Below are 45,564 nucleotides of genomic sequence, written 5' to 3'. Positions count from 1 at the left end.
GGCGGGACGGGCGGTCAAGGGTGGCCGAAGGCCATCGCGAAGCGACGCGAACGAAGTGAGCGCCCTTGAGGGCCCGGCCCGCACCGGAGAGACGATGAGACTGACGGGAAACCCCCGGCCCCTTCGCGACACCGCCCGAGAGCGGTAGCCCCCCGCCCCCCGCCCCGCAGGCGGGGGGCGGCGTACGGCTCAGCGCAGGGCCACCACCGGGGTGATCGTGGTTTCCACCGGGCCGCGGGCGTCGGCTTCGCGTTGGCGTTCCGCGCTGTCGCTGATGCGCAGGAGCAGGGCGATCATGATCCAGTTGGCCAGGAGTGACGAGCCGCCCTTCGCCAGGAAGGGGAGGGCCTTGCCGGTCAGGGGGATGAGGCCGGTGACGCCGCCCGCGACCACGAAGACCTGGAGGGCCAGCGCCGCCGCGAGGCCCACCGCGAGCAGTTTGCCGAAGGGGTCGCGGGCCGCCAGGGCCATGCGCAGCCCCCGCTGCACGAGGAGGGCGTAGAGGAAGAGGACGGCCATGACGCCGGCCAGGCCGAGTTCCTCGCCGACGGTGGTCAGGATGAAGTCGCTGCGGCCCGCGAACTTGATCAGTTCGGGGTGTCCCAGTCCCAGACCCGTGCCCGAGACGCCGCCGGTGCCGAAGCTGAACAGCGCCTGCGCGGACTGGTCGGAGGTGATGCCGGCCGGCGGGTTCTCCCAGTAGTACGAGAGGGGGTTGAGCCAGGCGGCCACGCGGGCCTTGACGTGGGGTTCGGTGGAGCCGACGACGAAGGCGCCGACGGCCGCCATGAGGAGACCGCAGACGATCCAGCTGGTGCGCTCGGTGGCGACGTAGAGCATCACCACGAAGACGCCGAAGAAGATCAGCGACGTACCGAGGTCGCGCTCGAAGACCAGCACCAGCATGGAGACGATCCACACGGTGATGATGGGGCCGAGCTGGCGCATCGGGGGCAGGCGCATGCCGAGGAACCGGCGGCCCGTCAGTGCCAGGGAGTCGCGGTGGATGACCAGGTAGCCCGCGAAGAAGATCGCGATCATGATCTTCACGAACTCGCCGGGCTGGAGCGAGAAGCCGAAGAGGATGATCCAGCGCTTCGCGCCGTAGGTGTCGGCGCCGAAGAAGGCCGGCGCGATCAGCAGGACGAGCGCGACGGCCATGGTGATGTAGATGAACCGTTGGAGCAGCCGGTGGTCGCGCAGCAGCGCCACCACCAGGATGCAGGCGGCGACGCCGACGACGGTCCACATGAGCTGGCCGGGCGCGTTCGCGTCGGAGTTGTAGCGCTCGATGTACCCCTGGTCGAGCCGGTGGATGAGCACCAGTCCGAGCCCGGTCAGCAGCATGGCCAGCGGGAAGATCAGCGGGTCCGCGTACGCGGCGAACCGGCGGATGCCCAGGTGCCCCACCAGGGACAGCAGCGTCATGCTGATGACGAAGCTGGTGAGGTGCTGCGGCAGCTCGCCGTTCATGGCGAGGCCGGCGCTGACGTGTCCGAACACGGCGATGCCGATGACCAGGACGAGCAACAGGGCTTCGGTGCGGCGGCGGGCGCCGGCCATCGTCAGTGGTCTCAGTCCACGCACGGGACGCCGCCGCCGTCGAGGGAGTCCTTCGGCGCGGAGGACGCGGAAGGCGCGGGTGCCGAGGAGGGTGGGGCGTGCGGCGACGGCGGCGAGGGTGGCGCGGTCGGTGAGGAGGATGCGGCGCCACTCGGTGCACTTTGCGGACGGTGCGGACCGATCTGCTCGGCAATGAGGCGCTTTATCTTCATATCATCTACGACGTTGATGTCCTCCCCATGGTTCCTTGCGAACCCCTCGATGGGGAGTGTCGTGAACCGCACTTTTCCTCCGGACAGGTTCTTCGCCTGCCGCACGAAGGACAAGAGGTCCCACCCCGCGTCCGTCACCACGTCCTGCTTCGCGGTGTCGATCAGCCGGATCAGCTTCGCCGGGTCGGTGAAGGTCCCCGCCTCGTTCAGCTTCTTCGTCGCGCCCGCCAGGAAGGCCTGCTGCCGCTTCGTCCGGTCCAGGTCGCCGCCCTCCAGACCGTGCCGCTGCCGGACGAAGGCCAACGACTGCCGGCCGTTCAGCACCTGCGGGCCCGCCGGGAAGTCGGCCCCCGAGTAGCGGTCCTTCACGGCCTTGTTCAGGCACACCGGTACGCCGTCCAGCGCGCCGGCGAGGTGGTAGAAGCCGGCCAGGTTCAGCTCGGCGAAGTGGTCGACCGGTACGCCGAGGAAGGCGCGCACGGTCTCGATCTGCGCCCGGCGCCCCGCCTCGCGGCCCTCCCGTTCCAGCTGCCGCCGGTCCGTGACCCCGCGCGCCGACAGCGACCGCTCGGTGGCGGCCTTCGCCAGCCCGTAGGCCTTCTTGATCTTGTCCTTGCCGTGCCCGGGTATGTCCACGAAGTCGTCGCGCGGGATCGAGAACGCCTGTGCCTGCCCGCCGTCGCCCGGTACGTGCAGCAGGATCATGGTGTTGGCGTTGTAGCCGCCGATGTCCGAGCTGCCGGCGTGCAGCTCGTCGAGGACCTCGGCGGGGAGCGGATCGCCGTTCTGGTCGCGGCGGCTGTCCAGGCCGATGAGCAGGATGTTGGTGTCGCCGTGCGCCGACTTCTCGGCCCCCTCCAACGCCTTCGAACTGCCGATGCTCGACGCGAGGTCCCGGTAGACGTACCAGGCGGTGCCGCCCGCCATGACCGTCAGGGCGCAGCCCGTGATCAGCAGGGTGCGGCCGATCCGGCGGGGCGAGGGTCGGCGGCGGCTGGTCTTCCTCGTCTTCCTCCGTTGCGCGCTCATGCCTGTCGATGCTGACGCACCCCCGCTGAAGGAATCCTGAACCGGTCGGGCTCCTGTCATCGGCCCCCGCGGGCCCCCGGCAGGCGCAGCTCCAGCAGCGCGCCGCCGCCCGGGGCCCGGCGGGCCTCGACGTCGCCCCCGTGCGCCCGCGCGATCTCCCGGGCGATGGCCAGGCCCAGCCCGGTCCCGCCGGCGGCCCGGCCCCGGTCCGCGTCGAGGCGTACGAACCGGCCGAACACCCGGTCCCGGTCCGCGGGCGGGATCCCCGGGCCGTCGTCGGTCACCTCCAGCACCGCCAGGCCCTCGCGCGCGGCGGCCCGGACGGTGACCCCGCCGGCCGCGTGCCGCAGGGCGTTGTCCACGAGGTTGGCCAGGGCCCGCTCCAGCCGCGCCGGGTCCCCGTACGCCGGTACGGGCTCGGGCGCGTCCAGCCGGAGCGGGACGCGGGGGGAGGGGCGGCGGGCGGCGTCCTCGGCCGCCAACAGGGCGAGGTCGACCGGCTCCCCGGCGGGGTGGGGGGCGGGCCCGCCGTCGAGGTGGGCCAACAGGAGCAGGTCGGCGGCGACGCGCTGGAGCCGCTCGGTGTCGGCGAGGGCGGCGGCGACGGCCTCGCGGTCGGGCCGCTCCATCGCCAGGGCCACCTCCAGGCGGGAGCGCACCGCCGCGAGGGGGTTGCGCAGTTCGTGCGAGGCGTCGGCGGTGAACTGCCGCTGCCGGGCGTCGGAACGCTCCAGGCGGTCGAGGGTGTCGTTGACGGTCCGGGCCAGGCGGGCGATCTCGTCGGCGCCGCCCGGATCGGGCACCCGGCGGTCGAGCGCGCTCGCGGTGACGGCGGCCAGGGCGGTGCGGATCGCGGTGACGGGGCGCAGCGCCTGGCCGGTGGCCCACCAGGCCAGGGCGGCGGCGAAGGCGATCAGCGGGGGAGCGCCGGCGCCGAGGCCGAGGGCGAGGGCGCGGCCGGCGTCGTCCACGTCGCCGAGCACGGTCATGCCGTAGACGGTGTACGGCCCCCCGGCCGCACCCCCGGCCGCCGCACCCGAGGCCGCCGCCGGCCCCGATCCCGGCCCCGTCCCCGCCCCCGGTGCCTCCACCGCCACGACCACCCGCCGCTGTCCGCCCGGGTGCGCGGGCGGCAGGACGGCCGAGCGGGCGTCCGCGCCGGGTTCCGGGCGCGGGACGTCGAGGCCCGTCGCCCCGGCGGGGTCGCCGCTGGAGGCGACGACCCGGCCGCGCGCGTCCCGTACGAGGACCAGGTCGACCCCGCCGTCGGGCGCGGGCAGCCGCCCGTCCGCCGGCAGGGTGCGGGTGTCGACGCGGGCGGCGACCTTGCGGGCGGCCAGTTCGGTGCGACCGGTGGTGTTGTCGAGGAGGTTGGCGCCGAGCAGCGTGGAGAGCCACAACCCGCCGCCGGCCAGGACGGCGGTCATCGCGAGGGCGGCGGCGACGGCGGCGCGGGCCCGGGTGCTGCTAACCACCGTCGGGCGCCATCCGGTAGCCGGTGCCGTGGACGGTGAGGATGGAGCGGCGGCCGAAGGGCGCGTCGACCTTCTTGCGCAGGGAGGAGACGTAGACCTCGACGATGTTCGGGTCGATGTCGTGCGGGGCGTCCCAGACCTCGTCGAGGATGTCCTGCTTGGCGACGGCCCGGCCGGGGCGCTCCATCAGGCAGGCCAGTACGCCGACCTCGCGCGCCGTCAGTTCGATGTCCCGGTCGCCGCGCCGGCAGCGCCGGTCGTGGGGGTCGAGGAGCAGGTCCCCGGCGCGCAGCACGGCGGGTTCGGGGGTGGCGGCGCGGCGGGCGAGGGCGCGCAGGCGGGCGCCGAGGACGACGAAGGAGAAGGGCTTGGTGAGGTAGTCGTCGGCGCCGGCGTCCAGTCCCTCGGCCTCGTCGTGTTCGCCGTCGCGGGCGGTGAGCATCAGGACGGGGGTGGGGTCGCCGTGGGCGCGCATCCGGGTGCAGATCTCGTGGCCGCCGAGGCCGGGCAGCATCAGGTCGAGCAGGACGACGTCGTAGGGGCCGCCGGTGAGGGCCAGTTCGAGGCCGCGGTGGCCGTCGTGGGCGACCTCGACCAGGTGCCCCTCGGCCGACAGGCCCCGTCGCAGGGAGTCGGCCAGGCCTTCTTCGTCTTCGACCACGAGGATGCGCATCGCTCAAGCGTCACACAAGCGGCACAAACCGGGTCGGATGCCCCGGGGCGAGTGGGGGCGACGGCCGCCGTGAAAGGGCGGGCGGGGGCGGGATCCGTCCGGCGGCGACGCGCGGACGGGGCCGGATCCATGCGGTTGAGGTGGCCGGATTGCGGGCCAAACGGAGTGGGATTGGCACTCCGCTTGACCGAGTGCTAATCGCCGGAATAGTGTCACACCTGGCACTCGCCACCGGTGAGTGCCAACACAGCGACAGGCAGGTCCGGCACCCGCGACGACGGATCGACCTGGTCGCCACCTCAGACAGTTAACCCCGGATCTCCGAAGGGGGAGGTCGGATCGTGACGACCGCCAGCTCCAAGGTTGCCATCAAGCCGCTCGAGGACCGCATCGTGGTCCAGCCGCTCGACGCCGAGCAGACCACGGCCTCCGGCCTGGTCATCCCGGACACCGCGAAGGAGAAGCCCCAGGAGGGCGTCGTCCTCGCGGTCGGTCCGGGTCGCTTCGAGGACGGCCAGCGTCTCCCGCTGGACGTCACCGTCGGCGACATCGTGCTGTACAGCAAGTACGGCGGCACCGAAGTGAAGTACAGCGGCGAGGAGTACCTCGTCCTCTCGGCTCGCGACGTCCTCGCGATCGTCGAGAAGTAAGTCACTTCTCCAGTTTTGCTTTGAGCTGCGCCCCTGGTCACCCTGCTGATGCCGGGCGGCGAGGGGCGTAGTTCGTTTCCAGGCGGTCGCGGTGAGCGGCCGAGGATCGCAACGAGAGGGCGGAACCGCTCCCATGCCGAAGATTCTGAAGTTCGACGAGGACGCCCGCCGCGCCCTCGAGCGCGGCGTCAACAAGCTTGCCGACACGGTCAAGGTGACGATCGGCCCCAAGGGCCGCAACGTCGTCATCGACAAGAAGTTCGGCGCCCCCACCATCACCAACGACGGTGTCACCATCGCCCGCGAGGTCGAGCTGGACGACCCGTACGAGAACCTGGGCGCGCAGCTGGTGAAGGAGGTGGCGACCAAGACCAACGACATCGCGGGTGACGGCACCACCACCGCCACCGTGCTGGCCCAGGCGCTGGTCCGCGAGGGTCTGCGCAACGTCGCCGCCGGCGCCTCCCCGGCCGCCCTGAAGAAGGGCATCGACGCCGCGGTCAAGGCCGTGTCCGAGGAGCTCCTCGCGACCGCCCGCCCGATCGAGGACAAGTCCGACATCGCCGCCGTGGCCGCGCTCTCCGCGCAGGACGCCCAGGTCGGCGAGCTCATCGCCGAGGCGATGGACAAGGTCGGCAAGGACGGTGTCATCACCGTCGAGGAGTCCAACGCCTTCGGCCTGGAGCTGGAGTTCACCGAGGGCATGGCCTTCGACAAGGGCTACCTCTCGCCGTACATGGTCTCCGACCAGGAGCGTATGGAGGCCGTCCTCGACGACCCGTACATCCTGATCAACCAGGGCAAGATCTCCTCCATCCAGGACCTCCTGCCGCTGCTGGAGAAGGTCATCCAGGGTGGCGGCTCCCGCCCGCTGCTGATCATCGCCGAGGACGTCGAGGGCGAGGCGCTCTCCACCCTCGTCGTCAACAAGATCCGCGGCACCTTCAACGCGGTCGCCGTCAAGGCCCCCGGCTTCGGTGACCGTCGCAAGGCGATGCTCCAGGACATGGCCACCCTCACCGGTGCCACCGTCATCGCCGAGGAGGTCGGCCTCAAGCTCGACCAGGCCGGTCTGGACGTGCTGGGCACCGCCCGCCGCGTGACCATCTCCAAGGACGACACCACGATCGTCGACGGTGCCGGCAAGTCCGAGGACGTCCTCGGTCGCGTCAACCAGATCAAGGCCGAGATCGAGTCCACCGACTCGGACTGGGACCGCGAGAAGCTGCAGGAGCGCCTGGCGAAGCTCGCCGGTGGCGTCTGCGTCATCAAGGTCGGCGCCGCCACCGAGGTGGAGCTCAAGGAGAAGAAGCACCGCCTCGAGGACGCCATCTCCGCCACCCGCGCCGCGGTCGAGGAGGGCATCGTCTCCGGCGGTGGCTCCGCGCTCGTCCACGCCGTCAAGGTCCTGGAGGGCAACCTCGACCTGACCGGCGACGAGGGCACCGGCGTCTCCGTGGTCCGTCGCGCCGCGGTCGAGCCGCTGCGCTGGATCGCCGAGAACGCGGGCCTCGAGGGCTACGTCATCACCTCGAAGGTCGCCGAGCTCGACAAGGGCCAGGGCTTCAACGCCGCCACCGGCGAGTACGGCGACCTGGTCAAGGCCGGCGTCATCGACCCGGTCAAGGTCACGCGCTCCGCGCTGGAGAACGCCGCTTCCATCGCCTCCCTGCTGCTCACGACCGAGACCCTGGTCGTCGAGAAGCCGGCCGAGGAAGAGGCCGACGCCGGTCACGGCCACGGTCACGGCCACAGCCACTGATCGCGCCCCGCGCCGAGAAGGCCCCGTTCCGCAGCACGCGGAACGGGGCCTTCCCCGTTGTCGGGACCCGGGATCGGGACTCAGGTCCCGTAGGGCATTCCGGACCCGCCCATCTGTCGTTGCAGGGCTCCGGGGTTGTAGTGCCACCAGCCCTCGACGATCTCTCCGTCCAGGCACCGGAAGGTCGTGGTCCCGGACATCTCGTACGTCTTGCCGGTCGGCGCGACCCCCATGAACTCTCCCTTGTGGGTGCCGCGCCAGTTCCACACCGTCGTGACCATGTCGCCCTCGGCCACCTGGGCGACCGGTTCGAAGGTCATGTCGAAGGCGGCGCGCCAGATCTCCATGTCGGAGCGCATGCCCTCGCGTCCGATGACGGTGGACTCCTCCTTGCTCACGTCGTGGTCGATGTAGTTCGCCGCGAAGCACTCGTCGAGGACGTCCATGTCCCCGGCCATGGCGGCTTCCTTGAACACCCGTTCGCAGAGCTGCTTGTTGAGGTGCTGGTCGCGGACCACGTCCAGGTTCATGAACGTCGGCATCCCCTCGCAGAGGGCCACCATCTCCTGGAACATCCGGTCCGTCTCGGGCAGCCGGGAGTTCTTCATGGCCGCCTCGTACGAGGCGAACTCCACCATGTCCACGTAGTGGTTCCGGGCCTCGCGGTCCTGGCCGATCATCGTGTGCGTGGCGGTGCGCCTGCCGCTGCTCTGTTCCGCCCAGCGGTCGATGAGCGCGTTCATCTCATCGAACCGCGTCGTTTCATAATCGATCATCTGTACGAATGTCATCGCGTCGCCTCCCGCTGGAGATGAGACACGTCCAGTTTAGGGAGGAACGCCCCGTTCGGCGGTGTCGATCAGGCGTCGGCGGAGGCTTACCGGCGGGTCACGAACGCTACTGCGGCCCGTACTTGCGCCCCGTGCGGGACGACACCCCGCCCAGCAGCGCGCGCGGCGTCAGCTTCACCACGCCCATCAACGCCTTGTAGCGCGGGTCCGGGATCGAGACCGTCCGGCCGCGCGCCAGGTCGGCCAGAGCCGCCGCCACCAGCTTGTCGGCGTCCAGCCACATCCAGCCGGGGATGTTGTCGGTGCCCATGCCCGCACGCTGGTGGAACTCGGTGCGCACGAAGCCGGGGCACAGCGCCATCAGCCGTACGCCGGAACCCGCCAGGTCCTTGGCCGCGCCCTGCGTGAACTGCACGACCCACGCCTTGCTGGCCCCGTAGGTGCCGCGCGGTACGAAGGCCGCCACCGAGGCCACGTTCACGACCCCGCCGCGGCCGCGCTCGCGCATCGAGGCCGTCGCCGCCGAGGTCAGCCGCAGCACCGCCTCGACGTGCACCTTCACCATGGCCAGCTCGTCGGCCATGGGGACTTCCAGGTAGCGGCCCTTGTTGCCGAAGCCGGCGTTGTTGACCAGCAGGTCCACCGGGTGCGTCCGGTCGCCCAGCCGGGTCTCGACCGCCGCGATCCCGGCGTCGGTGGAGAGGTCGGCGGTCAGCACCTCGGCCTCGATGCCGTGCCGGTCGTGCAGTTCGGTGGCCTGCTCGGCCAGTCGCCCGCTGTCGCGGGCCACCAGTACGAGGTTGTGCCCCTGGGCGGCGAGCCGGCGGGCGAAGGCGGCGCCGATGCCCGCCGTGGATCCCGTAATCAACGCAGTCGTCATAGGCGCAACCTAGCCGCCCGCGTCAGCGCGCGTGCCTGCGCAGGTACGTCCGTACGGTCTCGTGTGCGGCCGGCTCCATGGCGTCACCGGCGGCCAGCGTCCGCGGCAGCAGCGCCCGCTCGGTGGTGAAGGCCCGGAACCAGAACGCCACCGACACCTCGTGGTCCGGCCGGCTCAGCACCTCGACGGTGTCGCCGGGGGAGACCTCGCCCTCCTCGACGACCCGCAGGTACGCCCCCGGGCGGACCGCCTCGGTGAACCGCCGGACCCAGCGCGGCTGGTCCAGCGCGCCCTGGAAGGTCCGGCAGGGGATGCGCGCGGAGGCCACCTCCAGCACGAGGTCCGCGCCGACCCGCCAGCGCTCGCCGAGCAGCGCCCCGCCCAGGTCGATCCCCGAGGTCGTGAAGTTCTCGCCGAAGATCCCGCCGGGCAGTTCGCGCCCCAGCTCGGCCTCCCACCAGTCGAGGTCCTCGCGGGCGTACGCGTACACGGCCTGGTCGTCACCGCCGTGGTGGCGGTTGTCGCAGACGGCGTCGCCCACCAGCCCGCTGCCCAGGCCGGTCGCCTTCGGACCCGGGGCCCGGACGGCGACCGGCCCCGGCACCGGCCGCTTGCCGATGCCGGTCCGGCCGCCCACCGCGTCGGTGTAGTCGGCGACCGTCGCGCGGCCGATGTTCACGGAGATCAGGTGCATGGCGCCACGCTAACCGAAGCACCCCAAAGCGGGCAGCCGCATATGCGCGGTACGGTCAAAGCCGGGCTTATGCTCGAAGGGTGATCGAGGCACGTCATCTCCGGGTTCTGCGCGCTGTCGCCGGGACCGGATCCTTCTCCGCCGCGGCCCGCGAGCTCGGCTGCACCCAGCCCGCCGTCTCCCAGCAGATGAAGGCACTGGAACAATCCGCCGGCACCCCGCTGCTGATCCGCACCGGCCGCGAGATGCGGCTCACCCAGGCGGGCGAGGCGCTCGTGCGGCACGCCGCCGGGATCCTGGCCGGGCTGACCGCCGCCGAGGAGGAGGTCGCGGCCATCGCCGGGCTGCGCGCGGGCCGCGTCCGCCTGGTCTCCTTCCCCAGCGGCAGTTCCACCCTGGTGCCCACCGCCCTCGCGGCGATGCGCGCCGCGCACCCGGGCACCCGGATCTCCCTGGTGGAGGCCGAACCGCCGAGGTCGGTGGAGATGCTGCGCGAGGGCGACTGCGATGTCGCCCTGGCCTTCCGCTACGCGGGGGACGGCGCCGGTTCGGGCGCGGGGGCCGCCGAGTGGGAGGACCTGGTGGTGACCCCGCTGCTGACGGACCGGCTCGTCGGACTGGTCCCCGAGGGGCACCGGCTGGCGGGCGCGGAGCGGGTGGGCATGGCGGAGCTGGCCGACGAGCCCTGGATCGCGGGCTGCCCGCGCTGTCGCCGGCACCTGGTGGAGGTGTGCGAGGGGGTGGGGTTCACCCCGCGGATCGACTTCGCCACCGACGACTACCCGGCCGTGGTCGGGCTGGTCGGGGCGGGCCTGGGCGTCGCGGTGCTGCCGGAGCTGGCGGTGGAGTCCGTACGGGCGAAGGGCGTGAGCGCCCTGGCGGTGGAGCCGGCCGTGGAGCGGGAGATCGTGGCGCTGACCCTGCCCGACCTGGCGCGCGTACCGGCGGTGGCGGCGACCCTGGGCGAGCTGGTGCGGGCCGCCGCGCGGTGATCCGCGCCCCGCGCGGCGGACCCGGTGGGGCCTGCCGCGCGGAGGCGGGCGCGATCGTGAGGAGAAACGTTCCTTCTTGTGGGTGTCGTCGTCGGTCAGCGCGGAGCGATCGGGGTGATCGTTCCGGCGGCGGGGATCAGGCGGTGGCGCGCGCGGCCCATCAGTTCCTCGCGTTCGTCCTCGGTCAGTCCGCCCCACACCCCGTAGGGCTCGCGGACGGCGAGGGCGTGCGCGGCGCATTCCGAGCGCACCGGGCATCTCATGCAGACCTCTTTAGCCGAGGCCTCGCGCGCGCTCCTGGCCGCGCCCCGCTCGCCCTCCGGGTGGAAGAAGAGGGAGCTGTCGACTCCTCGGCAGGCTGCCAGCAGCTGCCAGTCCCAGAGGTCGGCGTTCGGTCCGGGGAGGCGGGAGAAATCTGCCATTGCTAGTCCTCTTGGTGCCGGTACTGAGACGGATACGGTCCATGTCTCCACACCTACTGTCGTAGTAGATGTAAATATGACTCATTCGGAATCTAGCCTCAGACACATGCCAAACGGAAGGAAAGCCGCCAAATAGGGCATAGCTCCAGATGGAGGACAGATGAGCTGCGCCTCCCGTGTCGTGATCGCTTCCTCACGTAGGGTGCTGAAGGTGTCCGTCCGACCCGTAACTCTTTCGAGTGACCATCGTTGAGAGTGCGAAGGCGGTTGAACCAAGAAGTTCCCGGACAGGTGTCCGAGGGCATCGACCGCACAGGTGACGATACGTACCAGCCTGGAGGCTCAAGGTGACGCGCATCAGCAGCTGCGGAGGGCGGTCATGACTTCCGTCCTCGTCTGCGACGACTCCCCGCTTGCCCGAGAGGCGCTCCGTCGCGCGGTTGCCACCGTGCCCGGCGTCGAGCGTGTGACGACGGCTGCCAACGGCGAGGAAGTCCTCCGCCGCTGGGGTGCCGACCGATCCGATCTGATTCTGATGGATGTCCGGATGCCCGGCCTCGGTGGCGTCGAGACGGTGCGCCGCCTCCTGTCCGCCGACCCGGGCGCCCGCATCATCATGCTGACGGTCGCCGAGGACCTGGACGGCGTGGCCCTCGCGGTCGCCGCCGGCGCCCGCGGATACCTGCACAAGGACGCCTCGCGCGCCGAACTGCGGGCCACGGTCACCCAGGCGCTCGCCGACCCGACCTGGAGGCTGGCGCCGCGCCGGCTGCGCTCGGCGGAGATGGGCGCCGCGCCCACGCTCACCGCGCGCGAGATCCAGGTCCTGGAGGGCATGAGCCACGGCCGGTCCAACGCGGAGATCGGGCGCGAGCTCTTCCTCTCCGAGGACACGGTCAAGACGCACGCCCGCCGGTTGTTCAAGAAGCTCGGCGCCTCGGACCGGGCCCACGCCGTGGCGCTCGGCTTCCGCTGGGGCCTCGTCCGCTGACGGCGGGCCCGCCGGCCGACCGCCACGGGCGCTCCCGGCCTCCCGTCCGCCGTCGGCGGACGGGGCCGGCGCACCACCCCGCCGCACCCGGTGTGCGGCCGGGGGTTGGCGGGGCGCGTTCCGGGGGACGTGTCGCTTCGGGCGCGATGCCGCATCCTTGAGGTGTGCCGCATTCTTGGAGAGGTCGGGTCCCGGGGGTCGATTCCTCGGGGACGACGATTCGGGCCGAGCGGAGGGGAGGGCGCACATGACGAGTTCCGGCGCACCCGCTCATAACGCTTCGACGCACAACACGGACCACGGTGCCGCGAATGCTCCGGCGCCAAGGCACCATGGATTGATGCGCGACGACGAGCCCCTGGGGTCCCCCGCGGCCACAGGCCCCACCGGTTCCGCCAAGGGCGGCGGTGCCGGCGGCGTCAGCGCGCTCGTACGCCGGGCCGTGGAGGGCGACGAGCAGGCCACGCACGACCTGCTGGCGTTCGTGCACCCGCTCGCCATCCGCTACTGCCGCACCCGCCTGTCCCGCCTTCCGGGTGACGCTCGTCACTTCGTGGAGGACCTGGCGCAGGAGGTCTGCGTCGCCGTCCTGATGGCGCTGCCCCGCTACCGCGACACCGGGCGCCCCTTCGAGGCGTTCGTCTTCGCCATCGCCGCGCACAAGGTCGCCGACCTCCAGAGGGCCGCCATGCGGCACCCGGGGAGCACGGCCGTGCCGTCCGACGAGATGCCCGAGCGTCCCGACGACTCGCTCGGGCCGGAGGAGCGGGCGCTGCTCAGCAGTGACGCCGCCTGGGCCAAGAAGCTGCTCGCCAACCTCCCCGAGAACCAGCGCGAGCTGCTGGTGCTGCGGGTGGCCGTCGGGCTCACCGCCGAGGAGACCGGGCAGATGCTCGGGATGTCGCCGGGCGCGGTGCGGGTCGCGCAGCACCGGGCGCTGAGCCGACTGCGGGCGCTCGCCGAGCAGTAGGCGCTCCGCGGGCCCGAATCCTCGTAGGAACCCACGAAACTTCTGCTTGACCTTGGTCGTGGAATGAGACGCGTCGGGATCCCGTTAGCATGGACATCCGCGCTGAGCAAGACCATTTGGGAAGGTGTCATGACCGCCGACGGAGTGCCCGACAAATTCGCCACGCTCGGACTGACCTACGACGACGTGCTGCTGCTGCCGGGCGCGTCGGACATGGCTCCCGACGAGATCGACACCTCTTCCCTCATCTCGCGCAACGTCCGCGTCAACGTGCCGCTGCTGTCCGCGGCCATGGACAAGGTCACCGAGTCCCGCATGGCCATCGCGATGGCCCGCCAGGGCGGCGTCGGCGTCCTGCACCGCAACCTCTCCATCGCCGACCAGGCCAACCAGGTCGACCTGGTCAAGCGCTCCGAGTCCGGCATGGTCACCGACCCGATCACGGTGCACCCGGACGCGACGCTGCGCGAGGCCGACGAGCTGTGCGCGAAGTTCCGCATCTCCGGCGTCCCGGTCACCGACCCGGCGGGCAAGCTGCTCGGCATCGTCACCAACCGCGACATGGCCTTCGAGTCGGACCGCAGCCGCCAGGTGCGCGAGGTCATGACCCCGATGCCGCTGGTCACGGGCAAGGTCGGCATCTCCGGCGTCGACGCCATGGAGCTGCTGCGCCGCCACAAGATCGAGAAGCTGCCGCTGGTCGACGACTCGGGCGTCCTCAAGGGCCTCATCACGGTCAAGGACTTCGTCAAGGCCGAGAAGTACCCGAACGCCGCCAAGGACAAGGACGGCCGGCTCCTGGTCGGCGCCGCCGTCGGCGTCGCGGGCGACGCGTACGAGCGCGCCCAGGCCCTGATCGAGGCGGGCGCGGACTTCATCGTCGTCGACACCGCCCACGGCCACTCCCGGCTGGTCGGCGACATGGTCGCCAAGATCAAGTCGAACTCCGGCGTGGACGTCATCGGCGGCAACGTCGCCACCCGCGACGGCGCCCAGGCCCTGATCGACGCCGGCTGCGACGGCATCAAGGTCGGCGTCGGCCCCGGCTCCATCTGCACCACCCGCGTCGTCGCCGGCATCGGCGTCCCGCAGGTCACCGCCATCTACGAGGCCTCCCTCGCCGCCAAGGCGGCCGGTGTCCCGGTCATCGGCGACGGCGGCCTCCAGTACTCCGGCGACATCGCCAAGGCCCTCGTGGCCGGCGCCGACACCGTGATGCTCGGCTCGCTGCTCGCGGGCTGCGAGGAGTCCCCGGGCGAGCTGCTGTTCATCAACGGCAAGCAGTTCAAGTCGTACCGCGGCATGGGCTCGCTCGGCGCGATGCAGTCCCGCGGCGACCAGCGCTCCTTCTCCAAGGACCGCTACTTCCAGGAGGGCGTGGGCGGCGACGACAAGCTCATCCCCGAGGGCATCGAGGGCCAGGTCCCCTACCGCGGCCCGCTCTCCGCGGTCGTGCACCAGCTCGTCGGCGGCCTGCGCCAGTCGATGTTCTACGTCGGCGGCCGGACCGTGCCCGAGCTCCAGGACCGCGGCCGCTTCGTCCGCATCACCTCGGCGGGCCTCAAGGAGAGCCACCCGCACGACATCCAGATGACGGTGGAAGCGCCGAACTACAGCCGCAAGGGCTGAACCGCGTGATCGTCGAAGGGGCGGACCCGACCGGGTCCGCCCCTTCGACGCGTCCGGACGCGTCGGGCCACGGGCCGGGCCACGGGCCGGGCCACGGGCCGAGGTCACGCGCCGGGGCCGTCCGTACAGCGGTCACCGGGACGCGGGCGCCCGACGTTCGGGGATACTGGACGGGCAGACCCAGAGGAAAGGCCACCACACGTGACTGAGATCGAGATCGGGCGCGGCAAGCGCGGCCGCCGGGCGTACGCCTTCGACGACATCGCCATCGTCCCCAGCCGGCGTACGCGGGACCCGAAGGAGGTCTCGATCGCCTGGCAGATCGACGCGTACCGCTTCGAGCTCCCCTTCCTGGCCGCCCCCATGGACTCCGTGGTCTCCCCGCAGACCGCGATCCGCATCGGCGAGCTCGGCGGCCTCGGCGTGCTGAACCTCGAAGGTCTGTGGACCCGCTACGAGGACCCGCAGCCGCTCCTCGACGAGATCGCCGAGCTGGACGAGGCGACCGCGACCCGCCGCCTCCAGGAGATCTACTCCGCGCCGATCCAGGCCGACCTGATCCGGCAGCGGATCAAGGAGGTGCGCGACTCCGGCGTCGTGACCGCCGCCGCGCTCTCCCCGCAGCGGACCGCCGAGTTCTCCAAGGCCGTCGTCGACGCGGGCGTGGACATCTTCGTCATCCGCGGCACCACCGTGTCGGCGGAGCACGTCTCCGGCGCCGCCGAGCCGCTGAACCTCAAGCAGTTCATCTACGAGCTCGACGTCCCGGTCATCGTCGGCGGCTGCGCCACCTACACGGCGGCCCTGCACCTGATGCGCACCGGCGCCGCCGGTGTCCTCGTCGGCTTCGGCGGCGGCGCCGCGCACACCACGCGCAACGTGCTCGGCATCCAGGTCCCGATGGCCACGGCCGTCGCGGACGTGGCCGCGGCCCGCCGCGACTACATGGACGAGTCCGGCGGCCGCTACGTGCACGTCATCGCCGACGGCGGCGTGGGCTGGTCCGGCGACATCCCGAAGGCCGTCGCCTGCGGCGCCGACGCCGTGATGATGGGCTCCCCGCTGGCCCGTGCCACCGACGCGCCCGGCAAGGGCAACCACTGGGGCATGGAGGCCGTCCACGAGGACGTGCCGCGCGGCAAGAAGGTCGACCTGGGCACCGTCGGCACCACCGAGGAGATCCTCACCGGTCCGTCGCACACCCCCGACGGCTCGATGAACTTCTTCGGCGCGCTGCGCCGCTCGATGGCCACCACCGGCTACAGCGAGCTCAAGGAGTTCCAGCGCGTCGAGGTCACCGTCGCGGACTCGCAGCACAGCCGCTGACCGCGTTCGGCCCGTACGGGTGAAGGGCCCGACCCCCGCGAGGGGGTCGGGCCCTTCGGCGTGCCGGGGGAGGTCAGCCCTCGCCGCGGCGGCGCCTGCGCAGTTGCCGCCCCCACAGGAAGGCGGCCCCGCCCGTCGCGAGCGACATGATGGTGATCGCGACCCAGTCCGGGCCCTCGGGGCTCAGCTCCGGGTCGGTCTCGGCGAGGACGGCGATGCCGGTGAACCCGCCCACGAGGACGGTGATCGTGCCCAGCAGCCAGATCAGGGCGGTGAGGGCCCCGCTGCGCGGCGGCTGCGGGCGGGTCGCGGGCTCCGTCCGCTCCGGGCGGGGGATGCGGGACTCCTCGCGGGGCGGCATGGGGACCACGACGGCGGGCGGGACCCCGGCGTCGAGGGGGGCCAGTTCGGCGGCGGTGATGCCGTGGAGGGTCGGTTCGATCGCGAGGGTGAGCCCGTCGTGGCCGACCAGGTGGCGCCCGCCGTCCGGGAAGGCGTACACCAGGGAGCATTCGGCGTAGCGGATGGTGATCCGCCGGTCGGCGCTGGTCATGCTGACGCCGTCGTGCGCGACGAGGAGCGCCGTGCCGCGGTCCTCCAGGGAGGTGTAGCGCCGGCCGCTGACGAGGTCGGTGGATGCGGTGGGGGCGGCGGTCAGGCCCGCCCAGTCCAGGCCCCGGCCGGGGACCTGCACCAGGGCGTCGGCCCACACCTCGCGGGCGATCCGCCGCAGGTCGGCGACGGTGACCGCCTCGATCGCGGCGCGGGCCTCGGCGTCGCTCCGCGCGGGGTGGCGCAGCAGCAGGTTCATGGCCTCGCCGGGCAGGGAGGCGAGGGCGGCGTCCGGGCTGTCGAAGCGGGCGAGCGCGGTCGCCCGTACGGACTCCAGGTCGGCCTGGGGGATGGTGCCGGCGCGGAGCGCGGCGAGGACGTCGACGAAGGCGCCGACCATGGCGTCCTGTTGGCGCGGCAGGGCGTCGGCGTAGGCGGTGACGGTCGCGAAGTCGCCGTCGCGGGGGTGGTACTCGGCGCCGGCGGTGTAGGAGTAGCCGCCCTTCTGGCGCAGTGCCCGGAAGAGCTCCTTGTTCAGCAGGTCGGTGAACAGGGAGCCGGCGGTGGAGCGGGGGATCACGGCGGTGAGGACGGCGGCGCCGTCGTCGCCCCGGAACCAGGCGGGGGTGGTGGGCAGGGCGGAGGTGGGTGCGGGGGCGGGGTGCCACGCGCCGGTGGGGAGGGTGAGGTCGAGGCCCTCGGGGACGGTGTCGTCGGTGATCCACAGGACGGCGTTCTCGGCGGTGAAGCGGGTGGCCGCCCAGTCGCGCACGTTGGCGGCGGTGAGCCGGTGCAGGCCGGCCTCCTGGTAGCTGGTCAGACCGTAGCCGCGGGAGCCGTAGCGCCACAGGGCCATGTCGTGGCCCGGGCCGTGGCCGCGTCCGGCGGCCTCGGTGCGCAGGATCTCCTTCTCGGTCTCCAGCCGCTCCATCGGCAGGTCGCGCAGGGCGGCGCACACGCCGCCCAGGTACTCGACGACGTCGGCGCGGGTGCCGGTGACGTGGAAGTGGGTGTACACGGCGGCGGTGGCGCCGTTGTAGTGGAGGTCGCCCGGTCCGTGGCGGTGCAGGGCGAGGTGCTCGACGAGGTGGGTGATCCCGCTGGTGGCGAGCGTCTCGTCGGCGCGGCCCACGCGGAACAGCAGGCCGGCGCTGACGGGGCCGGGGCGGGACTGCGCGGCGAGGAGGGTGCGGACGCCGCCGACGGTGGTGCGGACGATCCCGTCGGGGGTGGTTGCGGAGGTGCCGGTGGTCCCGGACGTGTCGGTGTTCACGGTCGCTCGCCTTCAGCCCTGGGCCAGTGCGGTCTTGCGGTGACGGGCGAACGCGCCCGCGTGGTCGGCGCCGACGTAGCCCCAGGGGAACTCGGTGGCGCGGTCGCCGAGGGCCCTGAAGTGCGGGGCGGCGTCGGCGGGTCGCCCGGCGAGGCTGTGCGCGGCGGCGAAGGCGTTGTGCGCGGCGACGTGCTGGTAGGCGTCGGGGCGGGCGGCGGGGTGCAGCACGGAGCGGGCGGAGGCGGCGAGGAGTTCGGCGCGGCTGTCTGCTTCGCGCAGGTACGCCTCGGCGGCCTGCTTGGTCCGGTCCCGGGCGATGTCGAGGTACCGCTCCAGCTGGACGACGGCCAGGAGGGCGCCGTTCGGAGCGCCCTCGGGGGCGGCCGCGGCGCGGTCGCGGGCGTAGCCGTGGGCCTCCTCCCAGGTGCCGCCCCACTTGGGGCAGAGCTGTTGGAGGAGTTGGCTCTGGGCGCCGAAGTGGTGCGGGTGGTGTTCCGCGAGGCGGTCGTGGCGGCGGCGGGCCTCGCTCTGGCCGAGTTCGAGTCCGCGCGCGCCGATCAGGCGCAGGTACCAGGCGAGGGCGTTGCGGGGGTCCTCGGCGCAGAGGTCGATCAGCAGGATCTCGGCGCGCCTGAGGTGGGAGTGGAAGCGGTCGAACCGCTCCTGCGTGACGTGTTCGGCGCGGGTCTCGCCGCGTATCTCCCAGCCGCGCCGGATCAGGGCGTGGGCGAGCAGGGTGCGGGGCAGCGGGTCGTCGGGGCGGTCCGAGGCGGCTTCCCGCAGGAAGGTTTCCGCGTCGGGCGTCTCCACCACGGTCCAGCAGGCGAGGACGCGGTCGTCCTCGTCGGGGAGCGCGGCGAAGGCGGCGGCGACGGCCGACGCGTCCTTGCGCAGGACGGCCGATCGGAGGGCGGCCAAGGCCGGGAAGTGCTCGGCGGGGTCGAGGAGCGGCCGGCCGAGCGGTGGGGTGAGAGCGGACACGCGCGGATCATATGACCGGCTTCCGGCCCCTGACCAGGGCTTTCGGTGGTCGACGTGATCCGCGCGGGCGCGTGCGGCCGGCCCGGGGCCCGCGTCCGGTCGGCGTCCGGTCGGCGTCCCGGTGGGGGCGCCGCGGTGCGGTGGTCAGTCGGCGATCTTGCGGGCGACCGTGAAGGCCGCGTACCCGCCGATGGCGAGGAAGAGGAAGGTCAGCGGGTTGGCGTCGGTCTTCCAGGCCTCGATCAGGGCGGAGGTGTCCTCGACGAGGATGTCGACGGCGCTGACCTGGAGCGCGTCCGCGGCGATCAGGGCCAGGCCGAACATCTGGCCGGCGAGGACGGCGACGATCGACAGCAGGGCGCCGAGGACCGGCAGGGCGATGTTGCGGCCGCCGACCTTGCCCGCCGCGAAGCCGATCAGGGCGCCGACGCCGACGGCCGCGTAGCCGATCTCGTGCTCGGTGGCCTTGATGATCGCGCCGTAGACGCCGATGGCGACGAGCGCGGCGACGACGGCGGCCACGACGCCGAGGCCGACGTTGCCGCGGGCCGGGGCCGGCGCCGGGGCGGCGGTGTAGGACGCGGGCGCGGGCGGCTGGAAGTTCTGGCTCATGGAAAATCCCCCCCAGGGATTCGGGCGCACGAATGTCGGTCGGGCATAAGTGCGGGATAAGTGACGCCGCAGGCTAACAGGGAGCACGGACATCCGAGGGGTGCATTTCGCTCGCACGGCCGCGCCGGTGCAGGACGTGACCGGACCGGGATCCGGCCGTGACCTGGCCCGGTCGCGGCGTACGGGGCGGAGTGCGGGACCGCGTGCGGGACGGCGTCAGAGGCGGTGGGCGGCGCCGGCGGGACTGGCGCCCCGGGTGTCCAGCAGCAGCTGGGCCTTCACCGCGAGGCCCTGGAGGTCGTACGTGCGGTGGTGCTGGAGCAGGATCGTCAGGTCCGCGTTGGCGGCGGCCTCGTAGAGCGAATCGGCGCGCGGGACGGGCCGCTCGCGCACCCGCCAGGCGGGGATGTAGGGGTCGTGGTAGCTGATCTGGGCGCCGAGGTCGAGCAGTCGGCTGGCGATCTCGCGGGCCGGGGAGCCCTCCTGGTCGGCGAGGTCGGGCTTGTAGGTGACGCCCAGCAGCAGGACGCGGGCGCCGCGGGCGGACTTGCCGTGCTCGTTCAGCAGGGTGGCGGAGCGCTGGATGACGTACTGCGGCATCCGGTTGTTGATCTCCTGCGCCAGACCGACCATGCGCAGGGGGTGGCCGGGGGTGCGGGTGGTGTGGGGGAGGTAGTTCGGGTCGAGGGGGACGCCGTGGCCGCCGACGCCCGGGCCGGGGCGGAAGGCCTGGAAACCGTAGGGCTTGGTCTCGGCGCACCGGATGACGTCCCAGAGGTCCACGCCGAGGTCGTGGCACAGGACGGCCATCTCGTTCATGAGGGCGATGTTGACGTGCCGGTAGTTGGTTTCGAGGAGCTGTACGGTCTCGGCCTCGCGCAGGCCGCGCGCCCGGACCACCTTCTCGGTGAGGCGGGCGTAGAAGGCGTGCGCCGACTCGGTGCAGGCCGGGGTGAGGCCGCCGATCACCTTGGGGGTGTTGGCGATGCCGTGGGTGCGGTTGCCGGGGTCGTGGCGGCTGGGGGAGTAGGCCAGGTGGAAGTCCCGGCCGGCGCGCAGCCCGGAGCCCTCCTCCAGGATCGGCCGCAGGTAGTCCTCGGTGACGCCGGGGTGGGCCGCGGATTCGAGGATGACGGTGGTGTGGGGGCGCAGCCGGGCGGCGAGGGTGCGTCCCGCCTCGCCGACGGAGCCGAGGTCGAGCGCGCGGTCGGCGCCGAGCTGGGTGGGGGCGCAGATCACGGCGGTGCGGACCCGTCCCAGTTCGGCGGGGTTGGTGGTGACCCGGAACCCCGCCGCCGACATCCGGCGGATCTCGGCGGCGGTGAGGGTGCTGTCCGTGGCGGGGCCGCTGTCGTAGCCGACGGTCTCGATCCCGGCGGCGACGGCCGCCTGGGCGAGGGGGAGGCCGAGGTGGCCGAGTCCGATGACGGCGAGATCTGCGGGCATGGGGGGCCGTCCCTTCCCTTCCCTGACGTGAGGGGGCGGTGTGCGCGATTGCCGTGGACCGGGAGTCCGGAGCCCGGTGGGAGCTGGCGCAATGTCAGACTAGGCGTATATATGACAGATATGTCGCATTGTGAGTCGGTGGTCGCCTTTGTGTTGTCCACAGGCGGTGGCCCCTGTCGGTGCGGCCGGTCAGAATCATGGAACGGGCGATGTGAGCGGGATCACCCGCACCGAGCGGGCTCGGCCCGCACCAACGGGAGGCAGCCGTGAGGACAGCGACACTGGGACCGGCACAGCGCACCGAGGCGCTCGCCCGGATGGCCGAACGCGAGCTGGACGTGTTGGTGGTGGGCGCCGGTGTGGTCGGCGCCGGCACCGCGCTCGACTCCGTGACCAGGGGCCTGTCGACCGGACTGGTGGAGGCGCGCGACTGGGCTTCGGGCACCTCCAGCCGCTCCAGCAAGCTCATCCACGGCGGCCTGCGCTACCTGGAGATGCTCGACTTCGCCCTCGTGCGCGAGGCCCTCAAGGAGCGCGGGCTGCTCCTGGAGCGCCTCGCCCCGCACCTGGTGAAGCCGGTGCCGTTCCTGTACCCGTTGCAACACAAGGGCTGGGAGCGCTTCTACGCCGGCTCCGGCGTCGCCCTCTACGACGCCATGTCCCTCTCCAGCGGCCACGGGCGCGGCCTGCCCACGCACCGTCACCTCTCGCGCCGCCGGGCCCTGCGCCTCGCCCCCGCCCTGCGCAAGGACGCCCTCGTCGGCGCCCTCCAGTACTACGACGCCCAGATGGACGACGCGCGCTACGTCGCCGCCCTGGTGCGCACCGCCGCCGCGTACGGGGCGCACTGCGCCAACCGGGCGAGGGTGACGGGCTTCCTGCGCGAGGGCGAACGGGTCGTCGGCGCGCGCGTCCAGGACGTGGAGGGCGGTGGCGAGTACGAGATCCGCGCCAAGCAGGTGGTCAACGCCACCGGGGTGTGGACGGACGACACGCAGGCCCTCATCGGGGAGCGCGGGCAGTTCCACGTACGGGCCTCGAAGGGCATCCACCTGGTGGTGCCGAAGGACCGGATCCACTCCACCACCGGGCTGATCCTGCGGACCGAGAAGTCCGTGCTGTTCGTCATCCCGTGGGGCCGGCACTGGATCGTCGGGACCACCGACACCGACTGGGACCTCGACAAGGCGCACCCGGCGGCCTCCAGCGCCGACATCGACTACCTGCTGGAGCACGTCAACTCGGTCCTCGCCGTCCCCCTGACCCGGGACGACGTCCAGGGCGTGTACGCGGGCCTGCGGCCGCTGCTCGCCGGGGAGTCGGACGCGACGAGCAAGCTCTCGCGCGAGCACACCGTGGCCCACCCGGTGCCGGGGCTGGTGGTGGTGGCGGGCGGCAAGTACACCACGTACCGGGTCATGGCGAAGGACGCCGTCGACGCGGCGGTGCACGGGCTGGACCGGCGGGTCGCGCCGTGCGTGACGGAGGACGTGCCGCTGGTCGGAGCGGAGGGGTACCGGGCGTTGTGGAACGGCCGGGCGCGGATCGCGGAGCGCACGGGTCTGCACGTGGTGCGCGTGGAGCACCTCCTCAACCGCTACGGTTCGTTGACGGATGAACTGCTCGATCTGATCGCCGCCGATCCCGCCCTCGGCGAACCGCTGTCCGCGGCCGACGACTACCTTCGCGCCGAGATCGTCTACGCGGCCTCGCACGAGGGGGCCCGGCACCTCGACGACGTCCTGACGCGACGGACCAGGATCTCCATCGAGACCTTCGACCGGGGCACGCGTTCGGCCCGGGAATGTGCGGAGTTGATGGCTCCGGTTCTGGGGTGGGACAAGCAGCAGATCGAGAAGGAGGTCGAGCACTACGAGAAGCGGGTCCAGGCGGAACGGGAGTCGCAGCGCCAGCCCGACGACCAGACGGCTGACGCGGCGCGACTCGGGGCGCCCGACATCGTTCCGTTGTAAGTCCGCGATGCGGAAGGGGGAACCGGTGGACCCGGGGCTCCCGTCCGATGCGGAGTGAGCAACAATGAGGTTTCTGCCGGGGTGGGTTACCGTGCCCCCCGGCGGCTGCCGGGGCAGCCGGGGCAGGCTGCACGATCGCAGAGGGGACGCATGTCGAAGCCGGAGCACACGGAGTCCCCTGCCGGGGCGCGCGCGACCGAGCCGGAGGGTGGCGCCGAAGTCACCCCCGTCGAGGCCGCGTCGCCCGAGGCGGAACGCGCCGCTGCGGGGTCGCGGGCCGAGGGCGCGTCCGTGCCGAAGCAGCGTCCCGGTGGACCGGGGAAGACGGGGTCCGTGGCCGAGCCCGAGGCCGCGAAGCCGGGTCGCGCACCGCGCGAGGACGCCGCGGACACCGCCCCCGAGGACACGAAGCGGAACCCGGCGCGGGCGAAGGCGCCCGCCGCACGGCGGGGTTCGGCCGCCACCGCGCCGAGCGCCGCGACCCAGGAACCCGAGGACGGGGCGGCGAAGCCGGCGTCGACGACCGACCCCCGCCCCGACACCGCGCCGAAGCCGGCCCGCACCGAAGCGGATCCGGAAGCGAAGTCCGGCGGGGGCGCCGGGGCCGCGAAGAGCGCGGGCGGCGTGAAGGTCGCCGAGGGCGCCGAGGCCGCCGAGGGCGGGAAGTCCGCTGAGGGCGCCGAAGGCGCCGACACCGCCGGGGGCGCGAAGGCGGCCGGAGCGGTGAAGACGGCCGAGGCCGCCGGGGACGCGAAGCCCGCCGAAGGTACGAAGGACGCGGGCGCCGCGAAGTCCGCCGAAGGCGCCGACACCGCCGGGGGCGTGAAGAACGCCGGCGAGGCGAAGACCGCAGAGGGCGCGAAGGGCGCCGAGGACGGGAAGTCCGCCCCGGGTCCGGAGGCTGCCGGGGGCGCGACGGGCGCCGAAGGTGCGAAGACCGCGGGCGGCCCGAAGGGCGCCGAGGGCGCGACGGGCGCCGGCACCGCCGAGGACGGGAAGTCCGTCCCGGGGCCGGAGGTTGCCGGGGGCGCCGCGGGTTCCGGGGCGCCGGCCCGTTCCGCCAGGTCCGGCGGGGTGTCCGTCCGGAAGCCCGGCGCGAGCGCCCGGGTCGAAGGCGCGGGCGAGAACGCCGACGTGCGGGCCACCGCGCCCGGCGAGGCGACGGAGGGTCAGGACCGCGGCAGGCTGCTCGCCCGCCGGTACCGGCTCGGGGCCGTGCTCGGCAAGGGCGGCATGGGCACCGTCTGGCGCGCCGAGGACGAGGTCCTCGGCCGTACGGTCGCCGTCAAGGAACTCCGCTTCGGCAGCGGCGTGGACGAGGACGAGAAGCGACGCCTCATCACCCGCACCCTGCGCGAGGCCAAGGCCATCGCGCGGATCCGCAGCGAAGGCGCCGTCACCGTCTTCGACGTGGTCGACGAGGACGCCCGGCCGTGGATCGTCATGGAGCTCATCGAGGGGCCCTCCCTCGCCGAGTTCATCCGCGAGAACGGCCCGCTGACGCCCCGTCGCGCCGCCGAGGTCGGCCTCGCCGTGCTCGACGTGCTGCGCGCCGCCCACGGCCAGGGCATCCTGCACCGCGACGTGAAGCCGTCCAACGTGCTCATCGCCGGCAGCGGCCGCGTCGTCCTCACCGACTTCGGCATCGCCCAGGTCGAGGGCGACCCCTCCATCACCTCCACCGGCATGCTCGTCGGCGCGCCCTCCTACATCTCCCCGGAGCGCGCCCGGGGCCAGAAGCCCGGTCCGCCGGCCGACATGTGGTCCCTCGGCGGGCTGCTGTACGCGGCCGTCGAGGGCGTCCCCCCGTACGACAAGGGCTCCGCGCTCGCGACCCTCACGGCTGTGATGACCGAGGCCGTGGACCCGCCGCAGAACGCCGGACCCCTCCTCACCGAGGTCATCTACGGGCTGCTCGTCAAGGACCCCGCCCGGCGCCTCGACGAGGAACGCGCCCGCGCGATGCTGACGGCCGTACTGCACGCCCCCGACCCGCAGCCGGCCCCCGAGCCCGCGCCGGCGGTCGAGGAGACCCGCGCCATCTCCCTCACCAAGGCGGAGGCGGAGGCGGAGAAGGCCGCCGAGAAGGCGGCGAAGAAGGAACGCGACCGCCGCGAGCGCGAACAGCGCGAGCGCGCCCGCGCCGCCCTGAAGGCCACCCGCAAGGCGGCGGCAGCGGCGGCTGCCGCGGCGAGCGCCGCCGAGGCCCCGCCCGCCCGACCCGCCACGCCCAAGGCCCCGCTCACCGACGTGATGGGGCGCCGCACCATCGTCCTCGCGATAGCCGGTGTGGTCGTCGTCCTCGCGGTCGTCGGCTCCCTGATCGTGTACCTGGTCAAGGGCGGCGACGACAACGACGGCCGCAAGGACCAGGGCAAGGGCGGTCCGACCCCCGCCGCCTCCGGCGACCCCTCGCCCGGCGCCAAGCCCGCCCCGGGCAACTCGCCCGGAGCGAGCGGAGCCGCCACCGGCAGCCCGAGCCCGGGCGCGAGCACCGGCCCGAGCCCCTCGACGCCCGGCGGCGCCGCACCGAGCGACGGCGGCCAAGGCCAAGGCCAAGGCCAGGGCCAGGACCCGAACCAGGGGCAGAGCCAGGGCCAGGGCGCCAGCCCCGGCGGCTCCGGCACGGTCCCCGCCGGGTTCGCCACGGTGACCGACCTGCGCTACCGCTTCTCCATGGCCATGCCGGAGGGCTTCCGCCAGACGGACACCGCGGGGGAGAAGTCCGGCGCGATATACAGCCGCGTCGGCGGATTCCCCCGCATCCAGGTCGACTACACCCCGACCCCCGGCGACGACGCCCGCGCCGCCTGGGCCGCCCTCGCGCCGAGCGTGGCCGGCAGCAGCCGGTCCTACCGCCTCATACGCCTCGACACCGTCCAGTACCGCGACTACCCGACCGTCGCCGACTGGGAGTTCGAGCGGGAGCAGCAGGGCATGAAGGTCCGGGTGCTCGACCGGGGCTTCAAGACGGACGCGAAGCACGGCTACGCCATCATGATCAGCTGCGCCGCCGACCAGTGGGACGGCCCCGAGTGCACGCAGCTGCGCAACGTCGCCTTCCAGACCTTCCAGTCCTTGGGCTGACGGTCCTCCCAAGGCCGGGGCGCGAGAGCCCCGGGCCACGTATCGTGTCAGCGGGGCCATGGGGGACCCGCCGCACTCGGGGGAGGCGATGTGGAGGACTACGCCGGCCGGATCCTGGCCGACCGCTACCGCCTGCCCCTGCCCCCGACCGACGACCACGAGCCCGCGCAGACCCGGGCGTTCGACACGCGCAGCGGCCAGGAGGTCCTCGTACGGCAGGTTCCGCTGCCCGAGGTCGTGGACGCGGAGCTGCTCGACGGACCGCACGCGGGCGCCGCGTCGGTGGGCCGTCCGGCCGGGGAACTGCCCGCCGTGCGCCGGGCGATCGCGGCCGCGCAGGCCGCCGCCTCCGTCCCCGACCACCCGCGCCTCGACCAGGTCTTCGACGTGTTCGCCGAGGACGGCTCCCTGTGGATCGTGAGCGAACTCCTCCCGGCCAGGCCGTTGGCCGCGCTCATCGCCGAGGAGCCGCTGAGCCCCTACCGGGCGGCGGAGGTGGCGTCCGACGTGCTGACCGCCCTGCGGGTGCTGCACGCGCACGGCTGGACCCACCGGAACATCACCGTCCGCACGGTGTTGATATGCGAGGACGGCAGGGTCGTCCTGACGGGGCTGGCGGCGGGAGCCGCCGAGGAGGCCCTGTGCGGGTACGACCCGGTGCCGCCGCGGGACGCGGGGGAGTCCTTCGCGGGAGGGCCCGCCGTCGGCGCGGACCCGTACCCGTACCCGACACCCGGGCCGACGCTCCCGACCCAGGCCGCGCCGACCCCGCGGGCCGCGCCGGCGCCCCCGGCCGCACCGAGCCCGCCCCCGCCGCCCGCCGGCTCCGCCCCGCCCGTGTACGCGCCGCTCGTGGCCCCCGGCTACGACACCGGGCCCCGCTACTCGGACCACGTCACGCTCCCCGAGCGGGCCGTGCCCGCCGAGCCGCCGCCGCCCGCGCCCGCCCCGCAGCCGTCCCCGCCCCCGGGTCCGGCGGCCGACCGGGCCACCCGCGAGGCCACCGCCCGCGCCGGGATCGTCGCCGCCTACCGCGCCGGCACCCGGGCCGCGCAGGCCAAGGTGGCCCGGGACCGCGGCGAGCGAGGGCCGGTGGTGGTGCCCGTACCGCCGCCGACCGGGGCCAACCTGCCGCAGGAGTACGCCTACCCGTACGGGGGACCGGAGCGCGAACCCGGCACGCCCTGGCACGGAGCCGCCCCCCGCCGCGCCGCCGAACCGGCCCCCGCCGCCCCGGAACCGGAACCCGAGCCGGCCCCGGACCCGGCCCCCGCCCGGGACGCCGCGCCGGAGCCCGGGCCGGAGCCCGGGCCCGCCCGCCCGGCGCTGCCCGCCCGGCTCGCCCTCCCGCAGGGCTACCGCCAGGCCGACGCCCCGCCCGACGCCCCGCCCCCGGCCCTGCCCCCCGCGACGGTCCGGCCCCCGGCCCCGACGGCCCCCGCCCCGACGGCCCCCGCCCCGACCGCCCTCGCGCCGACCGCCCCGACGGCCCCCGTCGCGGCCGTCCCCGCGCCCACCCGGGCACCCGTCGCCGGCTGGGGGAGCGCCCCGGGCGGCGCAGGCCCCCGCAGCGGCCTCGACGCCGAGCGGGCCCGCCAGACCCGGATGGCCGTCGTCGGCCCCGTCACCGAACGGTGGGCCCCCGAGCAGGCCGGACCCGTCCACGGCCACTGGCAGCTCGCCGCCCCCGTCGGCCCGGCCACCGACCTCTGGGCGCTCGGGGCCCTGCTGTACCGCTCGGTCCAGGGCCACGCCCCGTACCCCGAGGACAGCGTCGCGGAACTCGTCGAGATGGTCTGCGCCGAGCCCCCCGCCTTCGCCGAGGAATGCGGCCCGCTGCGCCCGGTCGTGGAGTCCCTGCTGCGCCAGGACCCCACCGAACGCCCCGACTTCGAGGAGCTGCGGGGCTGGCTGCGTTCCCTGGTCCGCTCCGCCCCCGAGCCCGACGGCGACCTCGCCGTGTTCCCGATGCCGGAGCCCGACCCCGCCCGGCTGCCCGTCGTCCGCCGGCGCGGCGACCTGCACGGCCGCCACCGCAACCCGAGCGCCCCCCGCCGGCCCCGCGCCCTCGGCCGGACCCTGCTGGTCGGCATCCTCGCCGTGCTCGCGGCGGCGGTGGCGTACGCGATGGTGTTCATGCCGCGCTCCGGCGACCCCCGTGACCAGGCGCAGCAGCCTACGGCCGCGGAGAGCCCGACCGGGCCCACGACCGGGCCCGGGGCGAAGCCGTCGGCGGGCGCCTCCACCCCGCCCGCGTCGGGGAGTCCGCAGTCCAGGCCCGCCCCGCAGACGGAGCCCGGCCCCGCCCCGGAGGGCTACACCCTCGAACGGGACCCGGAGCACTTCACGATCGCCGTCCCCAAGGGGTGGGAGCGCCGCGGCATCAACGAGGCCGGCCAGGTCCGCTACACCCAGGGGGCGTTCACCCTCGTGGTGGTGCCGGGCCGGGACCGGGTCGAGGGCAATCCCGACCCGAAGGGCTACCAGCAGGACAAGGAGCCCGAGCTGTCGCCGTGGCGCAACTCCACCTGGGCCGAGTCGGGCGACGTGAAGGCGACGACCGTGGGCGGCCGGCTCAGCGTCACGGGCCGGTACACGTGGATCGATTCGACGGGCCGCAGCGTGTTGGCCCGCAACTTCGTGGTGGCCCTCGGCGGGAGTTACCACGTGGTCATGGTGACCGGTCCGAAGGACGAGACGGACAAGGTCACCGACGTCTTCGAAAAGGCCACGGCGAGTTACAAGGCCGGAGGCTGACGGGCAGTCAATACGGCGATTGCGTCACAGTGACGCCCTACCGGCCCCGCGTGGTTCCGGCTTCGGCCGCGGGCTCCGTAATCTGGCCCGGAGTGCACAGAGCGGCGGGAAATCGTGGAACAGCAGACAGGCGCGGGTGCGGTGCTCGCGAGCCGGTACAGGCTCGTCGAGCCCATCGGCAGCGGCGGCATGGGGAAGGTGTGGCGCGCGCATGACGAGCTGCTGCACCGAACGGTCGCGGTCAAGGAACTGACGGCGGGACTGTACGTCGCCCAGGCCGACCGCGAGGTCCTGCACGCCCGCACCCAGAAGGAGGCGCGGGCCGCGGCCCGTATCCAGCACCCCGCGGTGGTCACCGTCCACGACGTGCTGGAGCACGACGACCGGCCGTGGATCGTCATGGAGTACATCGACGGCCCCTCGCTCGCCGAGGCGGCCAAGGCCGCGGGGCGCATCGAGCCCCGCGAGGCGGCCCGGATCGGCCTGCACGTCCTCGGGGCGCTGCGCGCCGCGCACGCGGTCGGCGTGCTGCACCGGGACGTGAAGCCGGGCAACGTCCTGCTCGCCAAGGACGGCCGGGTCCTGCTCACTGACTTCGGGATCGCCGCGATCGAGGGCGACTCCTCGATCACCCGCACCGGCGAACTCGTCGGCTCCATCGACTACCTGGCCCCCGAGCGGGTCACCGGCGGCGCCCCCGACCCGTCCTCGGACCTGTGGTCGCTGGGCGCCACCCTCTACACGGCCGTCGAGGCGCGTTCGCCGTTCCGTCGTACGTCGCCCATCTCCAGCCTCCAGGCCGTCGTCAACGACGAGCCGCCCGTGCCGCGCCAGTCGGGTGTCCTCGGTCCGGTCATCACCGCGCTGCTGCGCAAGGACCCGGCGGAGCGCCCCTCGGCGGCCGAGGCCGAGCGGATGCTGATCGAGGCGATGGAGGGGCGCGAGCCGAAGGCGGCGCAGGCGTACGTGCCCACGCGCGCGGTCAGCGCGCAGGAGATGGCGCCCGCGCAGGAGGAGGTCGCGCGCCCGGAGCCGGCGCGGACCGCCACGACCGCCGTCACGGGGACGCCGGAGCCCGCGGCGGGCGGGTCGTCCTCGCCCGGGAGGTTCAAGCGGGTCGCGGCGGTCGCGCTGGTGGCGGCCCTGCTGGGCGGCGGCGGGGTGTTCGGCGTGCTGACGTACCTGGACGGCAGGGACGAGGGCGGCTCCGACAAGGACGTGTCCGTCGTCGACGGGCGGGGTGCGGACGGCAAGGCGAAGGCGACGCAGGGCGCGCCGCCGGCGGGCTGGAAGAGGGTCACCGACCCCGTCGGCGGTTTCACCCTGTTCGTCCCGGAGGGCTGGACGCGGCAGACGGACGGCAACCAGATCGACTACACCCCGGACAACGGCAAGACCTTCATCCGCGTCGCCGTCGACACCACCCCGGACTACGACAACGCGTACTCGCACCTGCTCGATCTGGAGAAGCAGGTGGCGAAGCGGACGGACTACAAGCGGCAGCGGCTGAACCAGAACACCTTCCGCGACAGCACGCGCTCCGCGTTGTGGGACTTCACCTGGACCGAGAAGAACAACCACGCCGGACCGCGCCGGGCCATCGAGCAGATGTACATCACCCCGGACAACACCGAGTACGCGATCTACATGGCGAGCCCCGTCTCCTCCTGGAGCGCGACCCGTCAGCAGTTCGACATCGTGCTCAGCGGTTGGGAGCCGGCCCCCGCGAAGCCCTGATCCCGCCATCGCGCCAGTGATCGCTGGCAGATTTGGCAAAATCGGTTACCGGCGGGTACCCAAAGGGGTCCCGGCGCAATACGCTCACGGCCATGACGGACTCGCAGGCCCCCGCCGCCCCTCTCCGCCCCGCGCCCACCAACCCGGTCGCCCCGGCCCCCGCCGGCGCCCGCACCGCCGCCGACGTGGTCACCCCCGACCTCGTCGCCCGGCTGACCCGCGGGGTGATCGGCTCCGGCCGGACCGCCAACCACACCCCCTTCACCGGGGAACGGCTGGCCGAGCTGCCCGAGGCCGGCCCCGAGGACGTCGCCACCGCCTTCGCCCGGGCCCGCGCCGCCCAGGGCGCCTGGGCGGCGGTACCCGTACGCCGGCGGGCCGCGGTCCTGCTGCGCTTCCACGACCTGGTACTCGACCGTCAGGCCGAGGTGCTCGACCTCATCCAGCTGGAGACGGGCAAGGCCCGCCTGCACGCCCACGAAGAGGTCCAGGCCGTCGCCGTCGCCGCCCGCCACTACGGCCGCAAGGCACCCGCCTACCTGCGCCCCAAGGGCCACACCGGCGCCATGCCGACCCTCACCAAGGTCACCGAACTGCGCCAGCCGCGCGGGGTCGTCGGCCAGATCGCCCCCTGGAACTACCCCCTGGAGCTGTCGGTCGGCGACGCGCTGCCCGCCTTCGTCTCCGGCAACGCCGTCGTCATGAAGCCCGACACCGAGACCGCGCTCACCGCCCTGTGGGCCCGCGACCTGCTGATCGAGGCCGGCCTGCCCGCCGAGGTCTTCCAGGTCGTCCTCGGCGAGGGCCCGGTCGTCGGCCCCGAGGTGGTCCGCCACGCCGACTACGTCTCCTTCACCGGCTCCACCCGCACCGGCCGCGAGGTCGCCCAGGGCGCCGCCGCCCGCCTCGTCGGCGTCTCCCTCGAACTCGGCGGCAAGAACGCCATGCTCGTCCTCGCCGACGCCGACGTGGAGAAGGCCGCCGCCGGCGCCGTCCGCGCCTGCTTCTCCTCCGCCGGCCAGCTCTGCATCTCCATCGAGCGGATCTACGTCCACGCCTCCGTCGCCGACGCCTTCGTCGAGCGCTTCGCCGCCCGCACCCGGGCCATGCGGCTCGGCGGCTCCCTCGCCTACGGCGCCGACATGGGCTCCCTCGTCGGCGAACGCCAGCTGGAGACCGTACGCCGCCACGTGGACGAGGCCGTCGCCAAGGGCGCCACCCTCGTCGCCGGCGGCGTCCACCGCCCCGACATCGGCCCCCTCTTCTACGAGCCCACCATCCTCGACGGCGTCGAGGCGCCCATGGCCGTCTGCGGCGAGGAGACCTTCGGCCCGGTCGTGTCCGTCTACCGCTTCACCGACGAGGACGAGGCCGTCGAGCAGGCCAACGCCACCGCCTACGGCCTCAACTCCAGCGTCTGGACCAAGGACGCCCGCCGCGGCCACGCCGTCGCCGCCCGCCTGCGCACCGGCACCGTCAACATCAACGACGGCTACGCCCCCGCCTACGGCAGCGCCCAGGCCCCCATGGGCGGCATGAAGGACTCAGGCCTCGGCCGCCGCCACGGCTCCGAGGGGATCCTCAAGTACACCGAGGCCCAGACCGTCGCCCACCAGCGGCTCCTGCCGATGGGCCCCTCGCTGGGCATGGACGACGAGAAGTACGCCGCGTTCATGTCCCGCAGCCTGAAGGTCCTCAAGACGCTCCGATTCCGCTAGGCACGACAGCCCAGGAGGCACCCGCAGTGTCGTACGACTACGACGTCATCGTCATCGGATCGGGCTTCGGAGGGGCGGTCTCGGCACTGCGGCTCACCGAGAAGGGCTACCGCGTCGGCGTCCTGGAGGCAGGACGCCGCTTCACCCGCGAGAGCCTGCCCCGCAACAGCTGGGACCTGCGCAACTACCTGTGGGCGCCCGCCCTCGGCCTGTACGGGATCCAGCGCATCCACCTGCTCGGCAACGTGATGGTGCTCGCGGGCGCCGGAGTCGGCGGCGGCTCGCTCAACTACGCCAACACCCTCTACGTGCCGCCCGCCGCGTTCTTCGCGGACCGCCAGTGGGCGTCCATCACCGACTGGCACGCGGAGCTCGCCCCGTACTACGACCAGGCCAAGCGGATGCTCGGCGTACGACTGAACCCGACGCTGACCCCCTCCGACGTCCACCTCAAGGCCGCCGCCGAGCGGATGGGCGTCGGCGACACCTTCCACATGGCGCCCGTCGGCGTCTTCTTCGGCGACGGCGACGACGCCGAGGGCGGGCCCCGGATCCGCCCCGGGCAGGAGGTCCCCGACCCCTACTTCGGCGGCGCCGGCCCCGCCCGCAAGGCCTGCACCGAGTGCGGCGAGTGCATGACCGGCTGCCGGCACGGCGCGAAGAACACCCTGAACGAGAACTACCTCCACCTGGCCGAACGGGCCGGCGCCGTCATCCACCCCATGACCACCGTCACCGCCCTCGCCGAACACCCCGACGGCGGCTACCGGATCCGCACCGTCCCCACCGACCACCGCCGCGCCGACCGCGCCAAGGTGCTGCGCGCCCGGTACGTGGTCGTCGCGGCCGGCACCTACGGCACCCAGACCCTGCTGCACACCATGAAGGACCGGGGCGAACTCCCGCGCCTGTCCGACCGCCTCGGCGACCTGACCCGGACCAACTCCGAGGGCGTGGTCGGCGCCCAGACCGACGACCGCCGCTACCGCAGGCGGCACGGCGGCACGGGCCGCACCGACTTCACCCGGGGCGTGGCCATCACCTCCTCGGTCCACCCCAACGCCGACACCCACATCGAGCCCGTCCGCTACGGCAAGGGCTCCAACGCCATGGGCTTCATGACGGTCCTCCAGGTCCCCTACTCGCCCCGGCGGGTCCGCGCCTGGTTCGCCCGCACCGCCCGCCACCCCGTGCAGCTCGCCCGCTCCCTGTCCAACCGCCGCTGGTCGGAGCGGACCATCATCGGGCTCGTCATGCAGTCCCTGGACAACTCCCTGACGACCTACCGCAAGCCCCGGGGCATCGGCAAGGGACTGCTCACCGCCCGGCAGGGGCACGGCGCCCCCAACCCGGTGCAGATCGCCGAGGCCACCGAGGCGGCGACCCTGCTGGCCGAGGAGATCAACGGCTTCCCCGGCAGCAACGTCGGCGAACTGATGGGCACCCCGCTGACCGCCCACTTCCTCGGCGGCTGCCCCATCGGCGCCTCCGCCGACGAGGGGGTCGTGGACCCGTACCACCGCCTCTACGGGCACCCCGGCATCTCGGTCGTCGACGGCTCGGCCGTCTCCGCGAACCTCGGGGTCAACCCGTCGCTGACGATCACGGCGCAGGCCGAGCGGGCGATGTCGTACTGGCCGAACAACGGGGAGGCGGACCCGCGGCCCGCGCAGGGGGAGGCGTACGTCCGTCTGACGGCGGTGGAGCCGAACCGGCCCGCCGTGCCCAAGGAGGCCTTCGGCGCCCTGCGGCTGCCGCTGCTGCTGCCCGTCCCGGAGGTTCCCGCGCGCAAGGCCGCCGGGACGCCGTCGGAACCCGGGGAACGGATCGGCTGAGTCGTCCCGGACACGTACCGGGCGGGCACCGCGCTCCCCCTCCGAGCGCGGTACCCGCCGCGGTACAAGAGGGGACCGGCCAAGGCCGAAGAAGGTTGTACCGGAATCCTTTTCCCGTGGCTGTGGTGTCGGTCACACGGCCCGGAGCGCAACTGTGGCGGCGCCCCGGGTGTCAAGAGGTGCATGAGACAGCGCATCTCCCTGCTGGCCGCCTGCGGCCTGGTGGCCGTCGGGTTGGCGGCCACCCCGGCGAACGCCGCGGATCCCGTCTTCACCCTGACCGGCTCACCGGCCGCCCTGGCCCTGACCCCCCACCCCGGTGGCACGGGCACGCCGAAGCCCGCCTCCCTCGCCCTGCGGCTCGACCGGCCGAGCGGCGACACCAAGTTCACCTTCACCGTCGACCTCTCGGGGATCGACAAGGTCGCGGACGTGAAGGAGAAGAACCCCGCCGCGACCGGCCCCCGGTGCGAGAAGAGCGGTACCACCCTCGTCTGCGCCGACCGGACCGCTACGGGAGGCGGCCCGGCCGGCATCGACCTGGAGGTCACCGCCGCCAAGGACGCCGCGAACGGCGCCACCGGCACCCTCACCGTCACCGGCACGGCCACCGGGGCGAGCGTCACCGCCGCCCGCACCGCGATCCAGGTCGGCGGCCCCGACCTGGTCATGACGGAGATGGCGCTCAAGACCGCGCCGAAGCCCGGCGAGAGCCAGCCGCTCCCCCTCGCGTTCGCCAACCGGGGCACCCAGTCCGCCCACGGCGTCATCCTGGAGCTGGAGGCCACGCACGGCCTGGAGCTGCCCGAGCGGTACGACAACTGCACGTACACCCCCGGCCGGACCTCGACCGCCGTCCGCTGCGTGGTGGACGGCGAGTTCAAGGCGGACGAGAGCTACGAGGTGGCCGGCGAGAGCCCGCTGCACCTCAAGGCGAGCGCGCACGCCCGCACCGAGCGGTTCGCCTACGGGGTCCTCCCGGTGGCCCCCGCCGCACGCGGCGGCGCGGCCGACCAGGGCACGGCCGACCGGAGGACCGGTCAGGACGCCCAGGACGCCCCGGGCGGCCAGGCCGCCAAGAAGGGCACCGGCGGCCGCAAGCTGATCGCCAAGAAGCGCGTCACGGCCAAGCCCGGCCCGGACCTGAACCCGAGCGACAACCGGCGCGAGGCCTTCATCGGGGTGGAGAACAAGGCCGACTTCGCGGCCGACGCCCTCGCCCTCAAGGGCGCGTCCGGCGCCACCGTCAAGGCGCCCGTCACGATCCGCAACCTCGGCCCCGGCTGGGTCTTCGACCCCAAGTCCCCCGAGGCCCCGGCGGCCGTCGCCGAGGTGCGGTTCCCGAAGGACGTGAAGGTCGTCAAGGTGCCGGCGTCCTGCCGTGCGGCCGCCCCCTCCGAGACCTCCCGCTACCTGTGCGCGACGGCCTCCTCCGTACTGGAGAAGGAGAAGATCGAGTTCCCCTTCGAGGTGCGGCCCGAGAAGGACCTCCGTGACGCCAAGGGCGCGATCACGGTCGGTCTGCCCGACGCGAAGGGCGAGCTCGGCAAGCACGCCTTCGACCCGAACCTGGCCAACAACCAGGCCGACGTCGTGGTGAACCCGACCGCCGTCAGCCCGAGCCCGAGCCCGAGCACCTCGACCGGCGCGAGCCCGAGCCCGAGCGCCTCCACGAGCGCCTCGGCCTCGCCGACGGCCGGAGCCGGCGGCAACTCCACCCCGCAGGGCGGCACGACCGGCAGCGGTCCGCTGGCCTCCACCGGTAGCGGCGCGGCCCTGATCGGACTCGCGGCGGCCGCCCTCTTCGCGGTCGGCGGCGCGCTGTTCCTCGTCTTCCGGCGGCGCGGAGCGGCCCACGCGTAGCGGCGCGGGCGCGCGCGGGTCGACGTAGGACCGCGCGCGCACGACGGAACGGCCGGCCCGGGGCGTCCCCCGGGCCGGCCGTCCTTTTTTGAGGGGTGACCGGGCTGCTGTCCCCTGCCGTCCGGTCACGCGAGGGAGCGAGGTCCCACGACGCGCGCCGTCGGGCGGCACGTCTCATCGCTCCCGCGGAGCCACGCGTGGTGGTGCGTGTCCGCGTCTGGCCGGCGCGGACATCCTCACCAACGAAGCCCCTCGGGGCCGGTCACGCTCCGGACGGGTGACGAACAGCCGTCACACCCGGCCCCGGCACAGCTCCAGCAGCGTCATCGCGAGCCCGGTGCCCGGCTTGCCGAGGGCGTCGCTGAAGTGGGCCAGCACCTCCATCTCGCGCGAGAGGTGCACCCGCCGGCCGCCCGAGGAGATCCGGGCCTCCTGGATGACGGCCGAGACGGCCATCCGTTCCTGGATCAGTCCGATGATCCGGTCGTCGAGGGCGTCGATGCGCTCGCGGGAGTCGGCGATCAGCTGCTCGGGGGTGGTGGTGATCGTGGTCATGGTCGGTCTCCTGTCGGATGGGGCCGACGGGACCGGAGGAACGCCAGAGCGCCCCGGTCCTGTCGGACCGGGGCGCTCTGGGAAGTTCGGCGGCTCAGGCGAGCATCACGAAGACCCATGGCGACCGGACCGGCCGGTGCCATAGGTAAAGAGGAAGCTCAGCTGCTTGCGCATGGAACGGATTATTACCATCCGTCCCGCTCCGGGCCAACCCGGTTCGGATGGTGAGACGAATCCGGCCACCCGTCCCCCGTTAGAATCGACAACACAACACCCTCTTTCCGCCGGAAGGCCGCCCCGTGCCAGTAGCACCCTCCGCCGCACCGGACGTCGTCCTCGTTGTCGACTTCGGCGCGCAGTACGCCCAGCTCATCGCCCGCCGCGTCCGTGAGGCCCGGGTCTACAGCGAGATCGTCCCCAGCACGATGCCCGTGGCCGAGATGCTGGCCAAGAACCCCAAGGCGATCATCCTCTCCGGCGGTCCGTCCTCCGTGTACGAGGAGGGCGCCCCGCGGCTCGACCGCGCGCTCTTCGAGGCCGGGGTCCCCGTCTTCGGCATGTGCTACGGCTTCCAGCTGATGGCCGTGACCCTCGGCGGCACCGTCGACAACACCGGCGCCCGCGAGTACGGCCGCACCGCGCTGTCCGTCTCCAAGTCCGGCTCCACCCTCTTCGAGGGCACCCCGGACCAGCAGTCGGTGTGGATGTCCCACGGCGACGCCTGCTCCGCCGCCCCCGAGGGCTTCACCGTCACCGCGTCCACCGACGTCGTCCCGGTCGCCGCCTTCGAGAACGACGAGAAGAAGCTCTACGGGGTCCAGTACCACCCCGAGGTCATGCACTCCACGCACGGCCAGCAGATCCTGGAGCACTTCCTCTACCGCGGCGCGGGCCTCGCCCCGACCTGGACCACCGGCAACATCGTCGAGGAGCAGGTCGCGGCCATCAAGGCGCAGGTCGGCGACAAGCGCGCCATCTGCGGCCTGTCCGGCGGCGTGGACTCCGCGGTCGCCGCGGCCCTCGTCCAGAAGGCCATCGGCTCCCAGCTGACCTGCGTCTACGTCGACCACGGCCTGATGCGCAAGGGCGAGACCGAGCAGGTCGAGAAGGACTTCGTGGCCGCCACCGGCGTCCAGCTGAAGGTCGTCGACGCCGAGGAGCGCTTCCTGAACGCGCTGGCCGGCGTCTCCGACCCGGAGACCAAGCGCAAGATCATCGGCCGCGAGTTCATCCGCGTCTTCGAGCAGGCCCAGGCGGAGATCATCGCCGAGGGCGGCGCGGACGTGGCCTTCCTGGTGCAGGGCACCCTGTACCCGGACGTCGTCGAGTCCGGCGGCGGCACCGGCACCGCGAACATCAAGTCCCACCACAACGTGGGCGGCCTCCCCGAGGACATCGAGTTCGAGCTCGTCGAGCCGCTGCGCCAGCTGTTCAAGGACGAGGTCCGCATGGTCGGCCAGGAGCTCGGCCTGCCCGAGGAGATCGTCCAGCGCCAGCCCTTCCCCGGCCCCGGCCTCGGCATCCGCATCGTCGGCGAGGTCACCAAGGAGCGCCTGGACCTGCTGCGCGAGGCCGACGCCATCGCCCGCGAGGAGCTGACCGCCGCCGGCCTGGACCGCGAGATCTGGCAGTGCCCGGTCGTGCTGCTCGCCGACGTCCGCAGCGTCGGCGTCCAGGGCGACGGCCGCACCTACGGCCACCCGATCGTCCTGCGCCCCGTCTCCTCCGAGGACGCGATGACGGCCGACTGGACGCGCATGCCGTACGAGGTGCTCGCCCGCATCTCCACCCGCATCACCAACGAGGTGGCGGACGTGAACCGCGTGGTCCTGGACTGCACCAGCAAGCCGCCGGGCACCATCGAGTGGGAGTAGTCCCCACCCGCCGTACGTGACGGAGCCGCCGTTCCCCTCCGGGGAGCGGCGGCTCCGCCGCGTGTATGGCCACTTGGCGCGGCCGCCGGTACCTTGCGCGGCGAGCCGAAGGAGGGGGCCATGCCGCAGAAGCCCGAGCCCGTGCCCGTGGAGCGGCTGCGGTTCGACATGCCGCCCGTCCACCGGGGGCCTGCCGAGGAGCGGGCCCACCGCAGGGAGCGGCTCGCCGGGGCGCTGCGGCTCTTCGCCCGCCTCGGCTACGAGGACGGGGTCGCCGGGCACGTGAGCGCGCGGGACCCGGAGTTCGAGGACTGCTACTGGGTGAACCCCTTCGGCCGGGCCTTCGCCGGCCTCGGCCCCGAGGACCTGCTGCTGGTCGACGGGGACGGGCGGGTCGTGCGCGGGGAGCGGCGGGTCAACCAGCTGGCCTTCGCGGTGCACGCGGCCGTGCACCGGGCCCGCCCCGAGGTGGTGTCCGTGGTCCGCGCGCAGGCCCCGTACGGGCGGGCCCTGGCCTGTCTCGGCGAACTGCTGGCTCCCGTCACCCACGAGGCCTGCGCCTTCTACGAGGACCACGCGCTCATGGACGAGTACGCCGGGGTCGACGACGCGGGGCGGGTCGCCCGCGCCCTCGGACCGCACAAGGCGCTGATCCTGCGCAACCACGGGCTGCTGACGGTCGGCGGGTCGGTGGACGCGGCGGCGTGGTGGTTCGTGGCCGCGGAGCGGGCGGCGCAGGTCCAGCTGATCGCGCGGGCGGCCGGGAAACCGGTGCCGATCGACCACCCGCGGGCGGTGGCCGCGCGCGAGCGGTTCGGCGGCGATCTCGCCGCCTGGGCCTGCTTCCAACCGCTGTGGCAGATCGTCACGGAGAGTGGCGTCAACATCATGAACGGTTAATCACCTGCTCTGACATCGTGCGCAATCCGGAGCACTGCCCCAGTGGTGCACAATTCGCTGGCATTGCACCGGAGTTCAGAGAGGCGGCACGCACGTGGCTGTCCAAGAGATCCCCAGAAGCACCCACGGCGGCGGCTGCACCTGCGACGACTGCCCCCACGGAGCCCGCGAGGGGCACCGCCGGGCGGTGGCGGCGTTCCTGGAGAAACGCGACGAGTTCGCCGCTGGCCAGGGAGTGCCGGCCGCCGTGGCCCACTCCCTCGGCGGCTCCCGCCAGTGGGTGTCCGACGAGCTGACCCTGTCCGCCCGCACCGCCGCCGACCGCGGCCGGGAGGCCGGACACTCCTGGCTGTACCTGCTGTCCCGACGGGCCGTCCTCACCCTGTGGATCGCCGCCGGGGTGCTGCTCGTCGTCGAGGTCGGCACGGCGCTCGGCACCGGCTGGTCCACGGCCCGCACGGCCGGACTGCTGGCCGCGCTGGTGCTGGTCGGGCTGCTCAGCGTCGCCGCCCGGGCCCAGTCGCTGCGCGGCGGCCTGCTCGCGCCGCTGGTCGGCGAGGACAACCGGCTGTCCACCTCCCGCGCCGTCCCCGCCGCCTGGCTGGTGCTGACGGCCTTCGCGGCGCTGCTGCCGGCGCTGCGGCTCGCCACCTCACCGCCCGGACCCGAGCGCGACGCCCTCTACGCCGGGCTCGCCCTCGACCGCGCGCTGCCCCTGCTGGCGGTGCTCGGCCTGACCTCGGGGGTGGCGGTGCTGGTGCGCCGGGTGGTCTGCGTACGGATCGCCGGGCAGCGGATGCAGAAGCTGCCGGCCGACCGTCCCCGGGGCGCCGACCTGCTCACCGACGACGCGGGACGGGGCAGCTTCACCGACGCCCAGTACGTCCTGGTCTCCACGGTGGTGCTGGTCTTCGCCGCGGTGTCGCTGGCCCGCTTCCCCGACCGGCTGCCCCGACTGCCGTGGTCGCTGGCGCTGCTGGTCGCGCTGTCGGCGGTGGTCTACCTGGCCGCCAAGTACGCCGAGGGCGGCCGACCCCTCGTCCTGTCGGTGGTCCGCAGGCGCGAACCCGGTGACCTGGACGGCGCGCTGCGCCCGGGCGACGACATCGAGATCCGCGGCCTGGGCTTCGTACCGCCGGGGGCGCAGACCCCGGAGATGCTGGCCCGGATCGTGGTGCGGATCGGGGCGGTCCACGTGCACGTCCCGCTGGTGCCGGTGGCGGGCGGGTTCACGAACCCGTCGGACGCGGTGCTCACGGTGCCGGTCCCCGCCGAGGTCGAACCGGGCCGCACCGAGATCCAGGTGGTGACCGCCGCCGGAGTGGAATCCAACCGGTACGGCATCGATGTGGCCGAGTGAACGGGGTATGCATGGGGCGTGACCCGAACTGACGGCCTCTCCGGCGCGCGCCAAGACGCCGCCCGCCACGCGCTCCTGCCCCTGCGGATCTTCCTCGGCGTGACCTTCGTCTACGCGGGTCTCGACAAGCTGACCGACTCCGCCTTCCTGTCCGCCACCGGCAGCGGATCCATCGGCGACATGATGCGCGGGGTGCGCGACTCCTCGGCCGTCCCCGCCCTCGTGGACCTCGCCCTGAAGGCCCCTGTCGGCTTCGCCGTCTTCCTCGCCGTCGCGGAACTCCTCGTGGGCCTCGCCACCCTGGCCGGCCTGCTGACCCGCCTCGCGGCCGTCGGCGGCGCGCTGATCTCGCTCAGCCTGTGGCTGACGGTGTCCTGGGCGGTCACCCCGTACTACTACGGCAACGACCTGATCTACCTGATGGCCTGGACCCCGCTGATCCTCGCCGGGGCGCCCTACCTGTCGGTGGACTCCCTGCTCGGGCGCGGCGGTGCCGCGGACCCCCTCCCGCCGTCGTCCCTGCGGTCCCGGCGCACGGCGTAGGTCACCATCCCGACGACGGCGGCCAGGCAGAGCCCGCCCGCGGCCATCGGGACCACCAGGAACCACGGCAGGTCGGTCTCGCCGGTGGCGTCCAGCAGGTAGAGCACCCCCGCCGCGGTCAGGACCAGGCCCGCCAACAGCCTGCCCGGCTGGAACTCATGACGCCGCACGGGCCACCTCCACCTGTCCCACGCCCGCCTCCAGGCGCAACTCGATCGTCCCGCCGGCCTCGGTGCCGGGGGCGGGCGGCAGGGTCGCCTGCCGGGTCTCTCCGCCGTCCTTGATCCGGATCTGCCCGCCGCGGTCCCCGGGCAGTTGGATGTCGCCGATCCGGATCGAGATGTCGGCCTTCGCCGTGACCTCCCGGGGCAGCACCACCTTCAGCCGGCCCGCGTCGATGACGGCGCGGACGGGCACCGTGGCCCCCTTCGGCACGTCCAGACCGGTCAGGTCCAAGGTCGCGAGTCCGGTCCCCGACGCGTACAGCGGCTTCACGTCGGCCACCGCCGCCGGACGCCAGACGACGTCGTGCCAGTCGGTGGTGATCTCGCGCGGCAGGACGGCGGCCACCGCGAGCAGCCCGGCCGTGATCAGCGCCAGCAGTACCGTGCCGAAGCCGGTGCGGCCCTTGACGGAGCTGACCGCGAGGCCCAGACCGAAGACGGCCAGGGCCGCCGCGAAGCCGATCTGGAGGGCGTGCGAGAGGGTGCTGCCCTCCCACACGGCGGCCGTGCCGATGCCCCCGGCCAGCAGCGCCAGGACGAACACCCGGCCGCCGATCCCCGACGAACGCCGTACGGGCGCCCGCTCGCCGCGCGCCTTCACCCGACGGGTCCGGTCCACCGGCTCGGCCGTGTCGTCGGGGCCCCACAGGTAGCCGGTCGAGCCGACCGGGCCCGTCGTCCCGTCCTTCACCAGCGGGTCCCGCCACCACGACGGACTCCCCGGGACGGGCGGCGCCTGCGTCTCGGGCGGCGCCGGTCGGTGCGCCGCGGGCCGCTCGGGAGCGGGGGAGCCCGCCTCGGGGGCGAGAGTGTGCCGGTGGCGCTGCGACCAGTAGGCGGCCCCGCCCAGAGCCAGGATCACCAGGACGGAGAAGCCCCCCAACACCCCCTTGTCGATCATCGACAGGAACATCGCGCAGCCCACGAGCGCGCCGAACACCGCCGCGAGGGTGGCCCCCTCCACCCGGCCCGTGAGGAGCTTCTTGCCCTCGCTGTCGTCCTCGCCCTCCTGGGGCAGGAGCAGCCACGCGAACCCGTAGAAGATCAGACCGACGCCGCCGGTCACCGCGAGCACGCCGAGGACGATCCGGAACACCACCGGGTCCAGGTCGAAGTACCGGCCCAGACCGCCACACACGCCCGCGAGGACCTTGTCGTTCTTGCTGCGGCGCAGGGGAGGACGGTCCCCCGCGGCGGGTGCCCCCGGACCGGCCGGCGGGGCGTCGTGTACATCGGTCATGGCTCCATGGTGACGGGCCGTGCGACCGCACGGCACCGGGGCCGACCCTGGCGCAACCCTGATATCCCCCCGACCGAACTGGGGGAACGCCCTGATGTCCGGCCGGGCCCGCGCATGTGACCCTTGGTGTCATGCCCGCAGCAGCCGCCGCACCCCGTACCCCGCACGCCCCGGACACCGACGAGAGCGCCCCGCGCAAGCTCTACCGCAGCGCGGACGGCCGGATGCTCGGCGGTGTCGCGCGCGGCCTCGCCGGGCACCTCGGGCTGCCCGTGCTCTGGGTCCGCCTCGCCTTCCTCGGCCTGTTCCTGTTCGGGGACGGCCTCGGAGTGCTGCTCTACGCCGCGTTCTGGGTCTTCGTCCCGCTCGGCGTCGGCGGCAGCACCGGACACCACTCCTTCTTCGAGACCCTCGACGACGGCACCCGGCGCCTGCGCAAGCCCGACAAGGGGGCGGTGTCCGGGCTGATCGCCCTCGTCGTCGGCGCCGGGATCTTCATCTCCCAGCTCAGGGTCGGCGGCGAGAACGGCCGCTACATCTGGCCGACGCTGCTCGTCGGCGCCGGCGTGGTCCTCGTCTGGCGTCAGGCCGACAACGCCCGCCGCGCCCACTGGGGCCCCGCCAAGGGCAGCCGCGGCCGCCTCTTCCAGGCGGCGCGGGCCCTGGCGGGCGTGGCCCTCGTCGGCGTCGGCCTGACCGTCTTCATCGTCGTCCGCGGCTCGGCGGCCCAGCTCGGCAACGTCCTCACCGCCACCCTCGCCGTCCTCGTCGGTATCGCCCTGCTCGCCGGCCCCTGGCTGATCCGGATGACCCAGGACCTCTCCGAGGAACGCCTCATGCGCATCCGGGCGCAGGAACGCGCCGAGGTCGCCGCCCACGTCCACGACTCCGTCCTGCACACCCTCACCCTGATCCAGCGCAACGCCGAGGACGTCGGCGAGGTCCGCCGCCTCGCGCGCGCCCAGGAACGGGAACTGCGCAACTGGCTGTACAAGCCCGAGGGAACCGGCAAGGACGAGGAGGAGGAGCCGACCACCCTCGCGGAGGCGGTCAAGAAGACCGCCGCCGAGGTGGAGGACCACCACGGCGTCCCGATCGAGGTGGTCGTCGTCGGCGACTGCCCCCTCGACGAGAAGCTGGGCGCCCAGGTCCAGGCCGCGCGCGAGGCGATGGTCAACGCCGCCAAGTACGGTGGCGAGGGGGGACCGGTCCAGGTCTACGCGGAGGTCGAGGGCCGTACCGTGTTCGTGTCCGTACGCGACCGCGGACCGGGCTTCGACATCGACGCGGTACCCGACGACCGCATGGGCGTACGAGAATCGATCATCGGCCGGATGCAGCGCAACGGCGGGACCGCCCGACTGCGGTCCGCGCCCGACGGCGGCACGGAAGTCGAGCTGGAGATGGAGAGGGCGGCATGAGCGAGGACAACGGTGTGACGCGGGCGGAGACCAGGCGCGTGCGGGTGGTGCTCGTCGACGACCACCGGATGTTCCGCGCGGGCGTCCAGGCCGAGATCGGCGAGACCGCGCGGACCGGCGTCGAGGTCGTCGGCGAGGCCGCCGACGTCGACCAGGCCGTCACCGTCATCACCGCCACCCGCCCCGAGGTCGTGCTCCTCGACGTGCACCTGCCCGGCGGTGGCGGCGTGGAGGTGCTGCGCCGCTGCGCCCCGCTGATGGCGGCGCACGAGAACCCGGTGCGCTTCCTGGCCCTGTCGGTCTCCGACGCGGCCGAGGACGTCATCGGCGTCATCCGGGGCGGCGCCCGCGGCTACGTCACCAAGACCATCACCGGCGCCGACCTCGTCGACTCCGTCTTCCGGGTCCAGGACGGGGACGCGGTGTTCTCGCCGCGCCTCGCCGGCTTCGTGCTGGACGCCTTCGCCTCCACGGACGCCCCGCCGGTGGACGAGGACCTCGACCGCCTCACCCAGCGCGAGCGCGAGGTGCTGCGACTGATCGCGCGCGGGTACGCGTACAAGGAGATCGCCAAGCAGCTGTTCATCTCGGTGAAGACGGTGGAGTCCCACGTCTCGGCCGTCCTGCGCAAGCTCCAGCTGTCCAACCGCCACGAGCTGACCCGCTGGGCCACGGCCCGCCGCCTGGTCTGAGCGCGACGCGGTCCGCCCGCCCCCGGTTCCCCCGCCGACCGACATGTGATCCACGACGCAGGTCCGGCGGGCAACCGGACCAGGGGCCGGCGGACTCTTGGGTGGCGTGATGAGCCTGACGGGGACCCCCCTTCTCGCGACGGTGGTCGCCCTGACCGTGATCGCCGTCGCCCTGCCGCTGGCCGTGTGGAGCAAGGTGCGCGGCCCCGCCGTCGCACGCGGCGCGACCCGCGTCCTGATGGTGGTCTTCGCCCAGGTGACGGCCGTGGCCCTGGTCTTCGTCGCGATCAACCGGGACATGAACTTCTACGCCTCCTGGGGCGACCTGATGGGCACCGGGTCCTACGTCCAGGCCGCCCCCGACCTCGGCCCGGACGGACTCGGCGGCAAGAAGGCCGAACAGGTCAAGGAGGAGCCGAAGGCCCGCCAGGACTTCCAGCCGGTCGAGGGCCTCGGCGGGCGCGTGAAGAAGACCGAGCTCGACGGGAAGATCTCCGGGGTCAAGGGCGACGTCATGGTGTGGCTGCCGCCGCAGTACGACGACCCGGCCTGGAAGGACCGGAAGTTCCCGGTCGTCGAGCTGATCCCCGGCATACCCGGCACCGGCAAGTCCTGGTTCCAGGGGCTCAAGGCGCACGAGGTGCTGGAGCCCCTCATGAAGGAGGGGAAGATCCAGCCCTTCATCCTGGTCTCCCCGCGCGCCATGCTCCTCGGCAACGCCGACACCGGCTGCGCCAACCTCACCGGCAAGGTCAACGCCGACAGCTGGTTCAGCGTCGACGTCCGCAAGATGGTCACCGACAACTTCCGGGCCTCGGACGAGGCCCGCACCTGGGGCGTCGCCGGATACTCCGCCGGCGCC

The 45,564-nt window shown here is 73.3% G+C and carries 36 protein-coding genes (1 of these 36 only partly in view); 21 read left to right on the top strand and 15 right to left on the bottom strand.

The window, feature by feature from the left end; translation table 11 throughout:
• Window positions 1–189 precede the first annotated feature (189 nt).
• The 4 genes from AB0D01_RS23200 to AB0D01_RS23185 are packed head-to-tail and all read right to left on the bottom strand — an operon-like array spanning window position 190 to window position 4,952.
• The gene (locus AB0D01_RS23200) at window positions 190–1,587 is read right to left on the bottom strand and encodes an FtsW/RodA/SpoVE family cell cycle protein (RefSeq protein WP_363058158.1); all 1,398 of its coding nucleotides are present in this window, start codon (window positions 1,585–1,587) and stop codon (window positions 190–192) included.
• Window positions 1,575–2,804, bottom strand: coding sequence for an LCP family protein (locus tag AB0D01_RS23195; protein ID WP_363058156.1), 1,230 nt, complete (start codon window positions 2,802–2,804; stop codon window positions 1,575–1,577). The genes AB0D01_RS23200 and AB0D01_RS23195 overlap by 13 nt, the downstream gene beginning before the upstream one ends.
• Before the next feature lie 56 nt (window positions 2,805–2,860).
• Entirely contained in the window at window positions 2,861–4,279 is a 1,419-nt protein-coding gene (locus AB0D01_RS23190; protein ID WP_363058154.1) for a HAMP domain-containing sensor histidine kinase, read from the bottom strand.
• Window positions 4,272–4,952, bottom strand: coding sequence for a response regulator transcription factor (locus AB0D01_RS23185; RefSeq protein WP_363058152.1), 681 nt, complete (start codon window positions 4,950–4,952; stop codon window positions 4,272–4,274). Before AB0D01_RS23185 ends, AB0D01_RS23190 begins: the two co-directional genes overlap by 8 nt.
• 341 nt (window positions 4,953–5,293) lie before the next feature.
• Between AB0D01_RS23185 and groES the strand changes: the two genes are divergently transcribed.
• Together groES and groL are read left to right on the top strand one after the other, a co-directional pair.
• A complete protein-coding gene (gene groES / locus AB0D01_RS23180) occupies window positions 5,294–5,602 on the top strand; it encodes a co-chaperone GroES (RefSeq protein ID WP_030011064.1) in 309 nt (102 codons plus the stop codon).
• Between the two features lie 133 nt (window positions 5,603–5,735).
• Window positions 5,736–7,364 carry a chaperonin GroEL gene (groL, locus tag AB0D01_RS23175; RefSeq protein ID WP_363058150.1) on the top strand — a complete coding sequence of 543 codons (1,629 nt, stop codon included), beginning with the start codon at window positions 5,736–5,738 and terminating at the stop codon, window positions 7,362–7,364.
• A gap of 80 nt (window positions 7,365–7,444) precedes the next feature.
• On the opposite strand, the gene AB0D01_RS23170 is transcribed toward groL, so the two are convergent.
• The 3 genes from AB0D01_RS23170 to AB0D01_RS23160 form a co-directional block, all read right to left on the bottom strand.
• Window positions 7,445–8,155, bottom strand: coding sequence for an ester cyclase (locus AB0D01_RS23170; RefSeq protein WP_363058148.1), 711 nt, complete (start codon window positions 8,153–8,155; stop codon window positions 7,445–7,447).
• Between the two features lie 106 nt (window positions 8,156–8,261).
• On the bottom strand, window positions 8,262–9,035 hold the full coding sequence (locus tag AB0D01_RS23165) for an SDR family oxidoreductase (RefSeq protein WP_363058146.1): 774 nt from the start codon (window positions 9,033–9,035) through the stop codon (window positions 8,262–8,264).
• A 22-nt stretch (window positions 9,036–9,057) separates the two neighbouring features.
• A complete protein-coding gene (locus tag AB0D01_RS23160; protein ID WP_363058144.1) occupies window positions 9,058–9,729 on the bottom strand; it encodes an MOSC domain-containing protein in 672 nt (223 codons plus the stop codon).
• 80 nt (window positions 9,730–9,809) lie between these two features.
• Between AB0D01_RS23160 and AB0D01_RS23155 the strand changes: the two genes are divergently transcribed.
• Window positions 9,810–10,721 (top strand): LysR family transcriptional regulator, encoded by a 912-nt coding sequence (locus tag AB0D01_RS23155; RefSeq protein ID WP_363058142.1) that lies wholly within the window; start codon window positions 9,810–9,812, stop codon window positions 10,719–10,721.
• A gap of 95 nt (window positions 10,722–10,816) precedes the next feature.
• Here AB0D01_RS23155 and AB0D01_RS23150 read toward each other — a convergent pair whose 3' ends face one another.
• Window positions 10,817–11,143 (bottom strand): WhiB family transcriptional regulator, encoded by a 327-nt coding sequence (locus AB0D01_RS23150; protein ID WP_363058140.1) that lies wholly within the window; start codon window positions 11,141–11,143, stop codon window positions 10,817–10,819.
• Window positions 11,144–11,522: 379 nt separating this feature from the next.
• Here AB0D01_RS23150 and AB0D01_RS23145 point away from each other — a divergent pair, with 379 nt between their 5' ends.
• The 4 genes from AB0D01_RS23145 (at window position 11,523) to AB0D01_RS23130 (ending at window position 16,059) form a co-directional block, all read left to right on the top strand.
• Complete coding sequence (locus AB0D01_RS23145; protein WP_003948568.1) at window positions 11,523–12,134, top strand: response regulator transcription factor; 612 nt, start codon at window positions 11,523–11,525, stop codon at window positions 12,132–12,134.
• A gap of 340 nt (window positions 12,135–12,474) precedes the next feature.
• Window positions 12,475–13,104, top strand: coding sequence for a sigma-70 family RNA polymerase sigma factor (locus AB0D01_RS23140; protein ID WP_363058138.1), 630 nt, complete (start codon window positions 12,475–12,477; stop codon window positions 13,102–13,104).
• Window positions 13,105–13,233: 129 nt separating this feature from the next.
• Entirely contained in the window at window positions 13,234–14,733 is a 1,500-nt protein-coding gene (gene guaB, locus AB0D01_RS23135; protein ID WP_363058136.1) for an IMP dehydrogenase, read from the top strand.
• A 201-nt stretch (window positions 14,734–14,934) separates the two neighbouring features.
• Entirely contained in the window at window positions 14,935–16,059 is a 1,125-nt protein-coding gene (locus tag AB0D01_RS23130) for a GuaB3 family IMP dehydrogenase-related protein (protein ID WP_363058134.1), read from the top strand.
• 73 nt (window positions 16,060–16,132) lie between these two features.
• Here the strand turns inward: AB0D01_RS23130 and AB0D01_RS23125 are convergent, their stop codons facing one another.
• The 4 genes from AB0D01_RS23125 to AB0D01_RS23110 form a co-directional block, all read right to left on the bottom strand.
• Complete coding sequence (locus AB0D01_RS23125; RefSeq protein WP_363058132.1) at window positions 16,133–17,884, bottom strand: insulinase family protein; 1,752 nt, start codon at window positions 17,882–17,884, stop codon at window positions 16,133–16,135.
• 12 nt (window positions 17,885–17,896) lie between these two features.
• A complete protein-coding gene (locus AB0D01_RS23120; RefSeq protein ID WP_363058130.1) occupies window positions 17,897–18,865 on the bottom strand; it encodes a hypothetical protein in 969 nt (322 codons plus the stop codon).
• A gap of 144 nt (window positions 18,866–19,009) precedes the next feature.
• Window positions 19,010–19,477 carry a hypothetical protein gene (locus tag AB0D01_RS23115; RefSeq protein WP_363058128.1) on the bottom strand — a complete coding sequence of 156 codons (468 nt, stop codon included), beginning with the start codon at window positions 19,475–19,477 and terminating at the stop codon, window positions 19,010–19,012.
• Between the two features lie 216 nt (window positions 19,478–19,693).
• Window positions 19,694–20,923 carry a nucleotide sugar dehydrogenase gene (locus AB0D01_RS23110; RefSeq protein ID WP_363058126.1) on the bottom strand — a complete coding sequence of 410 codons (1,230 nt, stop codon included), beginning with the start codon at window positions 20,921–20,923 and terminating at the stop codon, window positions 19,694–19,696.
• A 266-nt stretch (window positions 20,924–21,189) separates the two neighbouring features.
• Here AB0D01_RS23110 and AB0D01_RS23105 point away from each other — a divergent pair, with 266 nt between their 5' ends.
• The 7 genes from AB0D01_RS23105 (at window position 21,190) to AB0D01_RS23075 (ending at window position 35,893) form a co-directional block, all read left to right on the top strand.
• Window positions 21,190–22,896, top strand: a complete 1,707-nt coding sequence (locus AB0D01_RS23105; RefSeq protein ID WP_363058124.1) for a glycerol-3-phosphate dehydrogenase/oxidase — start codon at window positions 21,190–21,192, stop codon at window positions 22,894–22,896.
• A 150-nt stretch (window positions 22,897–23,046) separates the two neighbouring features.
• Entirely contained in the window at window positions 23,047–25,983 is a 2,937-nt protein-coding gene (locus tag AB0D01_RS23100; protein WP_363058122.1) for a protein kinase, read from the top strand.
• A gap of 90 nt (window positions 25,984–26,073) precedes the next feature.
• Complete coding sequence (locus AB0D01_RS23095; protein ID WP_363058120.1) at window positions 26,074–28,740, top strand: serine/threonine protein kinase; 2,667 nt, start codon at window positions 26,074–26,076, stop codon at window positions 28,738–28,740.
• Between the two features lie 114 nt (window positions 28,741–28,854).
• Complete coding sequence (locus AB0D01_RS23090) at window positions 28,855–30,477, top strand: serine/threonine-protein kinase (RefSeq protein ID WP_363058118.1); 1,623 nt, start codon at window positions 28,855–28,857, stop codon at window positions 30,475–30,477.
• Between the two features lie 92 nt (window positions 30,478–30,569).
• Entirely contained in the window at window positions 30,570–32,195 is a 1,626-nt protein-coding gene (locus AB0D01_RS23085; protein ID WP_363058116.1) for a succinic semialdehyde dehydrogenase, read from the top strand.
• Between the two features lie 26 nt (window positions 32,196–32,221).
• A complete protein-coding gene (locus tag AB0D01_RS23080; protein ID WP_363058114.1) occupies window positions 32,222–34,030 on the top strand; it encodes a GMC family oxidoreductase in 1,809 nt (602 codons plus the stop codon).
• Window positions 34,031–34,213: 183 nt separating this feature from the next.
• Entirely contained in the window at window positions 34,214–35,893 is a 1,680-nt protein-coding gene (locus tag AB0D01_RS23075; protein ID WP_363058112.1) for a hypothetical protein, read from the top strand.
• 291 nt (window positions 35,894–36,184) lie between these two features.
• Here the strand turns inward: AB0D01_RS23075 and AB0D01_RS23070 are convergent, their stop codons facing one another.
• Window positions 36,185–36,448 carry a chorismate mutase gene (locus AB0D01_RS23070; protein ID WP_363058110.1) on the bottom strand — a complete coding sequence of 88 codons (264 nt, stop codon included), beginning with the start codon at window positions 36,446–36,448 and terminating at the stop codon, window positions 36,185–36,187.
• A 299-nt stretch (window positions 36,449–36,747) separates the two neighbouring features.
• On the opposite strand from AB0D01_RS23070, the gene guaA reads away from it, so the two are divergent.
• The 4 genes from guaA (at window position 36,748) to AB0D01_RS23050 (ending at window position 41,125) form a co-directional block, all read left to right on the top strand.
• Window positions 36,748–38,322, top strand: coding sequence for a glutamine-hydrolyzing GMP synthase (gene guaA, locus AB0D01_RS23065; protein ID WP_363058108.1), 1,575 nt, complete (start codon window positions 36,748–36,750; stop codon window positions 38,320–38,322).
• Window positions 38,323–38,442: 120 nt separating this feature from the next.
• On the top strand, window positions 38,443–39,222 hold the full coding sequence (locus AB0D01_RS23060; protein WP_363058106.1) for a class II aldolase/adducin family protein: 780 nt from the start codon (window positions 38,443–38,445) through the stop codon (window positions 39,220–39,222).
• Window positions 39,223–39,316: 94 nt separating this feature from the next.
• A complete protein-coding gene (locus AB0D01_RS23055) occupies window positions 39,317–40,582 on the top strand; it encodes a hypothetical protein (RefSeq protein WP_363058104.1) in 1,266 nt (421 codons plus the stop codon).
• Window positions 40,583–40,600: 18 nt separating this feature from the next.
• Window positions 40,601–41,125 carry a DoxX family protein gene (locus tag AB0D01_RS23050; protein ID WP_363058102.1) on the top strand — a complete coding sequence of 175 codons (525 nt, stop codon included), beginning with the start codon at window positions 40,601–40,603 and terminating at the stop codon, window positions 41,123–41,125.
• Here the strand turns inward: AB0D01_RS23050 and AB0D01_RS23045 are convergent.
• Together AB0D01_RS23045 and AB0D01_RS23040 are read right to left on the bottom strand one after the other, a co-directional pair.
• On the bottom strand, window positions 41,038–41,295 hold the full coding sequence (locus tag AB0D01_RS23045; protein ID WP_363058100.1) for a hypothetical protein: 258 nt from the start codon (window positions 41,293–41,295) through the stop codon (window positions 41,038–41,040). The genes AB0D01_RS23050 and AB0D01_RS23045 overlap by 88 nt on opposite strands.
• Window positions 41,282–42,589: a PspC domain-containing protein gene (locus tag AB0D01_RS23040; protein WP_363058098.1), complete on the bottom strand. Its 1,308-nt coding sequence runs from the start codon at window positions 42,587–42,589 to the stop codon at window positions 41,282–41,284. Before AB0D01_RS23040 ends, AB0D01_RS23045 begins: the two co-directional genes overlap by 14 nt.
• 131 nt (window positions 42,590–42,720) lie before the next feature.
• Between AB0D01_RS23040 and AB0D01_RS23035 the strand changes: the two genes are divergently transcribed.
• The 3 genes from AB0D01_RS23035 to AB0D01_RS23025 form a co-directional block, all read left to right on the top strand.
• The gene (locus tag AB0D01_RS23035; protein ID WP_363058096.1) at window positions 42,721–44,010 is read left to right on the top strand and encodes a PspC domain-containing protein; all 1,290 of its coding nucleotides are present in this window, start codon (window positions 42,721–42,723) and stop codon (window positions 44,008–44,010) included.
• Window positions 44,007–44,702, top strand: coding sequence for a response regulator transcription factor (locus AB0D01_RS23030; RefSeq protein ID WP_363058094.1), 696 nt, complete (start codon window positions 44,007–44,009; stop codon window positions 44,700–44,702). Before AB0D01_RS23035 ends, AB0D01_RS23030 begins: the two co-directional genes overlap by 4 nt.
• 109 nt (window positions 44,703–44,811) lie before the next feature.
• A protein-coding gene (locus AB0D01_RS23025; protein ID WP_363058092.1) for an alpha/beta hydrolase-fold protein crosses the window boundary here: on the top strand, window positions 44,812–45,564 show its 5' portion. 360 nt of this gene lie beyond the right edge of the window; 753 of the gene's 1,113 nt are visible here — the first part of the coding sequence; it begins with the start codon at window positions 44,812–44,814; its stop codon lies off the right edge, out of view.

Source organism: Streptomyces sp. NPDC048606, from assembly GCF_040650855.1.
Lineage (GTDB): Bacteria > Actinomycetota > Actinomycetes > Streptomycetales > Streptomycetaceae > Streptomyces.
This window is presented reverse-complemented; position numbering and strand designations above follow the sequence as displayed.

Coding starts and splice junctions, on each gene's coding strand:
- AB0D01_RS23195 (WP_363058156.1), bottom strand. CDS start 2,804: ATGAGCGCGCAACGGAGGAAGACGAGGAAGACCAGCCGCCGCCGACCC.
- AB0D01_RS23185 (WP_363058152.1), bottom strand. CDS start 4,952: ATGCGCATCCTCGTGGTCGAAGACGAAGAAGGCCTGGCCGACTCCCTG.
- groL (WP_363058150.1), top strand. CDS start 5,736: ATGCCGAAGATTCTGAAGTTCGACGAGGACGCCCGCCGCGCCCTCGAG.
- AB0D01_RS23170 (WP_363058148.1), bottom strand. CDS start 8,155: ATGACATTCGTACAGATGATCGATTATGAAACGACGCGGTTCGATGAG.
- AB0D01_RS23165 (WP_363058146.1), bottom strand. CDS start 9,035: ATGACGACTGCGTTGATTACGGGATCCACGGCGGGCATCGGCGCCGCC.
- AB0D01_RS23160 (WP_363058144.1), bottom strand. CDS start 9,729: ATGCACCTGATCTCCGTGAACATCGGCCGCGCGACGGTCGCCGACTAC.
- AB0D01_RS23150 (WP_363058140.1), bottom strand. CDS start 11,143: ATGGCAGATTTCTCCCGCCTCCCCGGACCGAACGCCGACCTCTGGGAC.
- AB0D01_RS23145 (WP_003948568.1), top strand. CDS start 11,523: ATGACTTCCGTCCTCGTCTGCGACGACTCCCCGCTTGCCCGAGAGGCG.
- AB0D01_RS23140 (WP_363058138.1), top strand. CDS start 12,475: ATGCGCGACGACGAGCCCCTGGGGTCCCCCGCGGCCACAGGCCCCACC.
- guaB (WP_363058136.1), top strand. CDS start 13,234: ATGACCGCCGACGGAGTGCCCGACAAATTCGCCACGCTCGGACTGACC.
- AB0D01_RS23115 (WP_363058128.1), bottom strand. CDS start 19,477: ATGAGCCAGAACTTCCAGCCGCCCGCGCCCGCGTCCTACACCGCCGCC.
- AB0D01_RS23110 (WP_363058126.1), bottom strand. CDS start 20,923: ATGCCCGCAGATCTCGCCGTCATCGGACTCGGCCACCTCGGCCTCCCC.
- AB0D01_RS23100 (WP_363058122.1), top strand. CDS start 23,047: ATGTCGAAGCCGGAGCACACGGAGTCCCCTGCCGGGGCGCGCGCGACC.
- AB0D01_RS23085 (WP_363058116.1), top strand. CDS start 30,570: ATGACGGACTCGCAGGCCCCCGCCGCCCCTCTCCGCCCCGCGCCCACC.
- AB0D01_RS23075 (WP_363058112.1), top strand. CDS start 34,214: ATGAGACAGCGCATCTCCCTGCTGGCCGCCTGCGGCCTGGTGGCCGTC.
- AB0D01_RS23070 (WP_363058110.1), bottom strand. CDS start 36,448: ATGACCACGATCACCACCACCCCCGAGCAGCTGATCGCCGACTCCCGC.
- AB0D01_RS23060 (WP_363058106.1), top strand. CDS start 38,443: ATGCCGCAGAAGCCCGAGCCCGTGCCCGTGGAGCGGCTGCGGTTCGAC.
- AB0D01_RS23040 (WP_363058098.1), bottom strand. CDS start 42,589: ATGACCGATGTACACGACGCCCCGCCGGCCGGTCCGGGGGCACCCGCC.
- AB0D01_RS23035 (WP_363058096.1), top strand. CDS start 42,721: ATGCCCGCAGCAGCCGCCGCACCCCGTACCCCGCACGCCCCGGACACC.
- AB0D01_RS23030 (WP_363058094.1), top strand. CDS start 44,007: ATGAGCGAGGACAACGGTGTGACGCGGGCGGAGACCAGGCGCGTGCGG.